This is a genomic window from Methylobacterium sp. WL69 (assembly GCF_008039485.1).
In the GTDB taxonomy this organism is placed as follows: domain Bacteria; phylum Pseudomonadota; class Alphaproteobacteria; order Rhizobiales; family Beijerinckiaceae; genus Methylobacterium.
Window position 1 is genome coordinate 1 of sequence record NZ_VRUZ01000023.1, and the last position, 52062, is coordinate 52062.

General features: G+C 69.1%; 52 protein-coding genes. 19 read left to right on the forward strand and 33 right to left on the reverse strand.

Features of this window, described 5'->3' with window-relative positions:
- Window positions 1-335 precede the first annotated feature (335 nt).
- The 6 genes from hpnA to FV218_RS09070 are packed head-to-tail and all read left to right on the forward strand — an operon-like array spanning window position 336 to window position 7168.
- Window positions 336-1361: a hopanoid-associated sugar epimerase gene (gene hpnA, locus FV218_RS09045; protein WP_147709476.1), complete on the forward strand. Its 1026-nt coding sequence runs from the start codon at window positions 336-338 to the stop codon at window positions 1359-1361.
- On the forward strand, window positions 1358-2257 hold the full coding sequence (hpnC, locus tag FV218_RS09050) for a squalene synthase HpnC (protein WP_147709477.1): 900 nt from the start codon (window positions 1358-1360) through the stop codon (window positions 2255-2257). Before hpnA ends, hpnC begins: the two co-directional genes overlap by 4 nt.
- Complete coding sequence (gene hpnD, locus FV218_RS09055) at window positions 2254-3102, forward strand: presqualene diphosphate synthase HpnD (RefSeq protein WP_147709478.1); 849 nt, start codon at window positions 2254-2256, stop codon at window positions 3100-3102. The genes hpnC and hpnD overlap by 4 nt, the downstream gene beginning before the upstream one ends.
- Window positions 3102-4406: a hydroxysqualene dehydroxylase HpnE gene (hpnE, locus tag FV218_RS09060; RefSeq protein WP_147709479.1), complete on the forward strand. Its 1305-nt coding sequence runs from the start codon at window positions 3102-3104 to the stop codon at window positions 4404-4406. Before hpnD ends, hpnE begins: the two co-directional genes overlap by 1 nt.
- A 39-nt stretch (window positions 4407-4445) precedes the next feature.
- Window positions 4446-6443, forward strand: a complete 1998-nt coding sequence (gene shc / locus FV218_RS09065; RefSeq protein WP_147709480.1) for a squalene--hopene cyclase — start codon at window positions 4446-4448, stop codon at window positions 6441-6443.
- A gap of 53 nt (window positions 6444-6496) precedes the next feature.
- The gene (locus FV218_RS09070) at window positions 6497-7168 is read left to right on the forward strand and encodes a phosphorylase (protein ID WP_147709481.1); all 672 of its coding nucleotides are present in this window, start codon (window positions 6497-6499) and stop codon (window positions 7166-7168) included.
- Window positions 7169-7268: 100 nt separating this feature from the next.
- On the opposite strand, the gene hpnH is transcribed toward FV218_RS09070, so the two are convergent.
- Complete coding sequence (hpnH, locus tag FV218_RS09075; RefSeq protein ID WP_056094307.1) at window positions 7269-8432, reverse strand: adenosyl-hopene transferase HpnH; 1164 nt, start codon at window positions 8430-8432, stop codon at window positions 7269-7271.
- Window positions 8433-9115: 683 nt separating this feature from the next.
- Between hpnH and FV218_RS09080 the strand changes: the two genes are divergently transcribed.
- The 3 genes from FV218_RS09080 (at window position 9116) to FV218_RS09090 (ending at window position 12559) form a co-directional block, all read left to right on the forward strand.
- Window positions 9116-11770: an MMPL family transporter gene (locus FV218_RS09080; protein WP_147709482.1), complete on the forward strand. Its 2655-nt coding sequence runs from the start codon at window positions 9116-9118 to the stop codon at window positions 11768-11770.
- A gap of 120 nt (window positions 11771-11890) precedes the next feature.
- Window positions 11891-12166 (forward strand): prevent-host-death protein, encoded by a 276-nt coding sequence (locus FV218_RS09085; protein WP_147709483.1) that lies wholly within the window; start codon window positions 11891-11893, stop codon window positions 12164-12166.
- 3 nt (window positions 12167-12169) lie between these two features.
- Complete coding sequence (locus FV218_RS09090; RefSeq protein ID WP_147709484.1) at window positions 12170-12559, forward strand: type II toxin-antitoxin system VapC family toxin; 390 nt, start codon at window positions 12170-12172, stop codon at window positions 12557-12559.
- 9 nt (window positions 12560-12568) lie between these two features.
- Here FV218_RS09090 and hpnK read toward each other — a convergent pair whose 3' ends face one another.
- The 5 genes from hpnK to FV218_RS09115 all read right to left on the reverse strand — a co-directional run bounded on the left by hpnK (window position 12569) and on the right by FV218_RS09115 (window position 18009).
- Entirely contained in the window at window positions 12569-13411 is an 843-nt protein-coding gene (hpnK, locus tag FV218_RS09095; RefSeq protein WP_147709485.1) for a hopanoid biosynthesis-associated protein HpnK, read from the reverse strand.
- Between the two features lie 118 nt (window positions 13412-13529).
- On the reverse strand, window positions 13530-14963 hold the full coding sequence (hpnJ, locus tag FV218_RS09100) for a hopanoid biosynthesis associated radical SAM protein HpnJ (RefSeq protein WP_056094321.1): 1434 nt from the start codon (window positions 14961-14963) through the stop codon (window positions 13530-13532).
- Window positions 14964-15020: 57 nt separating this feature from the next.
- Window positions 15021-16199 carry a bacteriohopanetetrol glucosamine biosynthesis glycosyltransferase HpnI gene (hpnI, locus tag FV218_RS09105; RefSeq protein ID WP_147709486.1) on the reverse strand — a complete coding sequence of 393 codons (1179 nt, stop codon included), beginning with the start codon at window positions 16197-16199 and terminating at the stop codon, window positions 15021-15023.
- Between the two features lie 95 nt (window positions 16200-16294).
- On the reverse strand, window positions 16295-16876 hold the full coding sequence (locus tag FV218_RS09110) for an ABC transporter substrate-binding protein (RefSeq protein WP_246685048.1): 582 nt from the start codon (window positions 16874-16876) through the stop codon (window positions 16295-16297).
- A gap of 32 nt (window positions 16877-16908) precedes the next feature.
- On the reverse strand, window positions 16909-18009 hold the full coding sequence (locus tag FV218_RS09115) for a flippase-like domain-containing protein (RefSeq protein WP_147709488.1): 1101 nt from the start codon (window positions 18007-18009) through the stop codon (window positions 16909-16911).
- Between the two features lie 208 nt (window positions 18010-18217).
- Here FV218_RS09115 and FV218_RS09120 point away from each other — a divergent pair, with 208 nt between their 5' ends.
- Complete coding sequence (locus FV218_RS09120; RefSeq protein ID WP_056094330.1) at window positions 18218-19399, forward strand: hypothetical protein; 1182 nt, start codon at window positions 18218-18220, stop codon at window positions 19397-19399.
- A gap of 90 nt (window positions 19400-19489) precedes the next feature.
- Here the strand turns inward: FV218_RS09120 and FV218_RS09125 are convergent, their stop codons facing one another.
- The 9 genes from FV218_RS09125 to FV218_RS09165 form a co-directional block, all read right to left on the reverse strand.
- Entirely contained in the window at window positions 19490-19690 is a 201-nt protein-coding gene (locus FV218_RS09125; protein ID WP_147709489.1) for a hypothetical protein, read from the reverse strand.
- Between the two features lie 92 nt (window positions 19691-19782).
- Entirely contained in the window at window positions 19783-20394 is a 612-nt protein-coding gene (locus tag FV218_RS09130) for a glutathione S-transferase (RefSeq protein ID WP_147709490.1), read from the reverse strand.
- A gap of 32 nt (window positions 20395-20426) precedes the next feature.
- Window positions 20427-21608, reverse strand: a complete 1182-nt coding sequence (locus FV218_RS09135) for an alpha/beta hydrolase fold domain-containing protein (protein WP_147709491.1) — start codon at window positions 21606-21608, stop codon at window positions 20427-20429.
- 120 nt (window positions 21609-21728) lie between these two features.
- Window positions 21729-21908, reverse strand: a complete 180-nt coding sequence (locus FV218_RS09140) for a hypothetical protein (protein WP_244475044.1) — start codon at window positions 21906-21908, stop codon at window positions 21729-21731.
- Window positions 21909-22008: 100 nt separating this feature from the next.
- Window positions 22009-22476, reverse strand: a complete 468-nt coding sequence (locus FV218_RS09145) for a response regulator (RefSeq protein ID WP_147709493.1) — start codon at window positions 22474-22476, stop codon at window positions 22009-22011.
- Window positions 22477-22644: 168 nt separating this feature from the next.
- A complete protein-coding gene (locus tag FV218_RS09150; protein ID WP_147709516.1) occupies window positions 22645-23499 on the reverse strand; it encodes a dienelactone hydrolase family protein in 855 nt (284 codons plus the stop codon).
- Between the two features lie 93 nt (window positions 23500-23592).
- Window positions 23593-24075: a hypothetical protein gene (locus FV218_RS09155; RefSeq protein ID WP_187273007.1), complete on the reverse strand. Its 483-nt coding sequence runs from the start codon at window positions 24073-24075 to the stop codon at window positions 23593-23595.
- Between the two features lie 129 nt (window positions 24076-24204).
- Window positions 24205-24699 carry a DUF192 domain-containing protein gene (locus tag FV218_RS09160; protein ID WP_147709494.1) on the reverse strand — a complete coding sequence of 165 codons (495 nt, stop codon included), beginning with the start codon at window positions 24697-24699 and terminating at the stop codon, window positions 24205-24207.
- Window positions 24700-24737: 38 nt separating this feature from the next.
- Window positions 24738-25355: a cold-shock protein gene (locus tag FV218_RS09165; protein ID WP_147709495.1), complete on the reverse strand. Its 618-nt coding sequence runs from the start codon at window positions 25353-25355 to the stop codon at window positions 24738-24740.
- A gap of 175 nt (window positions 25356-25530) precedes the next feature.
- On the opposite strand from FV218_RS09165, the gene FV218_RS09170 reads away from it, so the two are divergent.
- Window positions 25531-26532, forward strand: a complete 1002-nt coding sequence (locus FV218_RS09170) for a heparan-alpha-glucosaminide N-acetyltransferase (RefSeq protein WP_147709496.1) — start codon at window positions 25531-25533, stop codon at window positions 26530-26532.
- A gap of 19 nt (window positions 26533-26551) precedes the next feature.
- On the opposite strand, the gene efp is transcribed toward FV218_RS09170, so the two are convergent.
- The gene (gene efp / locus FV218_RS09175; RefSeq protein WP_056094356.1) at window positions 26552-27118 is read right to left on the reverse strand and encodes an elongation factor P; all 567 of its coding nucleotides are present in this window, start codon (window positions 27116-27118) and stop codon (window positions 26552-26554) included.
- Between the two features lie 193 nt (window positions 27119-27311).
- On the opposite strand from efp, the gene epmA reads away from it, so the two are divergent.
- From epmA to FV218_RS09190, 3 genes are read left to right on the forward strand one after another with little or no spacing between them, the layout of a single operon-like run.
- Entirely contained in the window at window positions 27312-28361 is a 1050-nt protein-coding gene (gene epmA / locus FV218_RS09180) for an EF-P lysine aminoacylase EpmA (protein ID WP_147709497.1), read from the forward strand.
- Complete coding sequence (locus FV218_RS09185; RefSeq protein ID WP_147709498.1) at window positions 28358-29407, forward strand: lysine-2,3-aminomutase-like protein; 1050 nt, start codon at window positions 28358-28360, stop codon at window positions 29405-29407. Before epmA ends, FV218_RS09185 begins: the two co-directional genes overlap by 4 nt.
- Window positions 29408-29455: 48 nt before the next feature.
- Window positions 29456-30307 (forward strand): YdcF family protein, encoded by an 852-nt coding sequence (locus FV218_RS09190; RefSeq protein WP_147709499.1) that lies wholly within the window; start codon window positions 29456-29458, stop codon window positions 30305-30307.
- On the opposite strand, the gene FV218_RS23185 is transcribed toward FV218_RS09190, so the two are convergent.
- The 8 genes from FV218_RS23185 to FV218_RS09230 all read right to left on the reverse strand — a co-directional run bounded on the left by FV218_RS23185 (window position 30250) and on the right by FV218_RS09230 (window position 36639).
- On the reverse strand, window positions 30250-30525 hold the full coding sequence (locus tag FV218_RS23185; RefSeq protein WP_246685049.1) for a DUF3253 domain-containing protein: 276 nt from the start codon (window positions 30523-30525) through the stop codon (window positions 30250-30252). The two genes, FV218_RS09190 and FV218_RS23185, sit on opposite strands and share 58 nt — an antisense overlap.
- A gap of 188 nt (window positions 30526-30713) precedes the next feature.
- Window positions 30714-31436: a DUF599 domain-containing protein gene (locus FV218_RS09200; RefSeq protein WP_147709501.1), complete on the reverse strand. Its 723-nt coding sequence runs from the start codon at window positions 31434-31436 to the stop codon at window positions 30714-30716.
- Window positions 31437-31526: 90 nt separating this feature from the next.
- Window positions 31527-31805, reverse strand: a complete 279-nt coding sequence (locus tag FV218_RS09205; protein WP_147709502.1) for an acylphosphatase — start codon at window positions 31803-31805, stop codon at window positions 31527-31529.
- A 12-nt stretch (window positions 31806-31817) separates the two neighbouring features.
- Window positions 31818-32660: a formate/nitrite transporter family protein gene (locus FV218_RS09210; protein WP_147709503.1), complete on the reverse strand. Its 843-nt coding sequence runs from the start codon at window positions 32658-32660 to the stop codon at window positions 31818-31820.
- Window positions 32661-32784: 124 nt separating this feature from the next.
- A complete protein-coding gene (locus tag FV218_RS09215) occupies window positions 32785-33216 on the reverse strand; it encodes a gamma-glutamylcyclotransferase family protein (protein WP_147709504.1) in 432 nt (143 codons plus the stop codon).
- A gap of 13 nt (window positions 33217-33229) precedes the next feature.
- Complete coding sequence (locus FV218_RS09220; RefSeq protein ID WP_147709505.1) at window positions 33230-35233, reverse strand: acetyl/propionyl/methylcrotonyl-CoA carboxylase subunit alpha; 2004 nt, start codon at window positions 35231-35233, stop codon at window positions 33230-33232.
- Between the two features lie 159 nt (window positions 35234-35392).
- The gene (locus FV218_RS09225; protein WP_056094376.1) at window positions 35393-35830 is read right to left on the reverse strand and encodes a hypothetical protein; all 438 of its coding nucleotides are present in this window, start codon (window positions 35828-35830) and stop codon (window positions 35393-35395) included.
- Between the two features lie 167 nt (window positions 35831-35997).
- Complete coding sequence (locus FV218_RS09230; protein WP_056094379.1) at window positions 35998-36639, reverse strand: L,D-transpeptidase; 642 nt, start codon at window positions 36637-36639, stop codon at window positions 35998-36000.
- A gap of 191 nt (window positions 36640-36830) precedes the next feature.
- Here FV218_RS09230 and FV218_RS09235 point away from each other — a divergent pair, with 191 nt between their 5' ends.
- On the forward strand, window positions 36831-37760 hold the full coding sequence (locus FV218_RS09235) for a histone deacetylase family protein (RefSeq protein ID WP_147709506.1): 930 nt from the start codon (window positions 36831-36833) through the stop codon (window positions 37758-37760).
- 27 nt (window positions 37761-37787) lie between these two features.
- On the opposite strand, the gene FV218_RS09240 is transcribed toward FV218_RS09235, so the two are convergent.
- From FV218_RS09240 to FV218_RS09265, 6 genes are all read right to left on the reverse strand, one after another.
- Window positions 37788-38090, reverse strand: a complete 303-nt coding sequence (locus FV218_RS09240; RefSeq protein WP_147709507.1) for a BrnA antitoxin family protein — start codon at window positions 38088-38090, stop codon at window positions 37788-37790.
- Window positions 38068-38361, reverse strand: coding sequence for a BrnT family toxin (locus tag FV218_RS09245; RefSeq protein WP_147709508.1), 294 nt, complete (start codon window positions 38359-38361; stop codon window positions 38068-38070). Before FV218_RS09245 ends, FV218_RS09240 begins: the two co-directional genes overlap by 23 nt.
- A gap of 191 nt (window positions 38362-38552) precedes the next feature.
- The gene (gene ribB / locus FV218_RS09250) at window positions 38553-39629 is read right to left on the reverse strand and encodes a 3,4-dihydroxy-2-butanone-4-phosphate synthase (RefSeq protein WP_056094388.1); all 1077 of its coding nucleotides are present in this window, start codon (window positions 39627-39629) and stop codon (window positions 38553-38555) included.
- 50 nt (window positions 39630-39679) lie between these two features.
- Window positions 39680-40783 (reverse strand): chorismate synthase, encoded by a 1104-nt coding sequence (gene aroC, locus FV218_RS09255; protein WP_147709509.1) that lies wholly within the window; start codon window positions 40781-40783, stop codon window positions 39680-39682.
- An 83-nt stretch (window positions 40784-40866) separates the two neighbouring features.
- Entirely contained in the window at window positions 40867-41958 is a 1092-nt protein-coding gene (locus FV218_RS09260) for a catalase family protein (protein ID WP_147709510.1), read from the reverse strand.
- Between the two features lie 80 nt (window positions 41959-42038).
- Complete coding sequence (locus FV218_RS09265) at window positions 42039-43178, reverse strand: anhydro-N-acetylmuramic acid kinase (RefSeq protein WP_187273008.1); 1140 nt, start codon at window positions 43176-43178, stop codon at window positions 42039-42041.
- Between the two features lie 113 nt (window positions 43179-43291).
- On the opposite strand from FV218_RS09265, the gene tyrS reads away from it, so the two are divergent.
- On the forward strand, window positions 43292-44569 hold the full coding sequence (gene tyrS, locus FV218_RS09270; protein WP_147709511.1) for a tyrosine--tRNA ligase: 1278 nt from the start codon (window positions 43292-43294) through the stop codon (window positions 44567-44569).
- A gap of 39 nt (window positions 44570-44608) precedes the next feature.
- Here tyrS and FV218_RS09275 read toward each other — a convergent pair whose 3' ends face one another.
- Window positions 44609-48037 carry an AsmA-like C-terminal region-containing protein gene (locus FV218_RS09275; protein WP_246685047.1) on the reverse strand — a complete coding sequence of 1143 codons (3429 nt, stop codon included), beginning with the start codon at window positions 48035-48037 and terminating at the stop codon, window positions 44609-44611.
- Between the two features lie 162 nt (window positions 48038-48199).
- Here FV218_RS09275 and FV218_RS09280 point away from each other — a divergent pair, with 162 nt between their 5' ends.
- Window positions 48200-48667, forward strand: coding sequence for a peroxiredoxin (locus FV218_RS09280; RefSeq protein WP_147709513.1), 468 nt, complete (start codon window positions 48200-48202; stop codon window positions 48665-48667).
- 151 nt (window positions 48668-48818) lie between these two features.
- Window positions 48819-49970, forward strand: a complete 1152-nt coding sequence (locus FV218_RS09285; protein ID WP_147709518.1) for a M23 family metallopeptidase — start codon at window positions 48819-48821, stop codon at window positions 49968-49970.
- A 69-nt stretch (window positions 49971-50039) separates the two neighbouring features.
- Here FV218_RS09285 and prfB read toward each other — a convergent pair.
- A protein-coding gene (prfB, locus tag FV218_RS09290) for a peptide chain release factor 2 (RefSeq protein WP_147709514.1) occupies window positions 50040-51168 on the reverse strand; the annotation gives its coding sequence in 2 pieces (ribosomal slippage) (window positions 50040-51098 and window positions 51100-51168; 1128 coding nt in all).
- Between the two features lie 196 nt (window positions 51169-51364).
- Here prfB and FV218_RS09295 point away from each other — a divergent pair.
- Window positions 51365-51805: a DUF2809 domain-containing protein gene (locus tag FV218_RS09295; protein WP_281407810.1), complete on the forward strand. Its 441-nt coding sequence runs from the start codon at window positions 51365-51367 to the stop codon at window positions 51803-51805.
- On the opposite strand, the gene FV218_RS09300 is transcribed toward FV218_RS09295, so the two are convergent.
- Window positions 51687-52004: a hypothetical protein gene (locus FV218_RS09300; RefSeq protein ID WP_082476595.1), complete on the reverse strand. Its 318-nt coding sequence runs from the start codon at window positions 52002-52004 to the stop codon at window positions 51687-51689. The two genes, FV218_RS09295 and FV218_RS09300, sit on opposite strands and share 119 nt — an antisense overlap.
- Window positions 52005-52062 lie beyond the last annotated feature (58 nt).

Sequence of the window (52062 nt, forward strand, 5' to 3'; positions counted from 1 at the left end):
CCGGCCGCGTCCGGGTCCGGACCCTGACCCTGCCCGACACCTACCAGGACCACAATTCCCCCGACGCCATGTACCGCGAGGCCGGCCTCGACGCCGACTCCATCGCCGGAACCGTGCGCGACACCCTCCCCGAGCGGAAGGCCGGATCGAGCCGCCTTCGCCTCGCCTGACCGGCCCGTCCCCTTTCGCCTCGCACGGCCGGCGCGTGCGAGGCGGCCGGGGTGTGACCCGGCTGCGCTTGTCCGGCCTCCGTTTCGATGACAAAAGCGCGGGCCCGACGGGTCCGGTCCCGCCGGATTCGCCGCGCCTTCCAGCTTCCTGAACCCGCGAGAGAAATGCCACAGGCGACCCCCACCGGCCCCTTCGATGCCGGCCCGGTTCTCATCACCGGTGCGAGCGGTTTCCTGGGCGCCGCCCTCGTCGACGTGTTCCGCGACGCCGGATTCCGGGTCCGGATCATGGTGCGGGCGACCTCGCCGCGCACCAACCTGACCTGGACCGACGTCGAGGTGGTCGAGGGCGACATGCGCGACCGCGCGGCCGTGGCGGCGGCCCTCGCGGGGCAGCGCTACCTCGTCCACGCGGCCGCCGATTACCGCCTGTGGGCACCGGACCCGGAGGAGATCGTCGCGACCAATCGCGACGGCGCCGTGATCCTCATGGAAGAGGCCCTGCGTGCCGGGATCAAGCGAATCGTCTATACGTCGAGCGTCGCCACCATCAAGCCGCACGACGACGGCACCCCCGCCGACGAGACCCGGCCCCTCACCCCCGGCACCGCCATCGGCGCGTACAAGCGCAGCAAGGTCGTGTCCGAGCGCGTGGTCGAGGAGATGGCGGCCCGCAACGGCCTGCCCGTGGTCATCGTCAACCCGTCGACGCCCATCGGCCCCCGCGACGTGAAGCCGACGCCCACCGGACGTATCATCCTGGAGGCGGCCCTGGGGCGGATGCCCGCCTTCGTCGATACCGGCCTCAACCTCGCCCACGTGGACGACGTCGCCTACGGCCACCTGCTGGCCCTGCGGAAGGGCCGCGTCGGCGAACGCTACATCCTCGGCGGCGAGAACGTGCTGCTGTCCCAGATGCTCGCCGACATCGCCGGCATGGTCGGCCGCAAGGCGCCGACGGTGAACCTGCCGCGCGCCGTGGTCTATCCGATCGCGTTCTTCTCCGAACAGGTCGCCCGCTTCACCGGCAAGGCGCCGTTCGCCACCATCGACGGCATCCGCATGTCGCGCTACCGCATGTTCTTCACCGACGCCAAGGCGCGGGCCGAGCTCGGCTACACCGCCCGCCCCTACCGGGAGGGCCTGTCCGACGCCATCGCGTGGTTCCGCCAGGAGGGCCGCCTCAAGTGAGCGCCACCCTGCAGACCGCCACGGAGGCCCGCTCCGGCAAGGGCCACAAGGACGAGAACTTCCCCGTCGCTTCGCACCTGATCCACCCGAAAAACCGGGGTGCGATCCTGGCGTTCTACGATTTCGTCCGGGCCGGCGACGATGTCGCCGACCACACCACGCTTCCATCCGAGCGCAAGATCGAGTTGCTGGATGCGCTGGCGGACGCGCTCACCGGCAAGGGCCCGTCCGACCCCGAGGCCGAGCCGCTCAAGCGCGAGCTCGCGGCGCGCGGCCTGCCCGCCACCCACGCCCTCGAACTGCTGGACGCCTTCCGCCTCGACGCCGTAAAAACCCGCTACGCCGATTGGGACGAGCTCATCGCCTATTGCCGGCTCTCGGCCATGCCGGTGGGCCGCTACGTCCTCGACGTGCACGGCGAGGACCCGCGGGTGGTCTGGGGCCCGTCCGACGCCATCTGCGCGGCGCTCCAGATCATCAACCACCTGCAGGATTGCGGGAAGGATTTTGTTCGGAATGACCGGGTCTATCTCCCGCAAGAAACGCTGGAGAAGCACGGGGCGTCCGTGGTCGATCTGTCCGCCGCCAGGGCCTCGCCGGCGCTCCGTGCCGTGATCCGGGAGCTCGCCCACCGCACCATGGGCCTCCTCGACGAGGGGGCGGTGCTGCCCGACCTCATCGCGGATCTACGCCTCAGCCTCGAGATCGCGGCGATCCACCGCCTCGCGGTCGTGCTCTGTCGCGGCCTGATGGAGCGCGATCCGCTCTCGGAAAAGGTCCATCACGGCAAGGCGGCCTTCGCCCTGACGGCGCTGGGCGGCATCATGACGACCCTCGCCCGGCGTCCCCTGCGGGGCCGGACCCTGCGCCGCCATGCCCTCGGAGCGCACCCATGAGCGCCACCGCCACGCCCATGCCCGAGACGTCGCCCGTCGAGGCCCTGCCGGCGAAATCCTCGTCGTTCTACACGGCCATGCGGCTGCTGCCGAAGGACCGCCGCGAGGCCATGTACGCCGTCTACGCGTTCTGCCGCGCCGTCGACGACGTCGCCGACGACGGCGGTCCCGCCGAGATCCGCCGGGCCGAACTCCAGCGCTGGGGCGCCGACATCGACGCCCTCTACGCCGGCCGGCCCGTGCCCCGGGTACAGGACCTCGTGGTGCCGGTCCGGCGCTACGGCCTCCTGCGCGCGGACTTCCACGCGGTCATCGACGGCATGGCCATGGATGCGTTCGAGGACATCGTCGCCCCCGACGAAGCCACCCTCGACCTCTACTGCGACCGGGTCGCCAGCGCCGTCGGCCGCCTGTCCGTGCGCATCTTCGGGGTTCCCGAGGCCGAGGGCATCGCGCTCGCCCATCACGAGGGCCGCGCGCTCCAGCTCACCAACATCCTGCGCGACATCGACGAGGATGCCGAGCGCGGCCGCCTCTACCTCCCCCGCGAAAAACTTCTCGCCATCGGTCTCACCGACTCGACCCCGCAGGCGGCCATCGACCATCCCCGCATCGGCGAAGTCTGTGTCGCCCTCGCGGAAGAGGCGAAGGAGCATTATCGCCAGACCTGGGCGATCATCGCCCGCTGCCCGCGCAAGGTGACGAAGGCGCCCCGTCTCATGGCGGCGGCCTACCGGCTCTACCTCGACGCCGTGCTGGCGCGCGGCTGGGCCAGGCCCCGCGCCCGGGTGAAACCGGGCAAGGCCGCCCTCATCGCCGTCGCGTTGAAGCACGGGATCGTCTGATGGCCGGTACCGTCCACGTCGTCGGCGCCGGGCTCGCCGGGCTCTCGGCCGCCGTCTCCCTGGTGGAGGCCGGCCGGCGCGTGATCGTGCACGAGGCGGCCAAGCAGGCGGGGGGGCGCTGCCGCTCGTACTACGACCCGACCCTCGGGCTGACCATCGACAACGGCAATCACCTGCTCCTGTCGGGCAACACCTCGGCACTGGGCTTCATGAAGACCATCGGCGCCCCGGCCGACGCCCTGTCCGGCCCGGCGGAGGCCGAGTTCCCCTTCGCCGACCTGAAGACCGGCGAGCGCTGGACCCTGCGCCCCAATGCCGGACGGATTCCGTGGTGGGTGCTGCAGGCCTCGCGCCGGGTGCCGGGCACCAAGGCGTCCGACTACCTCGCGCCCCTCAAAATTCTCAAGGCCGCCGCCGGCAAGGCGCCGGGCCAGGGCGGCACCATCGGCGAGGCCATGGCCTGCGAGGGCCTGCTCTACGACCGCCTGTGGCACCCGGTCCTCATCGCGGCCCTCAACACCGAGCCGAAGGAGAGCGACGTCGGCCTCGCCGCGACGATCCTGCGCGAGACCCTCGGGGCCGGCGGCGCGGCGAGCCGTCCCCTCGTGGCCGTGGCCGGACTCTCGGCGGCCTTCGTCGATCCGGCCGTGACCTATCTGACACAGCGCGGCGCGGAACTGCGGTTCGGCCACCGCCTGCGCAGTCTGAGTTTCGGCGCGGACGACGTGACCGAACTCGTCTTCGGCGACGAAACCGTCACCCTCGGGGCGGACGATTCCCTCGTCCTCGCCCTGCCGCCCTGGGTGGCGGCGGACCTGATTCCGGGGCTGGCCGCGCCGCAGGCCTATCGCTCCATCGTCAATGCGCATTTCGCTGTGGTTCCGCCGGCGAACGCCCCGTTGCTGCTCGGCGTGGTGAATGGACTGACGGAGTGGCTGTTCGCCTATCCCGATCGTCTGTCGGTGACCATCAGCGGCGCGGATCGGCTCCTCGACGTGCCGCGGGAAGACTTGGGACGACAGATCTGGGCCGAAGTCTCGACTTTGTGCGGACTTGCGCCTGAACTGCCAAGCTGGCAGATCGTCAAGGAGAAGCGGGCGACCTTCGCGGCGACGCCCGCCGAGGCCGCGCGCCGTCCGGGCGCCGAGACGGCCCACCGCAATTGCGTCCTGGCAGGCGATTGGACCGCGACCGGCCTGCCATCGACGATCGAGGGCGCGATCCGGTCGGGAACGACCGCCGCGCACGCACTCGCACGCCCCACGGGCGGGTGCGCACGGACACGCGCGCGCGGCGCGGCCTGAGGTATGGCGGCGGCTCTGACGGCCGGTGAGGCGAGGACGATGCGAGAGGCATTCAAGAAGGTCGAGGCGCTGCAGCGCCCCAAGACGCAGGAGATCTCCATCGAGGACGTGGAGCGCGGCATCACGCGCGCGACCCAGGCCCTCACGGCCCTCTCCCACGCCGACGGGCACCTGTGCTTCGAACTCGAGGCCGACGCGACGATCCCGTCCGAATACATCATGTTCCACCAGTTCCGCGCGACGGAGATCGCCCCGGGCCTGGAGGCCAAGATCGGCAACTACCTGCGCCGGACCCAGGGCAAGCACGGCGGCTGGTCCCTGGTCCATGACGGGCCGTTCGACATGAGCGCCAGCGTGAAGGCCTACTACGCCCTCAAGTTCGTCGGCGATTCCGTCGAGGCGCCGCACATGCGCCGGGCCCGCGAAGCGATCCTGTCGCGCGGGGGCGCCGCCAATTCCAACGTCTTCACCCGGTTCCTGCTGGCGCTGTTCGGTCAGGTGCCGTGGCGCGCCGTTCCGGTGATGCCCGTGGAGATCATGCACCTGCCGAAGTGGTTTCCGTTCCACCTCGACAAGGTCTCCTACTGGGCGCGCTGCGTGATCGTGCCCCTACTGGTGCTCCAGGCCAAGAAGCCCCTCGCCAAGAACCCGCGCGGCCTCGGCGTGGCCGAACTGTTCGTGACCCCGCCCGAGCATGTCCGGCACTGGCCCGGCAGCCCGCACGCGACTTGGCCGTGGACCCCGATCTTCGGTGCCATCGACCGGGTTCTGCAGGCGACGCAGGAGCACTTTCCGAAGAAGCGCCGCCAGCGGGCCGTCGACAAGGCCGAGGCCTGGGTCAGCGAGCGCCTCAACGGCGAGGATGGCCTGGGCGCCATCTTCCCGGCCATGGTCAACACCGTGCTCATGTACGACGTGCTCGGCTACGCGGCAGACCACCCGCAGGTGATGATCGCCTGCGAGGCCATCGAGAAGCTCGTGGTGGTCAAGGAGCACGAGGCCTACGTCCAGCCTTGCCTCTCTCCGGTCTGGGACACGGCGCTGGCCGGCCACGCCCTGCTGGAGGCCGGAGGTCCGGAGGCGGAGCATCAGGCCCGGCGCGGCCTCGACTGGCTCAAGCCCCTGCAGGTCCTCGACATCAAGGGCGACTGGGCGGCGGGCCGACCCAACGTGCGTCCCGGCGGCTGGGCGTTCCAGTACGCCAACCCGCACTTCCCCGACCTCGACGACACCGCCGTGGTGGTGATGGCCATGGACCGCGCCACCCGCCAGCACGGGCTGGTGGCCGACGTGCCCGATTACGCCAACGCGATCAGTCGCGCCCGCGAATGGGTCGAGGGCCTGCAGTCGAGCGATGGCGGCTGGGCGGCGTTCGACGCCGACAACAACCACCATTACCTCAACCACATCCCGTTCTCCGACCACGGCGCACTGCTCGATCCGCCCACCGCCGACGTGACGGCGCGCGTCGTCTCGATGCTGGCCCAGCTCGGCGAGACCCGCGACAGCTCGAAGGCCCTCGATCGCGGCGTGACCTACCTCCTCGCCGACCAGGAGGAGGACGGCTCGTGGTACGGCCGCTGGGGCATGAACTTCATCTACGGCACCTGGTCGGTGCTGTGCGCGCTGAACGCCGCGAACGTCGATCCGGCGAGCCCTGAGATCCGCAGGGCGGTCGCCTGGCTCATCCGCATCCAGAACCCGGATGGCGGCTGGGGCGAGGACGCCTCGTCCTACAAGATCGACCCGGCCTTCGAGCCCGGCTACTCCACCGCGTCGCAGACGGCGTGGGCGCTGCTGGCCCTCATGGCGGCGGGCGAGGCCGACGATCCGGCCGTGGTGCGCGGCATCAACTACCTGACGCGGACGCAGGGGGCCGACGGCTTCTGGTCCGAGGAGCGCTACACCGCCACCGGCTTCCCGCGGGTGTTCTACCTGCGGTACCACGGCTACCCGAAGTTCTTCCCGCTCTGGGCCATGGCGCGGTTCCGCAACCTGAAGCAGTCCAACACCCGGACCGTCGCGTTCGGGATGTAGGGGCGTTCTCGATCCTTCCCCGCCGGGGAGGATCGGCTTGTTCTGGAGTCGCGATGCGCCCCGTCCTCGCCGTCACCGGCCTCGCCAAGGAAGCGCGCCTCGCCGCCGGGCCGGGGGTCGTCGCCATCGGGGCCGGCGGCAACCCGCAGCGTCTGCGCGCGCTCCTCGAAGCCCGGACGCCGCCGGATTGCCGTGCCGTGGTGAGCATCGGCATCGCCGGGGGGCTCGCGCCGGACCTCGTCCCAGGGGATGTGGTCGTCGCCACCGAGATCGTGGCCCGGGACCGGAGTTATCCGGTCGACGGGGCCGTCGCCGATGCGCTCATGGGCCGGCTCGCGGGTTTCGTCTCCGTCCGCCGTGCCGCCGTCGCCGGCGTCGAAACGGCGATCCTCGCTGTCGCCGACAAGGCCGATCTCCACGCGCGCACGGGTGCCGTCGCCGTCGATATGGAATCCCAGGTCGCCGCCGCTTTCGCGGCCCGGCACGGCCTGCCCTTCGCGGCGATCCGCGTGGTGTGCGATCCGGCCGTCCGAGCGATTCCCGCCTTCGCCGCCCAGGCCCTGAAACCCAACGGCGAGCCCGACATCGTCGCGGTCCTGACGGCGATCCTGCGCGATCCGCGCCAGATCGGCACCCTCGTGCACCTCGCCCGCGATTCCGGTCGGGCCTTCGCGGCCCTGAAGCGCTGCCGCCCCCTGCTCGGTGCGAGCCTCGGCGTACCGTAGGACGAAGGCGTCGAACAACGAAAAGCCCCGCGACACCTGCGTGTCGCGGGGCTTTTCGTTGGGATCGCTCGGCGCCTGACTTTGCGGGCGCCGTAGCGGCTCAAGCGGCCGTGCGGTTGCGGGCTTCGCGCTTGGTGTCGACGCCGGAGGCTTTGATCTCGGACAGCTTCTGGGCGACGTTGCGGGAGAACACGAACTCGGCCGGGCGCTGCTTGTCGAGGTTGATCTCGGGCGCCATCTTGCCCTCGGTCCTGATGCCACGGATGGCATGGATCAGCGGCTTCCACGGCTTCGTAGCCGAATCGACCACCGAGGAGGCCTCGTAGCCCGAATGGACCATGCAGTCGGCGCACTTCTCGTAATTGCCGGTGCCGTAGGAATCCCAGTCGGTCTCTTCCATCAGCTCCTTGAAGGTGGCGGCGTAGCCCTCACCCAGGAGGTAGCAGGGCTTCTGCCAGCCGAACACCGTCCGGGTCGGGTTGCCCCAGGGCGTGCAGTGATAGGTCTGGTTCCCGGCGAGGAAGTCGAGGAACAGGCCGGACTGCTGGAACGCCCACTTCTGGCGGCCCTTCTCTTTGCCGTGGCGGAACACGCCGCGGAACAGGTCCTTCGTCGCCTTGCGGTTGAGGAAGTGCTGCTGGTCGGGCGCGCGCTCGTAGGCGTAGCCCGGCGAGACCGTGATGCCGTCGATGCCCATCTTCGTCACGCTGTCGAAGAAGTCGGCGATCTTGTCGGCGGAGGAATTGTTGAAGAACGTGCAGTTGATGGTGACGCGGAAGCCCATCTCCTTCGCCTTGGCGATGGCGGCCACGGCCTTGTCGTAGACGCCGCGCTGGCACACGGAGCCGTCGTGCATCTCCTTGTCGCCGTCGAGATGGATCGACCAGGTGAAGTACGGGCTCGGCTTGTACTCCTTAATCTTCTTCTCGAGCAGAAGCGCGTTCGTGCACACGATCGCGAACTTCTTCTGCGCGATGATGCCCTCGACGATCTGCGGCAGATCCTTGTGCAGGAGCGGCTCGCCGCCGGCGATCACCACCATGGGTGCGCCGCACTCGCGCACGGATTCCAGGGCGTCGGCCACGGGGAGACGCTTGTTGAGAATCTCGTCCGGGTAATCGATCTTGCCGCAACCGGCGCAGGCGAGATTGCAGCGGAACAGCGGCTCCATCATCATCACGAGCGGGTAGCGCTTGCGACCGGTGAGGTGCTGTTTCAGGATGTAGCCGCCAATCTTCGCGACGTACCGGAGGGGAATACCCAAGACGTGGCTCCTTGTTGCTGGCCCCGATGTATCGGGCTGCTTAGCGTGAAAAAAAGCGGAATTCCAGCGACCTAGGTTGGAACCAATCTGAAACGGCGCAAAACCCGCCGGGGTCGCGTGCCTTTCCAGGACCCTGGGATAATCCCGCCACAGGCCCGGACGTTGGGCGGGTCTCTCGCGTCGGTTCCTGGGTCGGTTTCTGGAAAGAACGTGGCTCGCTGGAGGCAGCCGGGCGATTCTCGATGAAACGCCTGTTGCACTGCGATCGCTGGAGAGAAGACCCGCGATCATGAGTTTTGTGAGGCGACCCGTTGGAGGACGCCGGTGATTTTTTCCTAGCCACCCGGCGCGTGCCGCCGCCCGGCACGGATCGCAACCGCACGCGGGTGCGAAAGCGCACGGGGGTACGATGCGGAGGGAGAGAGAATCCCCGTGCGTTGCATTCCGGACGCTGGACCCTTACTGAGCCAAGCAAGAAGATCGGATTGCCGTGCCCGTCCGTTTGCTCGCGCAGACGGGGCGACCGGAATTCGCCGCCAGGGGCTTCGCACTCGTGGATCGTGCCGACAGGTGAAAACCGTCCGTTGGAAACCACGCGATCCGCACGTGCCGGCCCAAGGGTCGGCGGCTTCTGACAGAGCCGGGCTCGGCCCGATCGCATCGCACAAGCAGGCAGGATACCCGTGATCGAACGGCTCGTCGCGTTTTCCGTCCAGCGTCGCTGGCTGGTCATAGCCCTGGTTGCCCTCGTCACCGTCGCGAGCGCCGGCCTGGCCGCCCACCTGTTCCGCATCAACACCGACGTGGAACGGCTGATCGACAAGGACGTGCCCTGGCGGCAGGACGAGATCGCCTACGAGAAAGCCTTCCCGCAGCGGACCGGCACCCTCGTGGCGGTCATCGACGGGAAGACGCCCGAGCAGGCCGAGGAGGCCGCGGCCAACCTCGCCAAGGCCCTGGCCAACCGTAAGGATACGATCGAATCCGTCTACCGCCCGGATGGCGGCCCGTTCTACGAGAAGAACGGCTTCCTGCTGATGTCGCAGGAAGAGCTGACGAAGACCACCGAGCAGCTCGTGCAGCAGCAGGGGCTGCTTGGCCCCTTGGCGGCCGACCCGTCCCTGCGCGGCATTATGCGGGTGCTCAGTCTCGGTGCGAAGGGCGTCAAGAGCGGCGACGCCAAGATCGAGGATCTCGATCGGCCCATGGGCCAGATCGACGAGACCCTGCGCACGGTGCTCGCCGGCGAGCCGGCCCGGCTGTCGTGGCAGACACTGCTCTCCAACGGCAAGCTGCAGGGCACCGATCTGCGCAAGTTCGTGATGATCCAGCCGGTGCTGGACTACAACGCCCTCCAGCCCGGCGCGACGGCGACGGCGGTGGTGCGCAAGATCGCCGCCGACCTCAAGATCAACAACGGCGAGTACAATGTCGGTGGTGGCGCCCGCATGCGCCTGACCGGTCCCGTGGCCGTGGCCGACGACGAGTTCGCGACCCTCGCGGAGGATGCGTTCCTCAATTACAGCGTCACCACGGGCGCCATCGTGCTGTTCGTGTGGCTCGCCCTGCGCTCCGCTTCGCTGGTCGGCGCCGTGCTCATCACCACCTTCGCCGGCCTCATCGTCACGGCGGCCCTCGGCCTGCTGATGGTGGGCGAGTTGAACCCCATTTCCGTCGCCTTCGCGGCCCTGTTCGTCGGGCTCGGCATCGATTTCGGCATCCAGTTCGCCGTGCGCTACCGGGCCGACCGGTTCGAGCAGCCCGACCTGCCCTCGGCGCTCCGCGCCGCCGCGCGCGGCGTCGGCTGGTCCCTGACGCTGGCCGCCATCTCGCTCATCGCCGGCTTCTTCGCCTTCCTGCCCACGGCCTTCCGCGGCGTGTCCGAACTCGGCCTCATCGCCGGCGTCGGCATGATCGTCGCCTACCTGTTCTCGCTCACCCTGCTGCCGGCCCTCATCGCCGTGTTCAAGCCGAAGACGGAAGCGAAGGCCGTCGAGACCACCTGGATGGCGGGGGTCGATCACTGGATCATCGAGCACCGCAAGGCCGTGCTCATCGGCGTCGGCCTCGTCACGGTGGCGGGCATCCCGCTCCTGTTCAAGCTGCCGTTCGATTCCAACCCGATGCACCTGCGCAGCCCCAAGGTGGAATCGATCTCCACCTATCTCGACCTGATCAAGGACCCGGAGACGAGCCCGAACCTCATCGACGTCCTCGCCCCCTCCCCCGAGGCGGTTCCAGACCTCGCCGCCAAGCTGCGCAAGCTGCCCTCCGTGGCCAAGGTGATCGATATCGACACCTTCGTGCCCCGCGATCAGGATCAGAAGCTCGCCATCATCGCCGACACGGCGCAGCTCCTCGGCCCGGCGCTCAACCCCGGCCGCAAGCCGCCGCCGCCCACGGATGCGGACAACGTGAAGGCGATCAAGGACACGGCTGCCGCCCTGCGGACGCTGACCGGCGCCCGCGCGGCCGAGGCCCTCGCGGGGAGCCTCGACAAGCTCGCCACCGCCCCGGTGGCGACGCGGGAGGCCGCCAGCGTCGCCCTGACGACGGACCTCAAGACCCTGCTCACCCGCCTCGCCGGACTCCTCAATCCGCAGAAGATCACCCTGGACAACCTGCCGCCGAAGCTGAAGGCGGAGTGGGTCACGGCGGACGGGCGCTCGCGCATCGAGGTCCATCCGAGCGGCGACGCCAACGACAACGTCGTCCTGCGCCGGTTCGCCAAGGAGGTGCAGACCGTGGCACCCCACGCCACGGGCGCGCCGGTGGCCACCACGTCGTCGAGCTACACCATCCTCGGCGCCTTCGTGCAGGCGGCACTGACCGCCCTGGTGCTCATCTTCATCATCCTGTCGGTGGCCCTGCGCAAACCCTGGGACGTGGCGATGACGCTCGGCCCCCTGGTGCTCGCCACCCTGTGGACCCTCATGGCGCTCCACGTGGTCGGCATGCCGCTGAACTTCGCCAACATCATCGCCATGCCGCTGATGCTCGCCGTCGGCGTGGCGTTCCACATCTACTACGTCATCGCGTGGCGGGCGGGCGTCGCCGACATGCTGGCCTCCAGCCTCACCCGGGCGATCTTCTTCTCGGCGCTGACCACCGGCACGGCCTTCGGCTCCCTGGTGCTGTCGAGCCATCCGGGCACGGCCAGCATGGGCAAGCTGCTGGCCCTGTCGCTGTTCTTCACCCTCGTGGCGGCGTTCTTCGTGGTCCCGGCCTTCCTCGGCCCACCGCCGAAGCAGCCCGACCCGAAGCGCCCCGAAGGCGACGCCGCCGTACCGCCGGACCTTCAGACCAGGCGTCCGGCCGAGGCGGTATCGGCGAAATAGGCCGGGCGTCCTTCGAGAATGGCGAGCGGGCGCGGGTGGATCCCGCGCCCGTTCTGCGTTTGGGGGGGATCGCAATGTTCCGGACTGGACGCTTGTCAGCGGCATGCTAGAATTTACGCCATGACGACGATCTTGTTGGAGGAGGCCGGCCCGATGTTTGCCGACCTCGCCAAGCGCGTAGAGAACGGCGAAACCATCGTGGTGGCTCGCGATGGCAAGCCCGTTCTCGACCTCGTGCCTCATCGACCCGATGAGACGCAGCGGTGCACGGGTATCGACTGGGACGCCGCTTATGCCTATCTGCGAGCGAATGGGCTCGATGATCCGTTCCCTTTCGTCGCCGATGATTTCGATGATCCCCTGCCGGAGGATTTCCTACTACGGCCGTTGCCCTGATCCGTGCGTCTCCTTCTCGACACGCACGTCCTGATCGCGTTTTCAAAGGGACAGCTGGAGCGTACCTATCCGGTGATCGCCACCGGCCTTGCTCTGACCGAACACGACGTCGCTTTGAGTGCGGTGAGCCTCTGGGAAATTGCGATCAAGGCTCGGCTGGGTAAGCTCGATGCAGGAATCCCGCCCGCGAACCTTGCGGTATTTTTCGAAGCCGCAGGCCTCACCATCCTGCCGATCACGCATCACCACGTGGTGGCCGAGGTGTCGCCGGAACCCGTGACTCGCGATCCCTTCGACCGCCTTCTGCTGGCACAATACCGGATCGAGCAACGCTTCCTCGTCACCGTGGATCACGCCCTGCGCGATCACCCCCTCGCCGCCCGCTTTCCATAAGGCGGCCTATTACGACGCAAAATCCGAGAACCCGCCGCGGATCGCGCCCGATCCCGCCAGGGCGGCGCGGGTGGCCGGCGCGATCAGGGCATCGCGCTCCGCCGCGTAGGCGTAGCCCGGGGCCTCGCCGGGGAAACCGCCGCCGGTGCCGGGGTGGGTGTAGAGTTCCGTGAAACCGTCCGGCAGATGGGCCAGGAGGCCGGCCACGCGGTCCGGCGTCATGGCGCCGGACCAGGCGAGCCCCAGGGTCCGGTCGGGGATCAGGAGCCCGGCCTGACGCGCGCGCACGGCCAGCAGGGCGGCCCAGGGTGCGCTGTCGCGGGCCGGCTTCGGGTGGGTCCCCGGTTCGGCGGCGCGCAGCACCGCCCGGGGCTCGCGCGGCACGCGGATCGCCCGCATGCCGTAGCGGCGGCCGATGGCCAGCACCGCACCGGCGATGAGGGGGTGGACGTGGAAGTGCTTGTGGGCGTTGACGTGGTCCAGGGGCAGTCCGGTGGCGCGATAGGCCTCGAACTGGGCCGTGATCTCCGCCACGAGCTGGCGCCGGGCCGCCGGTTTCAGGGCGAGGTCGAGGCCGAGCTTGCCCATATCGCCGCGGATGAGGCCGTCCGGCCCGACGAGGTCGGGCAGGTCGGCGGGCGGCAGGGTCGGCCATGCCTCGACCAGGACGAGGTGCAGCCCGACCCGGAGCGACGGCAGGCGCCGGGCGCGGGCCACGGCGTCGGCTGCGGCAGGCGCGCCGACCATCAGGCTCGCGGCCGTGAGGATGCCCTCGCGATGGGCCTGCTCGACGGCCTCGTTGACCGCCAGACTCAGACCGAAATCGTCGGCCGTCACGACGAGACGCTTCACGAAAAGCTCCTGAGGAATGGGTGTCGAGAGGGCAAGCCCTCTCGCGGGTCGAGGGCGGACCCCCGAACGAAAACGGCCGGGCTGTGAGGCCCGGCCGCGATTGTCGGAGGGATGAGGCTCAGGCCGCCTTGGCGGTGCCCTGGCGCTCCTTGAGGAAGCGGTAGAACTCCACGCCCTCTCGCAGGCGGCGCTTCATCATGTCGGGCGAGCGCACCATCTCGGAGACGATGGAGGCGATCTTCGGGGCGCGGAAGTAGAACTTCCGGTAGAATTCCTCCACCGCCGCGAAGATCTCGGAATGCGACAGGTGGGGATAATGCAGCGGCGCGATCTGCACGCCGTTCTCGTCGACGAGCTCGGCGTTGGCGATGTCGAGCCAGCCGTTCTCGACCGCCTGCTTGTACAGGAAGGTGCCCGGGTAGGGGGCGGCCAGGGACGCCTGGATCGTGTGCGGGTTGATGCGCTTGGCGAACGCGATGGTCTCCTGGATCGTCTCACGGGTCTCGCCGGGCAAGCCGACGATGAAGGTGCCGTGGATGGCGATGCCGAGGTCGTGGCAATCCTTGGTGAACTTCTCGGCGACCTCGACGCGCATGCCCTTCTTGATGTTGTTCAGGATCTGCTGGTTGCCGGACTCGTAGCCGACCAGCAGCAGGCGCAGGCCGTTCTCCTTCAGAACCTTCAGGGTCTCGCGCGGCACGTTGGCCTTGGCGTTGCACGACCAGGTGACACCGAGCTTGCCCAGCTCGCGCGCGATTTCCTCGGCGCGCGGCAGGTTGTCGGTGAAGGTGTCGTCGTCGAAGAAGAACTCCTTCGTCTGCGGGAACTCCTTCAGGCAGTACTTGATCTCCTCGATCACGTGCGCGACCGAGCGGGTGCGGTAGGTGTGACCGCCGACGGTCTGCGGCCAGAGGCAGAAGGTGCAGCGGCTCTTGCAGCCGCGGCCCGAATAGAACGAGATGTAGGGGTGCTTCAGGTACCCGATGAAGTACTTCTCCATCTGGAGGTCGCGCTTGTACACGCTCGTGACGAACGGCAGCTGATCCATGTCCGTCATGATCTCGCGATCGACGTTGTGGATCACGACACCGTTGGCATCCCGGTAGGACAGGCCCTTGATCTCCGACATCGGCGTGCCGTCGGCGACTTCCTTGACGGTGAAGTCGAACTCGTTGCGGGCGCAGAAATCGATGCACGGGGCCTGGGCCATGGCACCGGCGGCGTCGACGGCGACCTTGGCGCCGATGAGGCCGGCGATGAGCTTCGGATTGGCGGCCTTCAACGCCTCGACGGTCTTCACGTCGGACTTGAACGACGGCACCGAGGTATGGAGCACCACGAGATCGAAGTCGTTGGCCTGGGCCACGATCTCGGCGAGCTTGATGTTGTGCGGGGGCGCATCGATGAGCTTCGAGTTCGGCACCAGGGCGGCCGGCTGGGCGAGCCAGGTCGGGTACCAGAACGACTTGATCTCGCGCTTGGCCTGGTAGCGGGAGCCGGCGCCGCCGTCGAAGCCGTCGAAGGTGGGGGCCTGCAGGAAGAGGGTGCGCATGGGGTTCAAGGCCTCAGCGAGAAGGAAACGGGACGGGCGGGAAGCTAGAAGCGAAGCTCAGAGCGAGGATGCACCAGCATCGTGGCCGAGACTTCGCTCGGGGATCAGTGTGCCATCCGCAACCACCCGATAATCGTGGCCCTTCCATGTCACCGCACCCGAGACGAAGCTCCAGGAGAAGTTCATGAACGAGAGGATGTCGCGAATCGGCAACAGCCAATACGGATGGGGCGCCAGCCCGAAGGCCCGCTCCAGGCGCACGCACAGGACGATGCGGCAGGCGAGCGCCAGGGCCGCCACGGCCAGGGCGTGGATGCCGGCGCCCGGAATCAGCGCGCCCATGAGGGCGAGGGGGAAGGCGTGGGTGACGATGGAGCCGGCGTAGCCCGCCGGATCGACGTTGCGGATGGTGCGGTTCCAGCGCAGCTCGTGGCTCCATAGGCCGGCCAGATCGGTGTCGACGCAGGTATGGCCGATGGTGAAGGTCGGGATCGCGACGATTCCCCCGCCGGCGCGCAGGGCTTCGCCGATGGCGTAGTCGTCGGCGAGGTCATCCCGGAACGCCTCGAAGCCGCCGATCTCGGTCAGCGCCTTCGCCGTGAACGCGATGGTGGAGCCGAAGCAGGGCTTGGCGAGGCCGAGGGAGGTTCCCATCACCACGTTGGGCAGGAACTGCACGTCGATGGCCAGCGCCGAGAGATGGGCCCAGATGCTCCGGTGCGCCGGCACGCCGTGATAGAGGCAGGTGACGCCGTTGATGCCGGGCTGGCTCAGCTCGGCGACGATGCGGGCGAGGTAATCCGGCTTCACCACCATGTCGCTGTCGGCGAGCACCACCACCGCGTGGGCGATGGAACCGGACATGTTGATGAGGTTCGAGACCTTGCGGTTGGAGCCGTGCTGGCGCGCATCGACGACGAGGTCGAGGCGAAGGGCCGGATAGGCCTCGGCAAGACGGCGCACGACCGCGATCGCCGGGTCGGCGGCGTTCTGCACGCCGAACACCACCTGGACGGGGGCGGCATAGGCCTGCTGGCAGAAAGTCTCGAGGTTCTCGTAGAGGTTCGGCTCCATGCCGCAGAGCGGCTTGAGGATGGTCACCGAGGGCGGCGTGCCCTTGAGGACGGGCACGGTGCGTCGGGCGAAGCGGCCGGCCAGGGCCGCGGCGGCCAGACCGTAGACGCAGCCGGCCAGCGCGAGCAGCAGCAGGAGGTGCGAGAGCCAGATCAGGTCCATGGGGGCATCGCTCGGTCACGGGGCTCGTGAGAGTGCCGCGAGGAGAGCGGCGCGAAGGTCGGTACGTCGGTGGTGAAGCCGGCTGTGACCGGACTCTAAGGCGCCGGTTTGGCGGCGAGCATGACGGCGGTGCGTTCGCGCAGGAATTTCAGCAACTCGTCGGCGCCGCCCGCCTTGAGGGGGTCCGCGAAGCTGCCGCGCAGGGCAGCGACCTCGCTGACGTTGCCGTTGAGGTAGATGTCCTGGATGCGGTTGCCCGGGCCGACGAGGTAGTCGACCTGAGAAGAATCGCCGTCGGCGTTGGCGGCCTCGCTCTGAACCAGCCGGTTGGCGCCGCGCGCCTCGCTCTCGGGATTCACCGTGAACGTGCCGCCAGCGGCCTGCCGGAGGCGGGTGGCGTAGGTCGCGATGAAGTACTGGCCGAAGGCCTCCGTGAGGGCGCCCTGCTGCTCGGGGGAGAATCCCTTCCACGTCGGACCGACGGCGACGCGCGCCATGGCGGGGAAGTCGATGGTCTCGGTCAGCGTCGCGCCGATGGCGGCGGCGCGGGTCCGGACGTCGCCGGGGCCACCCTTCAGGGCGGTCTCGAAGCTGGTGTAGAGGGTGCGGACGACGCCCACCGCCGGATCGTCGGCGGCCCGCGCGGCCAGGGGCGCCGTCAGGGGCGCCGCCAGCAGGCCTGCGACGAGGCCCGCACGGAGGATGGGGATCAGGCGCACTTCTTCAGGTCCCCCAGCTCACCCTCGACGGTCCGCAGGAGCGTGGTGCCGCGGTCGGCGGTGTAGGGCATCACCACGGGAGCGGGGTGCGGCGCGGTCTGACGGGGCGTCACCGCGTCCCCGCTCTCCGGCGCCGGCCCGCCCTTGCCTTCCAGGGCGTGCCAGGCGAGCAGCCCGGGGACGCCGACGAGGAGGTCGGCCAGCCGCTTGACGAGGGAGAGGGCGAGGGCCGCCTCGGCCGGGATGCCGAAGATGGCACAGAGTGCGATGAGGCCGCCTTCCTGGGCGCCGAGGGCACCGGGCACGGCGAAGGCCGCGCCGCGCACCGCCTGCGCCAGGCTCTCGATGACGAGGGCCTCGAGGAAGCTCACGGGATAACCCATGAAGTGCAGGCAGACATAGACCTCGATGGTGCCGATGAGCCAGCCGACGAGGTGGATGCCGATGCCGCCGGCGACCCGGCCGTGATGGCCGTAGAGTCGCTTCAGGGCGTCGTAGAGCACGTCGATGGCGCCGAGCGCGCGCCACTCGCGGGAGCCGGCGAAGCGGCTGACCAGGGACTGGATCACCTTGTGGCCGCTGCGGCGCTGGATGAGGTAGAAGGCGGCGAGCGCCGGCGCAGCGACGGCGAGCCCGCCCGCCACGGTGCGGACGATGGGGCCGTCCCCGGCGAGCCAGGCGAGCAGTACGACGCCGGCCACGGTGAACAGGAACTGGGTGACCGCCTGGGTCATCAGATCGACGAACATGCTGGCTCCGGCGACGCCGCCGGAGACGCCGCGCTTGGTCAGGAGCCGGGCGGCGACGAAGTCGCCCCCGACCTGGGCCACGGGCAGCAGGGTGTTGATGCCCTCGCGCACGAACCGGAGCGTGACGCAGTCGCGGAAGGACGGGCGCTCGAAGCGCGGGAAGATCACGAACCAGCCCAGGCCCGCCCAGGCCACGGCCACGGCGCGCGCGACCACGACGACGAGGGCGCCCCATCCGGCGCTGACTACGGCAGCGGCCACGTCTTCGAGACCCGAGGACAGGAACAGGCCAACGACCGTGCAAAGACCGGCGATCAGGGCCAATGTCGTCAAACGCTTCATGGTCCCCTTTCGGACGTCGGTTCGGCTGATCTCTGCTGAAATCCCGCCGTGTTTCCGGGTCAGAAGACCGCCGGAAGCGATGAACGTCATCGGAAGTTGCAGCTTTGGGAAGCGTTGTCTATCACCCGATAGACACAGTGCGGGCCAAAGCGGGACAGGGGCGAAGCCCCAAAAAAGCAGCCGCAGGACGCGCGACAGGGGTACGATCATGGACCGCGAATCACACATCACGGCGGGTGAAGCCGTCGATCAGGACGGGCGTGGCGACCGCACGGCGTCGGCCGGTTTCGGCGCTCCCGGAACGCCCAAGCCGCACTCGCCGGTGATGGCCTGGAACGAGTGGGACCCCCTGGAGGAGGTCATCGTCGGAAGTCTCGACGGTGCGACCATTCCGACACACCACCTGACGGTGATCTTCAACCTGCCGCGTGCGGCCCAGCCGTTCTACCGCTTCGCGTCCGGCTTCCGGTATCCGAAGTTCATGAAGAAGCTCGCCCAGCAGGAACTGGACAACTTCATCTCGATCCTCGCCGGCGAGGGCGTGAAGATCCGCCGGCCCGACAGCATCGACTTCTCGAAGAAGTTCCGGGCGCCGCAATGGTCCTCGCGCGGCTTCTGCGTCGCATGCCCGCGCGACCCGTACCTCGTCATCGGCGACGAGATCATCGAGAGCCCCATGTGCTGGCGGTCGCGCTACTTCGAGGGCGACGCCTACCGGTCGCTCTTCAAGGAGTACTTTCGTGCGGGTGCGCGCTGGACGTCCGCGCCGCGTCCGCAGCTCACCGACGAGCTTTACAACTACGATTACCGGGTGCCGAACCTGAAGGCCGGCGAGCCGATGCAGTTCACGGTGAACGAGTTCGAGCCGGTGTTCGACGCGGCCGATTTCGTCCGCTGCGGCCGCGACCTGTTCGTGACCCGCTCCAACGTCACCAACCTCATGGGCATCGAGTGGCTGCGCCGCCACCTCGGCCCGGGCTTCCGCATCCACGAGATCGAAAGCCGCTGCCCGCAGCCGATGCACATCGATTCGTCGTTCATGCCGCTGGCCCCCGGCAAGGTGCTGGTGAACCCGGACTACATCGACGTCGAGAAGCTGCCGGCCGTGCTCAAGAAGTGGGACGTGCTCATCGCCCCGCGCCCCGACCCCGTCGAGGGCTTCATGAGCAAGATCTCCATGTGCTCGCCCTGGACCTCGATCAACGTGCTCGCCATCGACGAGAAGAAGATCGTCGTCGACCAGAGCCAGCCGACCCTGATCAAGGCCCTCAAGGATTGGGGCTTCGACCCGATCCCGGCGCCGTTCCTGTCCTACGGACCGTTCGGCGGCTCGTTCCACTGCGCCACCCTCGACGTGCGCCGCCGTGGCACCCTGAAGTCCTACTTCTAGGATTCTTTTACGTCGAGGATGATCGACAGATGCGGAAGCGCGCCGACGGTGCGCTCCCGCCGCAGGGTTCGCGCCCGCCCCGTAATCGCCTCAGGCGATCCGCCCGCGCACGGTCCGCCGCCAGACCGTCGCCGCCGCCGCCAGGGCGAGACCGTATTGCAGCATTCCGTTCTCGGCGAGATCGGCGGGCGCCGCGTACCACTGCAGGGCCAGACGCGTGCCGGCGTTGAGCAGCATCAGCCCAAGGCAGAAGATCAAACTGGCGACGAGGGTGGCGACGAAATCGGGCATGGCGATTCATCCGGTGAACCCGGATGCTATGTCGCAAGGCCTGCGCCAGGATTTTTCGGCGCCAGGATTTTCGGCGCAATGAGGACGGGCGATCAGGCCGCCGGCGGTTTCGTCGCCCGCATGGATGGCCGTGAGCCGAAAGCCTCGAACCAGACCGCAAGGGTCGGGCTCCGCCGGCGCCAGGCCAGGTCGGGCAAGCGCAGGTCGAGGTAGCCGAGCGCGCAGGCGACCGTAATGGTCCCGATATCGACCCGGTCGGCGAGGGCGTCTGCACCGGCCTCGAAGGCATCGAGGGCACTTTCGATCTTGGCGGTCTGTCCGGTGATCCAGGCGGCCGAGCGCTCGCCCTCGGCGCGCACGGTGAGTTCGTAGCGGATGAGAAGCGCGGCATCGAGGATGCCGTCGGCCGTCGATTGATCGTTGAGCGCCATCCAGCGGGCCGGGCCGGGGCGCGGAAACACCGCCCCGCCGCCGACGGTGTCGAGGTATTCGCAGATCACCCGGCTGTCGGCCAGTACCCGTCCGTCATCGGTGATCAGGGTCGGCACCTGGGCCAGGGGATGGACCGCCAGGATATTGGCGTCGCGCTGGGTCGGGTGGGCGGCACTGGAGAGGAGTTCCAGGCGCCCGGCGATCCCGACCTCGTGGGCGACGACCATGACCTTGCGCACGAACGGCGAGACACCGGAGTGGAACAGCTTCATCAAGGGGCGAGATCCGGTTCGGGCACGGGGGATCAGGGCCGGCGGGATGCCGGCTTGGCACGGGTGGCTGCGGGCGTGACGACGGCGGCCGGCGGCGGCGTCAGGCGCGGCGTCTCGACGACGAGGCGCTTGACCGGCCAGCCGTCGGCCCACCGCTCCATGTCGCTCAGCCGCGGATTGGCCTTCAGCGCTTGAGCGTCGGCACCGCCGAAGGCCGCCGTGGCGGCGAGATCGAAGGTCTTCCAATAGGCGAGATAGTCGAGACTGTCCGTGCGCGCGTTGTTGATCTGCGCGACCAGGGTGGTCTGCTCGCCGGTGAGCGCCATGTCGGGCGTCCACTTGAACGGCGGCGTCGGCTGCTTCAGGTCACGCGGCGGCTCGGGCGGCAGTTTCAGGGCGCCGCCATCATAGGCCGGGTCTGCACCGGCGGGCGAGGCCAGGGTGGCGGTGAGCGCCGGGAAGCCATGGTCGTCCGACAGGGCACGCAGGAAGAGCTTGCGCTCGGGCGTCACGGCGCTCGCCTCGCGCAGGAGACGGCGAGCCGCGAGATCGGCCGCCCGTGCGTCGCGGTCGCCGATCACCGTGACCACGAGGGTCTCGGGGGCGATTCTGGACAGGTCGTGCAGGACGATGCCGCGCGCCTTGGCGTCGCTGGCGATGCCGCCGGGCATGATCGCGAAGACGAGGCGCGGCACGGGCAGGCCCTGCTCGGCTGCGTCCGCCGCGACGTTGGCGGCGATGGGCGCACCAGCGAGATGCCCGATCACCGCGACGCGCTTCACATCCGGTTTGGCATCGGCATCCTGGGCCAGCTCCGAGAATGCGGTCTTGAGCAGGCGTTCGGCGCTGGCCGAGGCATCGGCCGGTCGCGTCCGGTTGATCTCCTGGAAGCGCGGAAACACCACGAGGAATCCCGTGCGGGCAAGGTGATCGATCCAGGCGCCGTAGGCTTGCGGGTTCGGCGCTCCCCAGGCGTGGAGGAACACCGCCACGGGGCGGCCCTCCGCGGGGGCGGGCCCCACCTTGTGGAAGATGAGAGTCGCCGCGCCGGGCCGCCCGAGGGCACGCTTGACGATGGTCGCGGCGCGGTCGCCGATCCCGCCCGGTCCCTCAGCCGGCTGAACCGGCGGAGCGGCCGCCAAGGCCGGGCCTTGCGGGGCACCGACGAAGCAAAGGCAAGCGGCGGCAAGGCCGAGGCGAAGGTTCAGGCGCATGGCGGGCTCGACAGACGAAATCGGAACGGCAGGGGCCCGACGGCCGAGACATAGCAGATCACGCAGGGCGCGCGACGGCGGGAGCAAAGCTCCTGAATAGTGCGGTATTCCCGCCGCACTCTATGATGCCGCGCCATCCTCGCTCGCGTGCCGTCGCTTCCCGTCGATGAGGTTCGCCAAGTGCAGGAGATCGCCGGGCACCGAAGAATCCTCGACGTCGCCATAGAGATCACGCAGATCGTTTCCGATCCGCGCGAGCAGCGCCGACTCGTCGAAGACCGTGTAGGACGCGGCCGTCATTGGGGCATATCGGTTGTGTTGGTTGCCGGACGTCATGGGAGTCACACCGGACCGCTCGCGCGGTTTCGTACGAAGAGACTCGGTAAACGGTCCGGTACGCTCAAGTTTCCACTTTGCCGACGATAATTTTGGAACCGCTCGCGCCCGTCCCGATCACGTCGGGACCGATCCGAGCTTCGGCCGAGCGGCCAGCCGCTTCCTGAACCCAGGCCAGGATGTCGGCGGCACGCCAGGGTTTGGGGATGAACGTCGCAGACATCCGCAGGTCGCTCGGCTGGTCGCCGGCATCGCCCGACGTGAGGAGGACCCGGACCCGGGGCCAAGTGACGCCGATGATGCGGGCGAGTTCGAAACCGCCGATGGGACCCGGCGTACGAACGTCCGAGAAGACGACGCTGACTTCGTCGCCGCGGTCGTTGAGGATCGCCAGGGCACGTTCAGCCGTCTCGGCCTCGATGACTCGAAAACCCGTCTCCTCCAGTAACTCGGCCGCGAGATAGCGCTCGTCGGGCTCGTCCTCGACGACGAGGATGACCGGGCGTGCATCGGACAGGGGGGAAGAACTCATGGTCCGGAACGCTCTTCAAGCCAGGACGGCGGGCCGATCCTCTTAGTATCCGATCCGTGAGCTAACCGACGAATGTGTCGGCCATGCGGGCGCGGGCCGCGACGTTTTTCGATCAATGCAGCATTCGTGCCTCAGTTCCCCGTCGAGGGGCCGCGCCCGGCATCGTCGTCAGACGCCCTGCGTCTTGAGAAAGGCCAGGGCTCGGGTCCAGCCGTCCTCCGCCGCTTCGCGCCGGTAGCTCGGTCGGTAATCGGCGTGGAAGCCGTGGGGTGCATCCGGATAGACGACGAGCTCGACGGACTTGCCCGCCGCCCGTGCCTTGTCCCGCGCCGCCTCGATGGCAGCAACCGGGATGCCGGTATCGGCGGCGCCGTACAGACCGAGAAGAGGTGCGTTGATCTCGCCGGCGACATCGTCGGCCGTGCGTGGCTGGATCGACGTGCGTTCGCCGCCCATGGCGCCGTACCAGGCCACGCCGGCCTTCAGATCCCGGCGATGGGCGGCGTAGAGCCAGACGCCCCGCCCGCCCCGACACCAGCCCATGGTGGCGAGGCGGGATGCGTCGCCGTTCGAGTTCGAAACCGCCCAGGCCACGGCGGCGTCGAGGTCGGCCATCCACTGGGTGTCAGGCGTCTTCGAGATGACGTCCCGGACGATCACCTTGGCATCGGTCATGGTCGAGAGATCGCCCTGGCGGGCGTAGAGCTCGGGTGCCACGGCGCAGTAGCCGACCTTGGCCAGGCGCCGGCAGATGTCCTTGATGTAGTCGTGGACGCCGAAAATCTCCTCGATGACGAGGATAACCGGGAACGGTCCCTGCCCTTCCGGCATTGCGCGGTAGCCGGGCATCGGCCCGTCGGCGGCGGGGATGCGAACTTCGCCTGCCACGAGGCCGGCGGCGTCCGTATGGATCACCTGCGCTTCGACGGAAGTCGTGGCGAGGGTGAGTCCGGTCATCAGGCTCGTCATCACGAAGCCGCGCCGGGAAAACGGGGGTGCCAGGAGGCCTTCAAGGCCGTTCATCCCGGCCGCGCCGTCATCGTGATTGTGTCCCATGATTCTCTCCGATGCCCGACCGGCATCTAGGGCCGGGCGCTCGGAGAGCAACGTCCCGCGTCAGAGCGCGACGCGCTGGACGCCCGCCTCCACTGTCCGCGGCACGGGCATGCCGATCCGGCGGCTGCCGCCACGCACCTCCGGCGAAGCATTGCGCTTGCGCGCGGCGCTCTGCTTCGGTGCCTTGGGGCGGATCACCTCGCCCAGGGTGACGAAGCCGTCAGCGGCCTTTCCGATGCCCTGCCCGGCCGTCAAGCCGAAGCCCATGGCGAAGGACGGGGCGAGACCGGCATCGCGGGTGATCGCGAAGGTGTCGAGGGCGGCGAGGAAGGCCTCGCGGAACGGCAAGGGCCGGCACCAGCTCTTCTCGGCCAAGTGCAGCGGCCATTCCCACAAATCGCCCCGGCGCATTCCGAGCACGTCGCGAGCGATGAAGTACCCGGTCGCGCGATGCTCCAGCCCCTCGGGCAGGACGCTCCATTCGGCGTTGCCGAACAGGGGGACGGCGGTCGCGCGGATCTCGTCCGGATGCAGGTCGATCATGATGTCCCCTCATGGCGCCGCGCGAATCACCCGATCGGTGATCGACGTGTCGTTTAGAACATTGAGGGAACATTGGTCCGAATCGGGACGGCCGTCAAGCGATGTTCTTGTTGCGTTCGTGCGTGACCGTCAGGATTTGGGTTTGCGGAACAGCGGGTGTTCCACCCGATCGCCGGCATGGATGCCCAGACGCGCCGTGGTGCCGGCATTGAGCTCGAGCACGGACAGGACCGCCTCGCCCGATGGGATGACCTTCGTCGAGAGCGGTTCCGTATCCGTGGCGATGCGCGCGATGGTCCCGTCCGCGCGGATGAACACCATGTCGAGGGGCAGGTAGGTGTTCTTCATCCACATGGCCACGGGTGCGGCGGCCTGGAAGTCGAACAGCATGCCGTGATCGGGGGCCATGGTGCGCCGGTACATGAGGCCGCGCGAGCGGTCGGCATCCGTCCGCATCACCTCGACGGCGAAGGCGTGGCGCCCGGCGCGGGATGCGATGGTCAGGGGCTCGGTCTGGCCGGAGGCCGCGTCCTGCGCGGGGGCGGCCGTGAGACCGAGACCGAGGAACAGAAGCGCACAGAGCGCGCGCAGGGCGGCTTTGGTGTTCGACAACGCGGAACTCATGCTTGGGGAAAAAGTGTGGGCTCGGGGAAAAGCTTGGTTCAGTGCGAGACGGGCAGCGCGCCGTCGGGAAAGCGGACCTCCGCCGCCATCCTGCCCTTCGAGCCGTCACCGTAGCGGACGAGAACGATCTCGCCGGGTTTGAGTTCGGCGATGCCGTAGCGGCGAAGCGTCTCCATATGCACGAAGATGTCGGGCGTGCCGTCGCCCCGGCTGAGGAAGCCGAAGCCGCGCAGGCGATTGAACCACTTCACCACCGCCGTCTCGAGGCCGCTCGTCGGCGTGACGCTGACATGGGTGCGCGGCAGCGGCAGTTCGGAGGGATGCAGGGCCGTGGATTGATCGAGGGAGAGTACCCGGAACGCCTGCCAGCCGCGTGGCCGCTCGGTCGCCTCCACGACGACGCGCGCGCCCTCGCTGGCGGATTGGTGACCGTCGCGGCGCAGGCAGGTGATGTGGAGCAGCACGTCCGCCGCGCCGTCGTCGGGCACGATGAAGCCGAACCCCTTCGCCACGTCGAACCACTTGATGCGACCGGCCACCTCGATCAGGTCGAGGGGGCGCTGGGTCTCACCGCCGAGGCCCTCGCCGGTGCGGGCATCCGCGTGCTCGTCCGCCGAATGCCCCCCGTAGGAGCCTGCCCCGAAATCGTCCGACATTAAGCAACCCATACCGAATCACGCCACGCGATCCGAAAGGGAGATTAACGAAGTCGTCACCCTGCGGAAGCCTAATTGGTGTCCGCGCGTGTCGATCCATGCCGCATTGTTCGGCAGGCGGGTGCGGGTGCCACAGGGGATCGCGAGGGCGTCGGATCGATGTTAGGGCCAGGGGATGGCCCTCCCTCCACCCGGTCCCGACGCCGCCCCCGTGTCCCGGTCGCGCGCGCGCATCGACGCCCTCGACGCCACGCGGGGCGTGGCCCTCGGGGCGATGGCGATCTACCATGCGACCTGGGACCTGGGGTACCTCCGGCTGACACCGGAAAACTACGCCCTCACGCCGGCCGGCAGGATCGCCGCCCACCTCATCGCCGGCGGCTTCCTCGTCCTCGTCGGGATCGGGCTCGTCCTCGCCCATGGCGGTGGCGTCCGGCGCAGGGCCATGCTGATGCGCCTCCTGCGCATCGGCGGGGCGGCGCTCGCCGTGACGGCGGCGACCTACGCGCTGTTTCCGGGGAGCTACGTGTTCTTCGGCATCCTGCACTGCATCGCACTCTCCAGCGTGCTCGCCCTGCCGTTCCTGTTCGCACCGGTGGCGGTGACGGCGCTCTGCGCCGCCGTCGTGATGGCGGCGCCCCACGTCGTGGGTGGTGGGGTGCTCGACGCGCCGGCCCTGTTCTTCCTCGGGCTCGGCCGGACGTTGCCGCAGACCAACGATTACGTGCCGCTGTTCCCGTGGTTCGGGCTTGTCCTGGCGGGAATCGTCGCCGGGCGCCTTGCGCTGCCCCGTTTGGCGGACACGCGGATCGGCGGCTGGCGGGCCACGCGAGGACCCGGGCGTTTCGCCGCCTTCGCCGGACGGCACAGCCTCGCCGTCTATCTCGTCCACCAGCCCGTGCTGCTGGCGCTGTTCTCGGGCCTCGCCGCCCTCACGGGGCCGCATCCGCGCGCCGGCGAGGCGGAGTTCCGCACCACCTATGCCCGCAACTGCGTCGCGACGGGGGGCGAAGCCGCGGCGTGCCGGTTGGCGGCGCGCTGCGTCGTCGGGGCCTTCCGGCGCGACGGCCTGTGGGCGCAATCGCAGCGGACTTTCACGGTGGCGGAGCGGGCCCGCGCACAAGTTCTGTCGCAGGACTGCTACGAGGCCGCCGAAGGCACCGCCCCGGTGCCCTGAAAGCCTCAGTCCTTGGAACTCAGTCCTTGGCGCGCTCCACGTAGGAGCCGTCTTCCGTCATGATCACCACGCGGGTGCCGACGGCGATGTGCGGCGGCACGGCGGTCCGCACGCCGTTCGACAGGATGGCGGGCTTGTAGGACGAGGACGCGGTCTGGCCCTTCATGGCCGGCTCGGTCTCGGTGATCTCGAGGGTGACGCGCTGGGGCAGCTCGACGGTGAGCGCGACGTCGTTGTGGATCGAGACCTTCACGGTCATGCCCTCCTGGAGGTAGGGGGCGGCATCGCCGATCACGTCCTTCTGGATCGCGACCTGCTCGTAGGTCTCGGGGTTCATGAAGTGGAAGCCCTCGCCGTCCTCGTACAGGAAGGTGTGGTCGCGGTCCTCGACGAAGGCGCGCTCCACCGACTCGGTGGTGCGGTAGCGCTCGGACACCTTCACGCCGTCGGTGATGCGGCGCATGTCGAGCTGCGTCACCGGGGTGCCCTTGCCGGGGTGGATGTTCTCGATCGTCAGGATGACGTAGAGCTTGCCATCCTTGTCGACGACGTTGCCCTTGCGGAGCGTAGAGGCGATCACCTTCACGGGGTCAGGTCCTGTTCGTGTCTCGAGAAACGGGTCGGTCGCCCCGGCGCGGTTCCGGCCCGCGGGAGCGACATCGTCGGTCCGCCACTACCCTATCCGTGGCCCCGTTGCCAGCCGCAGGACTTGCTGGGTGTAGCAGCCGGGAGGCTGCGAGACGTGGAGGCGCCCGGCCACCCGTGATATGGCCCGCCCGATGACCGACCCCTCCCCCTGGTGGCATCCGGACCGCCACGCCGACCGGCGCCCGGCCCTGATGGCGCGCAACCGCATCACCGCCGCCCTGCGGGGACACTTTTCGAAGCGCGACTTCGTCGAGGTGGAGGCGGTCTGCCTCCAGGTCTCGCCCGGCAACGAGGCCCATCTCTCGGCCTTCGCCACTGAAATTCTCGGGGCCGATGGGGTTTCCCGCCCGCTCTACCTCCACACGTCGCCCGAGTTCGCCTGCAAGACCTTGCTGGCGGCCGGCGAACACCGGATCGTGAGTTTCTCGCGGGTGTTCCGCAACCGCGAGCGCGGGCCCCTGCACCATCCCGAGTTCACCATGCTGGAATGGTACCGGGCGGGCGAGGACTACACCCAGCTCATGCGGGACTGCGCCGAGGTGCTGGCGCTCTCCGCCGAAGCGGCGGGCACGCGGGTTCTCACCCATCGCGGCCGCGAAGCCGATCCGTTCGCGCCCGTCCGGCGGCTGACCCTGGCCGAGGCCTTTTCGGAGGTGGGCATCGATCTGTTGGCGACCGTAGCCGCGGACGGGACGACGGACCGCGATGCCTTCGCGGCATCCGTGGCGCGGGCGGGCCTGCGGGTTGCCGAGGACGACACCTGGGCCGACCTCTTCAGCCGCGTCCTCGTCGCCCGCATCGAGCCCAGTCTCGGCCTCGGGCGCCCGACCGTCCTGTGCGAGTATCCCGTGTCCGAGGCCGCCCTGGCCCGGCCGAGCCCAAGCGATCCGCGGGTGGCCGAGCGGTTCGAGCTCTATGCCTGCGGCGTCGAACTCGCCAACGCGTTCGGCGAACTCACCGACCCGGCCGAGCAGCGCCGGCGCTTCACCCTCGAGATGAACGAGAAGGAACGGGTCTACGGCGAGCGCTACCCCATCGACGAGGCGTTCTTGGAGGCGCTCGCCATCATGCCGGAGGCCAGCGGCATCGCGCTCGGCCTCGACCGCCTCGTGATGCTCTGCGTCGGCGCGCGCCATATCGAGGACGTGCTGTGGACCCCCGTCACCGGGGGACGGCCATGAACCGCCCGCTCAAGAGCGCCGCCGATCTCGTCCGCGCCGGCCTCGTGGATGCGGCGGCCCTGCCCGCCCTGGAGGCCGTGGCCGCCCGCTACGCCGTCTCGGTGACGCCGGAGCTCGCCGACCTCATCGATGCGGCCGATCCCCACGACCCCATCGCCCGCCAGTTCGTGCCGCGACCGGAGGAACTCGCGACGCGCCCGGAGGAGGATGCCGATCCCATCGGCGACGATGCCCACAGCCCCCTGCCCGGCCTCGTCCACCGCTATCCCGACCGGGTCCTCCTGAAGCCGCTGCACGTCTGCCCGGTCTATTGCCGGTTCTGCTTCCGCCGCGAACGGGTCGGCCCCGACGGTCTCGGCACCCTGAGCGACGGCGAACTCGACGCGGCGTTCGCCTACATCGCCGGCCGGCCGGAGATCTGGGAGGTGGTGGTCACCGGGGGCGATCCCTTCGCGCTCTCGCCCCGGCGGCTGGCCCGCATCGCCTCGGCGCTGAGGGCGATTCCCCACGTGCGGGTGCTGCGCTTCCACACCCGCGTGCCGGTGGTCGATCCGTCGGTCGTCAGCGACAGCCTCGTCGCGGCCCTGAAGCAGTTCGACGGCGCGGTGTTCGTGGCGCTCCACGCCAACCATCCGCGCGAGTTCACCCCCGCCGCCGCCGGCGCCATCGCCCGCCTCGTCGATGCCGGCATCCCCATGGTGAGTCAAACGGTGCTGCTCGCCGGCGTGAACGACGATCCCGACACCCTCGGCCGGTTGATGCGGACCTTCGTGGAGCACCGGATCAAGCCGTACTACCTCCACCACGGCGACCTCGCCCCCGGCACCGGGCACCTGCGCACCGATCTCGCCGAGGGGCGCACCCTGATGGGGCACCTGCGCGGCCGGCTCTCGGGACTCGCCCAGCCCCTCTACGTCCTCGACATCCCCGGCGGCCACGGCAAGGTGCCGGTGGGGCCGGACTACCTCCGGGCGACGGAGGCCGGCTGGCGGGTCGAGGACCCGCAGGGCCGCGTCCACGACTACCCGCCGATCCCGAAAGCGTGAGGCCGGTTCGCGCCTCGCGTCCCCTCTCCTGAAGGTCGCGCCCGCGTCATGTTCTTTCCGCTCTCGAAGCTGATCTTCTTCGTCCTCACGCCGTCCAACGCGCTGATCCTCGCCTTGGTCGCGGGGGCGCTCCTCATTGCCTTCGGACGCGGGCGCCGATTCGGGCGCGGCCTCGTCCTCGCGGCTGCCCTCGGACTCCTCGTGGCCGGCTTCTCTCCCCTCGCCCTCTGGGCCGCCCTGCCCCTCGAGGAACGGTTCCCGGCCTTCGTCGACGACGGCACGCCGGTGGCCGGGATCGTCGTCCTCGGCGGCGGCGTCGAGACACGCCTGTCGGCGGCGCGCGACCAGCTCGTCCTCAACGAGGCCGGCGAGCGCCAGATCGCCCTGGCCGACCTCGCCCGGCGCTATCCGGACGCGCGTCTTGCGTTCGCGGGCGGAAGCGCGGGGCTGCGGCCGGGCGAGGTGTCCGAATCGGAGATCGTCGGGCGCACCGCCGACGGCCTCGGCCTGCCGCGCACCCGCCTCATCCTGGAGGACCGCTCGCGCAACACCCGCGAGAACGCCGCGTTCACCGCCGATCTCGTCAAGCCGAAGCCCGGCGAGCGCTGGCTCCTCGTCACCTCGGCCTGGCACATGCCCCGCGCCGTCGGCTGTTTTCGCGCCGCGGGCTTCACCGTGGCCGCCTATCCCGTCGACTATCGCACGGCCGGCCCGCGCGACGCGGTCCGCTTCAACAGCTTCGCCTCCGATGGGCTCGCCCTCCTCGACGTCGTGGTCAAGGAGTGGATCGGCCTCGCGGCCTATCGGCTCGCCGGCTACACCGACGCCTGGATGCCGGCGCCTCAGGCGTCGTCGGCTCCCGTCGAATCGACGTCGGCCGACGGCAGCGCCAATCGGTAGATGCCGCGAAAATCGTCGACGTCCTCCACCGGCTTGCCCTTGCGCAGGATCGCGATCTGGCCGGCCTTGGTCATCCGCACGGCGATGCGGCGGACGGGCTGCATCATCGGGCTCCACACCTCGGGCTGGGCGCCGCCGATGTCGCGGGCCACTTCCGAGGGGCACACGGTCTTGCCCGGACCGCGCGCAGCCAGGAGGCGCAGGATGGTCTCGGCGATGAGGTCCTCGCTGGGGCCCTTGCGGACGGGGGCTGCCGGAGGCTGCGTCGGCGCGGCCTTCGGAGCGGGGGGAGCCTTCGCGCCGGGCGTCTCGGCGGCCTTCTTGGCGGCCGTCTTCTTGCCCTTGAGCGCTTTGGCGGCGGCGGCCCTGGCGATGGCGGTCTTGCGGGGTGGTTTCTTCGGATTGGTCATGGGTCCAACCCCTGCCCTGTCCCGTCGTCCTGCGCCAGGAGGGCAGCGCGGATTTTCGAACTGAACTGGCGCCGCCACATCACGCAGACCACCGCCGTGGTGGTGAGAAACAGCAGAACCGGGCTCACGAACCAGCCGAGATAAGCGAGGGCGAAGAAGAACGCCCGCTGCCCGCGCGCGAAGTGGGAGCCCGCGGCGATGTTCATGGCCGCCGCACGACCAGCCGCGCGCTGCATCTCGACCATGCTGGCGCTCGAGCCCTTGGGCGGCACCGCCCCGAGCAGGATCGCCCCGTAATTGAACAGCCGATAGGCCCAGGAGAACTTGAAGAACGCGTAGATGAACACCACCGCCAGCCCCGCGACCTTGATCTCCCAGGTCGTCCGCGTGGCGACGGCCCCGAACGGCAGCGCGCCGAACAGCGTGAGCACGTCGTCGCCCGAGCGCGACAGGGTGAGCACGCCGCCCAGCGCGATGAGGGAGGTCGAGGCGAAGAAGGCGGTGCCGTTCTGGAGGGAAGCGTTGATGGTGGTGTCGACCACCCGGTTGTCGCGGTGGATGAGCTGCTGCGCCCAGATCTCGCGCTGCCGGTTCATGATCTGGCTCAGGCTCGTGCGCCGGCCCCGCATCCGCGACACCGCCATGCCGTAGCCGCCCCAGGCCGCCAGGAAGAAGCACAGGGCGGCGAAGTCGAGGTAGGAGAAGTCCGCCGTGATCATCGGGTGCGCCTGATGCCGGGCCGATCGCGACCGACCCGGCGCTAGCCCGGAAGGCCGATCCCTGTCCAGGGCCGGCCCGAAGGGGATGTTTCAGTCGCGCAGGATATGAAAGCCGGGCGCCGGCGCCTCGCCGTCGGTCACGGCCACGTCCGTCACACGCGCCCCGGGAGGGCCTTGCCGACAGGCGGCGAGCATGGCCGCGACGGCCTCCGGAGACCCCGAAAACGTCGCCGCCACGGTACCGTCGGGCCGGTTGCGGACGTGGCCCGAGAGGCCGAGGCGTCCGGCCTCGGCCCTGGTCCAGAACCGATAGCCGACGCCCTGCACGTGGCCGTGGACGATCACATCGACGGTTCGGTCAAGGCTCAATCCGGCTCTCCCTCAACGGGCGCGAACCGCGGCCCCCACGGGCGCCTGCGTACGGGCGGGTTCGCCCTGCGCCCTCGGGCGGTAGGTGAGGTACCACGCCACGGAAATGAAGAGCACGCCACCGACGAAGTTGCCCAGCGTCACGGGAATCTGGTTCCACACCCACCATTGCTCGAACGAGACCGGCGCGCCGAGCATCATGCCGGCGGGGATGACGAACATGTTCACCACGGCGTGCTCGAAGCCCTGCGCGAAGAACAGGAATACCGGCAGCCAGGCCCCGAGGATCTTGCCGAAGGTCGAGGTCGACATCATCGCCATGGTGACGCCGAGGCAGACCATCCAGTTGCACAGCATCGCCTTGACGAAGACCGTGAGCATTCCGGCCGAGCCGAGCGCCTCGTACGCAATGGTCTTGGCGCTCGCGATGTCGATGATCTTCTGGGCCACGCCGGCGGGCGGGGTGTGCCAGGCATTCGACAGGGCGATGACGAGGAGGAGCGCGTAGAGCACGCTGCCCAGGAGGTTTCCGACGAAGCCCCAGGCGAAATTGCGCATCATCGGCGCGAAGCCGACCCGGCCGTCCAGGAACGACAGGCCGAGGATGCCGAAATTGCCGGTGCACAGTTCGAGCCCGAGGCAGACGATCATCACGAAGCCGACGGGAAACACCAGGGCGCCGACGAAGGGCACCCCGGTCTGGACGGAGCCGGTGATGGCGAGACTCGTGGCGATCCCGAGGATCGCGCCCGACATCATGCCGCGCACGAGCATGTCGGTGATCGACAATTGGGCACGTTGCACGCCGGAATCGCTCATGGCCGCCGCCATCTCGGCCGGTTTCACATAGTCCATCGGGGTCGCTCCGAAATCACGATTGTTTCGCGATTCGGGAGGCAAGGGCGGGGCCAGATGCGGCAGCGATGGGGGGGAAAGCGACGCGGAGGCATAGGATTGCGCGTCACGCATGGGTTTACCGTCAGGCGGCGCGGCCCCGCAGCCAGCCGCGCAGTTCGGCGATGTAGGTCGCGGGCAGTTGCGCCGCATCCGCCGCCGCCAGGACCGATTCGAGGTAGCCGGGCCGGGGCGTCCCCTGGGCGCTGCTGCCGCCGAGGTAGATCAGGGCGCGCTTCGCCCCGCCCTTCAAGGTGACGGGCTGGTACGCCTTGATGTAGAGGCCGCCGCCCACACCCTCGTAGCGGTCGAGGGCCGGCACTTCGGCGAGGACCAGGTCCCAGACCACGCCCCACACGGTGGCGCGCGGATCGCGCACCACCGAGGCATAGCCCTCGCGCATGACGATGAAGCGATGACGGTTGAGCCGACCCTGCCCGACCAGGCGCGAGCCCGGGCAGCGCGCGGCCATGGCGGCGGCGTCCATGTTGGCGCCGTAGGCGAAGTAGAGCGGCACGCGCCGTCCGGGCTCAGGCGAACTCGAGGATTACCGCGTCGACGGCGAGGCTGTCGCCCTCCTTGGCGGCGATCTTGGAGACCGTCGCGTCGCGCTCGGCGCGCAGGACGTTCTCCATCTTCATCGCCTCGACGATGGCGAGCGCCTCGCCGTTCTTCACCTCCTGGCCTTCCTTCACCAGGATCGCCTTGACGAGACCGGGCATCGGGCAGAGCACCTGCTTGCCCGAGCCGGCATCGACCTTCACCGGCATCAGGGCGGCGAGTTCGGCCTCGCGCCGGGTGTAGACGCGGGCTTGCGCCGCCGCACCGGCATGCTGGAGCGCGACGCCGTTGAGGAGGCCCCGCACCTGCATGGCCACGCGCCTGCCGGCGATCTCGCCCTGCCACACGGGCTCGCCCGGACGCCAGTCGCTCTGGACGGGCCAGGTCGCTCCGTCGGCGCCCGTGACGATGAGCGTGCCGCCGACCGCATCGACGGTGACGGGGTAGGATTCCCCGGCCAGGATCACGACGCGGTCGCGCTCGAAGTGGAGCAGGGCCGGGTCGCGCATCTGGCCGGAGATGCCGCGCTTGCGCGTGTTGAGCTTGTGGTCGATGGCCGCCGCCGCCGCCGCCATGATCTGCGCGATCTCGCCCTCGGGCTCGGGGGCGGAGAAGCCCTCGGGGAACTCCTCGGCGATGAAGCCCGTGGAGATGTTGCCCGAGCGCCAGCGCGGATGCGCCATCAGGGCCGACAGGAACGGGATGTTGTGGCGGATGCCGTCGATGGCGAAGGCATCGAGCGCCTCGCCCTGGGATTCGATGGCCTGCGCCCGGGTCGGCGCCCAGGTGACGAGCTTGGCGATCATCGGATCGTAGTGGATCGCGATTTCGCCACCCTCCTCCACGCCGGTGTCGTTGCGGACGATCGCGTCGCCGAACTTTCCTTCGGCCGGTGGCCGGTAGGTGGTGAGGCGGCCGATGGAGGGCAGGAAGTTGCGGGTGGGATCTTCCGCGTAGACGCGGCTCTCGACGGCCCAGCCGTCCAGCTTCACCGCGTCCTGCGTCAGCGGCAGGGCCTCGCCGTAGGCCGAGCGGATCATCATCTCGACGAGGTCGAGGCCGGTGATCATCTCGGTGACCGGATGCTCGACCTGCAGGCGGGTGTTCATTTCCAGGAAGTAGAACGACTTGTCCTGGCCGGCGACGAACTCCACCGTACCGGCGGAATCGTAGTTCACGGCTTTGGCCAGGGCCACGGCCTGCTCGCCCATCTTCTTCCGGGTCGCTTCGTCGAGGAGCGGCGACGGCGCCTCCTCGATGACCTTCTGGTTGCGGCGCTGGATCGAGCACTCGCGTTCGCCGAGATAGATCACGTTGCCGTGCTTGTCGCCGATCACCTGGATCTCGATGTGGCGCGGGTCGGTGATGAACTTCTCTACGAACACCCGGTCGTCGCCGAAGGACGAGGCGGCCTCGGACTTGGCGCGGGCGAAGCCCTCGGCGACCTCGTCGGAGGAATAGGCGATGCGCATGCCCTTGCCGCCGCCGCCGGCGGACGCCTTGATCATCACCGGGTAGCCGATCTCGTCCGCGATGGTGACGGCGTGCTCAGGGCTCTCGATGACGCCGAGGAAGCCCGGCACGGTGGAGACGTTGGCGGCGGACGCCGCCTTCTTCGATTCGATCTTGTCGCCCATGGCGGCGATGGCCCCCGGATTGGGGCCGATGAAGACGATGCCGGCGGCTTCGAGCGCGCGCGGAAACGATTCGCGCTCGGACAGGAAGCCGTAGCCCGGGTGCACCGCCTGGGCGCCGGTCTGCTTGCAGGCGTCGATGATCTTCTCGATGAGCAGGTAGGACTGCGCCGCCGGGGCCGGGCCGATATGCACGGCCTCGTCGGCCATGGCGACGTGGACCGCGTCCCGGTCGGCGTCCGAGTAGACCGCCACGGTCTTGATGCCCATGCGGCGGGCGGTCTTGATGATGCGACAGGCGATCTCGCCACGGTTCGCGATCAGGATCTTCTCGAACATCGGTCCGGCACTCTGGTCGGTCAGGAAAGGTCGGGGCGCGCGGGACGCCCAAGCTCGTTCCCGTTAAAGCAGTTCTCCGGCTTCGGAAAGCTGACCGGCCCGGTGCGACGGGGTTTCTTCAATCCAGCCTGCGCCCGGTCCCGGTTCGCCGCCCCCCGCTCACGCCGCCACGAGAAATTCCACCGGGGCGGGGTCGGCGGCGCGGCGGCGGTTGGCCTCCAGGGCGAAGGCGATGAGGGCCTCGTCGCAGGACTGGGCCTCGCGCACCACGGCCTGTGCGATCTGACCGGCCAGCAGCGTCGGGCCGGTGCCGTTGCGCAGGGAGGCGGCGAGCCAGCGCGCCGTACCGGCATCGATGGTGCCCGTGGGCCGCTCGCCCCAGACGGTGAAATCGACGATGGCGGCGGCGAGGTAGGGGCCGAAGCCCGGATCGATCTGCGGCACGGCCCGGTCCAGGGCGATGAGCATGTCGACCTCGTCGCGGTCGAGGAAGCCGTCCGGCAGCACGTCGCGCATGAGCGCCTGGACATCGGCGAGGGTGATGCGGCCGGCGGCAACGGTGCGGTTGCAGAAGAGCTGCAGCGAATGGTTGATCATGTCTTGATTCCTCCTCGGCTTCATCTTTGCCGGTCTGTGCCCGTGTCTATGGTTGGACTATGCGGGCCGGGAGGCTTCAAGCAGTTAACGGCCAAATCTGAATCGACGTTCAGGTTAAAGCCTGATCACGAATGAGACTTATCGAAAGATGTCTAAACCCGCCGGGCTCAGCGCACCACGACCTTCGAACCGATGGGCACGCGCTCGTAGAGGTCGACCACGTCGGCGTTGAGCATGCGGATGCAGCCCGACGACACCGCCTGCCCGATCTTCTCCGGCTCGTTGGTGCCGTGGATGCGGAACAGCGTGTCCTTCTTGCCCTCGGCGAGATAGAGCGCCCGCGCGCCGATGGGGCTCGTCGGACCGCCCTCCAGGCGCTTGGGCAGATCCGGCCGGCGCGCCAGCATCTCGGGCGGCGGGTTCCAATCCGGCCACTCGCCCTTGCGATCGACTTCCGCCGTGCCGGCCCAGGCCATGCCGGCATGGCCGACGGCGACGGGGTAGCGCACGGCCTTGCCGTCGGGCAGCACGAAGTAGAGACGGCGCTCCTTCGTCACGACGATCACCGTGCCGGGCGCCTCCTTGGTCGGATACTCGACGGTGGCGCGGGCGATCTTCGGATCGATGACGGCGCTGGGCGCGAGCTTCATCCATTCCTTGTCGCGCGCCTCGCCCGTGAGGGCGGCCGGCGCTGCCAGGGACGTCTGCACCACCGGTGCGGTGGGGGGCGCCACGTTGGCCGTCTGCGTGTTGCAGGCGGCCAGGGGAAGTGCGCCCGCGAGGACGGCGAGGAGCGGAAGTGCGCGCATGGAACGGGCCTGTCGGCATGCCCACGTCGAGCCGAAGATCGGGCTCGACATAAACTTGGTTGATGAGGTCTTGCGCAACCTAACCTGAGCGCGCATCCCGGCGTAGGGTCACGCATCGAAGACGTGGCGCATTTGCATCGCCTGTTGCCCTGAGGCAACGACACGGGTGGGCATCCGCTTGGGGGGATGATGTGACGACGCTTTACGTGAGCCATCCCGCCGCCCTCGACCACGCCATGCCGGCGGGGCACCCCGAATGTCCGGATCGCATCCGCGCCGTCGAGCGGGTTCTGGAGGACGAGCGATTCGCCGGCCTCGTGCGCGGGCTTGCCCCCCTCGCCGACCCGGCGGTGCCGACCCTGGTCCATCCGGTGCCCTACGTGCAGGCGCTCATCGAGGCGGCCCCGCGCGAAGGTTTCGTCCAGATCGACGGCGATACGCTCCTGTCGCCCGGCACCATCGAGGCGGCCCTGCGCGGCGTCGGCGGTGCGGTCCATGCCGTCGATGCGGTGATGAAGGGCGAGTGCCGCAACGCTTTCGTCGCCATGCGCCCGCCCGGACACCACGCCGAGCGCATGCAGGCCATGGGCTTCTGCGTGTTCAACCATGCCGCCATCGCGGCCCGCCACGCGCGTCAGGTGCACGGGGCCACCCGCGTCGCCCTGGTGGATTGGGACGTGCATCACGGCAACGGCTCGCAGGACATCTTCTGGGACGATGCCAGCGTGCTGTACGCCTCGACCCACGAGATGCCGCTCTATCCCGGCACGGGCGCGGCCTCGGAACGCGGCAATCACGACACCATCGTCAACGTGCCGCTCCGCGCCGGCGACGGCAGCGAGCGGTTCCGGGAGGTGTTCGAGGCCGGCATCCTGCGCCGGCTGGAGGCGTTCGCCCCGGACCTCATCGTGATCTCGGCCGGTTTCGATGCCCACCGCCTCGATCCCCTGGCCCATCTCCAGCTCGACGAGGCCGATTTCGGCTGGGCCACCCGGCGCGTCATGGAGATTGCGGAGAAGCACGCGGGTGGCCGCGTCGTCTCGGTGCTGGAGGGTGGCTACAGCCTCAAGGGGTTGGGGCTGTCGGTCGCCGCCCATATGGACGCCTTGATGGGGCGGTGAGCGGTCGCCGGACCACGGCGGACGGGGCTACGACCTGGATGTTTTGCCCTGTTGCGCTTCCATGTGGTGACGCAGGACCGCGTTCATGCGGGCCTGATAACCGCGGCCGTCGCGTTTGAAGAAATCCACTACGTCACGATCGAAACTGGCGTGGATGGAGGTTTTGCCGGACGGCAAGATCACGGTCGCATTCACCCAGTGACTTTCGTCCGTGGCGGGATTGTCTTCGTCATCGGCGGCGATTCGTTCGATCTCGTTGTCGGACATGGCTCGGAGGGCGGCCCAATCCGTGCGGTCAGGGAGCGGCTCAGCTTTCTTGTGACTTGGCATGGTACATCCTCCTTTCTATCCGACTTGCGATCCGTGCTGAGATAACTCGATACTTGGGTGGCCGCTTCGTGAAGGTGACATTCAAGATCAATTCACCGATTTCGACGAGCATATTAAACCGTCGTTCGCCGTAATCGTGCCTTGTGTCTTCCGTCACGATGGCGAAGCGTCCATCGGAAATAGCGTCGAGATCAGCAAAGTCTATTTTGCGTTCGTTGATATTCCTATTGTTCTTCGGGTCGTCCCAAATCGGGTGGTCGTTCTCACCCATTACCCAATGTGAACTGCAACTCAGGCGGGTACAAGAAGCATCCGCCCCAGATCCGATCGAGCGGGGAGGACTTTTTCATCTCGCTTTCGCTCGGCCGTGCCCGATGTTCGCACCCGGCAGCAGAAAGATTGTCCAAGGTCTCGCATCTTCCGATGGAGCCTGATCCGGGCCGCATCGCGGCCCTGTTCGCGCTACCCCTCCAGCCGCTCATCCCCCAAAAACTCGATCCCGAAGCCCGACAGGCCGACATAGGCCCGGGACGAGGTCGCCAGGTTCCGGATCGAGACGACGCCGAGGTCGCGCAGGATCTGGGCGCCGAGGCCGACTTCGCGCCACGCCCGGACGCGCTGGGCCTCCGCGCCCTCCTCGGCGTAGGATTGAAGCGGGACACCCGCCGACCCGTCGCGCAGGTAGACGAGGATACCGCGCCCCTCACGGGCGAAGCGGCGCTTGACCGCCTCGATCTGCTTCCCGCCCTCGATGACGTCGGCCACCACGTTGGAGCGGTGCAGCCGCACGAGTACGTCGCGGCCGTCGCCGATGTCGCCGTACACGAAGGCGAATTGCTGCACGGTCTCGAACGGCGTGGTGTAGGCGTAACCCGTCATCGCGCCGGACTCGGTGGTGACCGGGAAGGTCCCGACGCGCTCCACCAGCTTTTCGCGGGACTGGCGGTAGGCGATGAGGTCGGCCACGGACACGCGCCGGAGGTTGTGCAACTCCGAAAACGCCGTGATCTGCGGGCCCTTCATCACGGTGCCGTCGTCGTTGGCGAGTTCGCAGATCACGCCCACGGGCGGCAGCCCCGCGAGCTTGCACAGATCGACGGCCGCCTCGGTGTGGCCCGAGCGCATGAGCACGCCGCCATCCTTGGCGATGAGCGGGAAGACGTGGCCGGGTCGCACGAAATCCGATTCGCCCATGTTGCCGTTGGCGAGGGCCCGCACGGTGTTGCAGCGCTGCTCGGCGGAGATGCCCGTGGTGAGCCCGTGCTTGACGTCCACCGTCACGGTGAAGGCGGTGCCGAGCGGCGCGTCGTTGGCCGCCACCATGGGATCGAGGCGCAGGCGCCTGGCCTCGGCTCGGGTCAGGGGCGCGCAGACGATGCCGCAGGTGTTGCGGACGATGAAGGCCATCTTCTCGGGCGTGCAGAGGGAGGCGGCGACGACGAGGTCGCCCTCGTTCTCGCGGTCGTCGTCGTCGGTGACCACGACGATCTCGCCGCGGGCATAGGCCTCGATGGCCTGCGTAACATGGGTGTGGGGCACGGGCGGATCTCTCGGACTTGGCGTGGCGGGCTCGGCGGCGTGGAGCGGGCTCAAGGCCGCTCGCCCACCTGCCCCCGGTGGCGCAGATAGTGATCGGCGAGGACGCACGCCATCATGGCCTCGGCTACCGGCACGGCACGGATGCCGACGCAGGGATCGTGGCGGCCCTTGGTGACGAGGTCGACGTCGCGGTTGTCGCTGGTCACGCTCATGCGCGGGGTGAGGATCGACGAAGTCGGCTTGACGGCGAACCGGCACACGATGGGCTGGCCGGTGGAGATGCCGCCGAGCACGCCGCCGGCATGGTTGGCGAGGAAGGTCGGGGCACCGGCATTGCCCGAACGCATCTCGTCGGCATTGTCCTCGCCGCGCAGGGCCGCCGAAGCGAAGCCGTCGCCGATCTCCACGCCCTTCACGGCGTTGATGGACATCATCGCGGCGGCGAGATCCGCGTCGAGCTTGCCATAGATCGGCGCGCCGAGGCCCGGGGGCACGCCCTCGGCCACCACCTCGATCACCGCGCCGATGGACGAGCCGTCTTTCCGGATGTCGTCGAGATAGCCTTCGTAGAATTTCGCCGCCGTCGCGTCGGGGCAGAAGAAAGGATTCTTGCCGACCTCGTCCCAGTCCCAGCGCGACCGGTCGACGGCGTGCGGGCCCATCTGCACCAGGGCGGCGCGGATGATCACGCCCTCTGGCAGAACCCGGCGCGCGATAGCGCCGGCCGCCACCCGCGCGGCGGTCTCGCGGGCCGACGAGCGCCCCCCGCCGCGATAGTCGCGGATGCCGTACTTGGCGTCGTAGGCGTAATCGGCGTGGCCCGGCCGGTAGCTGTCGCGGATTTCAGAATAATCCTTCGAGCGCTGGTCGGTGTTCTCGATCTCCAGGGCGATGGGCGTGCCGGTGGTGAGCTGGCGGCCATGGGTGCGGTCGTCCGAGAACACGCCCGAGAGGATGCGGACCTGATCCGGCTCGCGGCGCTGGGTGGTGAAGCGCGACTGGCCGGGCTTGCGCCGATCCAGCTCCGCCTGGATGTCGGCGGCCTCGATGGCGATCCCGGGCGGGCAGCCGTCGACGACGCAGCCGAGGGCGACGCCGTGGCTCTCGCCGAAGGTGGTGACGCGGAAGAGATGGCCGAAGGTGTTGTGGGACATGGCGCCCCCGCTCTAGCGCGGGTTTTCGCGAGTCACAAATGCCGGGCCGGTGCCCGTCCCCTGCGGGGCCGGCCCGGCGGTACTCAAGCTGGGACGTCCGCGACCGTCCGGGGTTCCGTCTCGCGTACGGCGTTGCGCTCGTGCCGGAAGCGGGACAGTGCCGCATAGGTCTTCAGCCGCGCCCGCATGAGGGAGCCGAGCGGCCGGTGCGCCGCGAGGCTGTGGGCGGGGCGGAACGACAGCACGTCGTCCGCATAGGTGAAGCGCGCCGGACTGTCGGCCGCCTGCACCGGCAGGACGAGGCGGGCCACCGTGCGATAGGGACTTCTCGCGTCGGACCATTCCTTCGAGGCGTCCTCCACGGGCATGGCGTCGAGATCGGTGCAGAGCTGGACCCGGATCTCGAACACCGCTTCCGCCTCGCGGAACTGCGCCGCCACGGCGTGGCGGAACACGTCCGGATCGGCGCTCGGGTCGAGCGTTTCCTTGGCCAGGGCGTCCTGTGCCGGCGTCGCCGGAAAGGCGCCGACCTTGGCGACGAAGTCGCCGTAGCGCAGGGCGGCCTGGCTGTAATACGGCTCAGCCAGGGGGTGCTTCGGCGCGTGGCCGAAGAAGTCGAGGATCGGCGTGTCCTTGCCGGTGAAGGTCTTGACCAGGGTGTTGGCGGCCCGGGCCATCTTCGAGACGGCGACCTTCACGTCCTCCGGCGCCTTGGTGCCGATCTCGAGCTGCTTCATGCTGCCGAGGAAGCCCTCCGCGTCCGGATTGGGGAAGACCGGCCCGGTGGCCAGCACGAAATCCTGGGTGGTGCCGTTGTGGCCCGGCAGCGTCTCGCCCTCGACGCCGAACACCTTGATCGCCATGCCGCGGTGGGTGGAGACGGAATCCTTGAGGAGTTCGCCGGGTCCCTGCGCGAACCGGACCACCGCCGGATGGGTGCCGGGCCTGGCGAACAGGCCCTGTGCAAGCTCCGGCGGCAAGTCGCCGAGGATTTGCAACTCTCCGACCACGACACCGCTGACCTTGGCATGCGAGGCGCGCACGGCGTGGCCGTAGCGCTTGGCCGTGGTCTCGCTCTCGCGTGTCATCGAAGCGATGATCTGGTCGATCACCCCATCCTCGTCGGGCTTCGGGGTCTCGATCCCGTCGTGATAGCGCAGGTAGGTCTCGGCCATGGTTCACCCGTCCGGAGCAATTCCGGGGGAGAACGCGCGCCGACGCCCCCGTGTCCGGTCACGAATCGGTGTGCGGGGCTTCAGTCGCCCGGCCGTGCCAGCACGCCGCCCGTCATCGCCTCGCGGACCCCGGTGGTCGACGGGAAGGTGATCGGCAGGCCCTTCAGGGAACGCACGGCGAGATGCGCGAAGGCCTGGGCCTCGAGATAGGCCGAGGACCAGCCGATGGCGTCCGCCGTCGTGATCTCGGCGCGCAGGTGGTAGTTCAGCAGGCGCACGAGTTCGCCGTTGCGCGCGCCCCCCCCGGCCACGATCCAGCGGGTCGGAATTTCGGGCGCGTGGTCGAGGGCCCGGGCCACGGCGCGGGCCGTGAAGGCGGTGAGCGTCGCCGCGCCGTCCTCCGTGGAGAGCTGGCCCGCGAGCTTGTGGGAGAACCAGTTCCGGTCGAGGGATTTCGGCGGCCGGCGCGCGAAGAACGGGTGGATGAGGAGCCAGGCCAGCAGCGGCTCGTCCGGGCGCCCGCGCGCGGCGGTGCGGCCGCCGTCGTCGAGGGGCCGGCCCGTGCGCTCGCGCATCCAGTCGTCGATGAGGGCATTGCCCGGCCCGGTGTCGAAGGCGATGACCTCGCCGTTCGAGGCGATGAGCGTCGCGTTGGCGACGCCGCCGATGTTGAGGATGCCGAGGGCACCCTCGAAGCCCGAGGCGCGGGCGAGCGCCTGATGGAACACGGGTACGAGGGGCGCGCCCTGGCCACCCGCCGCGATGTCGGCGTGGCGCAGGTCCGACACCACGGGGATGCCGAGGCGTCGGCTCAAGGCGGCGCCGTCGCCGATCTGCACGCTCATGCGCTGGTCGGGCCGATGCACCACGGTCTGGCCGTGAAAGCCGATCACGTCGATATCGGCCGGCGTCAGGCCGTTGTCGGCGAGAAAACTCTCCACCGCTTCCGCATGGGCGGCGGTGACGAAGGCTTCCGCTTCCGGAAGACATCCCGGCCGGTCCTCCCGCGCGGTGACGGCTTCCGAATCGGCCAGCGCGCGGCGAAGCAGCTCGCGATCCTCGTCGGAGTAGCCGCGATAGCCCGTGGGGCCGAGGGGTTCGAGGTAGCCGTTGTGGCTCTGCACCACCCGGACGTCGTGCCCGTCCGTCTCGATGAGGGCGACGTCGACGCCGTCGAGGGACGTTCCGCTCATCAGGCCGATGGCGCGCATCATGGTCATGGTCGTGCCTTCCTCGGTCAGCCCTGCTAAGAGCCGGCGCAATGACGCGCGGTGCTATCACGCCGGTCCGCGCCGTGTCCCCCATCCGTGATCCTCCGACACCGGAACCGTCCATGTCCTCCGCGCCCGACGCCTTCGCTCCGAAATCCGATTTCCTCCGGGTGCTGTCCGAGCGTGGCTTCATCCACCAGGGCTCGGACCTCGCCGGCATCGACGCGGCGGCGCTCGAAGGCCGGCTCACCACCTATGTGGGCTACGACTGCACGGCGGCCTCGCTCCATATCGGCCACCTCCTGTCGATCATGATGCTGCACTGGCTCCAGGCCACGGGCGGCACGCCCATCACCCTCATGGGCGGCGGCACCACCCGGGTCGGCGATCCCTCGGGGCGCGACGAGAGCCGCAAGATCCTCACCCTCGAACAGATCGAGGAGAACAAGGTCGGCATCCAGAAGACCTTCGCCCGGTTCCTCCGCTTCGAGGGCGGCGGCAACGCCGCGACCATGGTCGACAATGCCGAATGGCTGACCAAGCTCAACTACATCGAGATGCTGCGCGACATCGGCCGGCATTTCTCCGTCAACCGGATGATGTCCATGGACAGCGTCCGCATGCGGCTGGAGCGCGACCAGGAGCTGTCGTTCCTGGAATTCAACTACATGATCCTGCAATCCTACGACTTCGTCGAGCTCAACCGCCGCTACGGCTGTACCATGCAGATGGGCGGCTCGGACCAGTGGGGCAACATCGTCAACGGCATCGATCTCGGCCGCCGCATGGGCACGCCGCAGCTCTACGGCCTCACCTGCCCGCTGCTCACCACGGCGTCCGGCGCCAAGATGGGCAAGACCGCCGCCGGGGCCGTGTGGCTCGATGCCGCCATGCTGTCGCCGTACGATTACTGGCAGTTCTGGCGCAACACCGAGGACGCCGATATCGGCCGATTCCTCAAGCTGTTCACCCTCCTGCCCATGGGTGAGATCGCCCGCCTGTCGGCGCTCCAGGGCGCCGAGATCAACGAGGCCAAGAAGGTGCTGGCGAGCGAGGCCACCGCCCTGATGCACGGGCGCGAGGCGGCGGACACGGCCTCCGAGACGGCCCGCAAGACGTTCGTCGAAGGCAGCGTGGCGCAGGACCTGCCGACCGTGATCGTCTCGGCCGCCCTCCTCGATGCCGGGCTCGGCGTACTCTCGGCCTTCGGCCCCGAATACGCCAAGCTGGTGCCGTCCACGAGCGAGGCCCGCCGCCAGATCAAGGGCGGCGGCCTGCGGGTCAACGACGTGGCGCTCACCGACGAGCGGGCGGTCCTGCGCACGGGCGACGTGACGGCGGACGGGGTGATCAAGCTTTCCTTCGGCCGTAAGAAGCACGTGCTGCTGAAGGTCGGTTAGGACGCGCTCGCCCCGGCCCGACGCGCGTCGGGCCGGTTGCTACCGTTCGGTCTCGCCCATGGGCGCGGCCCCGGCGATCCCGTCGTTGCCGCCGCCAGCGCTGAACAGCTTGCGCAGGATGCCGGGCGCCAGGGCGGAGAGCGGATTGACGCTGACATCAGGCTTCGACAGCCGTCCGGCGACGCGGAAGTTGAGGGCGAACAGGCCCTCGTTGTGGCCCCCGCCGAGGAGCTGGCCGAGGATCGGCAGCTGCGAGACGACGTTGTTGAGGCCGTAGAGCGGCACGAAGGTGCCGTTGATGTCCGTGCGCTCCTTGGCCGTGTCGAGGTAGCCGTTCAGGGTGAAGCCCATGGCGGCGTTGGAGATCGCCGCGTCGGTGAAATCGACCCGGGCACCGGTGCGGACGAAGTTGGCGCGCAGGCGGTCGAAGGTCACGTCGTTGCCGGCGTTCTGCACGATCTGCTTGCGGCCGCGCGCATCGACGATCTCGCTGCTCGCCGGCCCCTGCGCCATGATGCTCGACAGGGCCGGCTCGTTGCGCAGGACGAAGTTGCGGATCTGCACGACGCCCGCCTGCGGCCCGTCGTTGAGGGCGGTGCTCATGACGAGCTTGCCGCCGTACATGCGCTTGTAGATGTCGGCAAAGCGCAGGGTCGCGCCGGCGTCCTGGGTGTCCAGCGTGAGCATCGGGCCCTGCTCCGAGCGGCCGATCTGGGCGCTGAACGGGGCGGCCCCGAAGCGGCCCTGGATACGGCCGGAGCGCACGTCTTTGCCTTTCAGGACGAGCTTGACGGTCGCGTTGGTCAGGGCCTCGCCGTTGAAGCCCGTGAGGATGGCGAGCGAGAGGTCGGCGTCGATGTCCTTCGGGGTCGGGTCGCTCCTGCCCTTGCCCTCCGGGCCGGTCAGGCCGCGCAGGACCGGCCGGGCATCGGCGACGGCGCCCTTCACGGCGATGCGGTAGCTGTTCCCCGAGCGTTCGAGCTGAAGGCGCATGTCGTCGCCGGGCGAGAGCTTGAGGCTCGACAGGTCGGCCCGCTCGACCAGGCCGTCGGCGCCGAGGGTGGCGGTGCCGCGTGCCTGGGCGGGGGCGGCGTCGAGGACGATGTCCCGCAACTCGTACGACCCGCCCCCGGCACTCTCCGTCAGGGTGAAGGCGAGGCGTCCCGGCTTGCCTGCGGGCTTGGCGAAGCCCGGCACGACGCCGTCGATGCCGGCGCGGGCGAGATCCGCCTCGATCCGGATCGGCGGCTTGCCCGACCCGGCGCGCCCGATGGGTACGGCGATCTTCACGGGGATCGACCCGGTGATCTGTGGGCTGACCGGCAGACCCTTCTTGGCGCGCAGGGCCTCGTCGAGGCTGAGGTTGACCAGAACCTCGCCGGGGGCGCCGGGCTTGGGCTGGCGCAGGTCCACGGTGAGGGGCGAGCCCTGGACCCGCGCGTCGCCCTTGAGGGCGAAGGCACCTCGATCGTAGGACACCGTGAACCGCCCGGCATCGAGGCGTTCCTTGCCGAAAGCCTTGTCGACGCCGATGTCGGCCAGCGTTCCCGCGATGGTCACCGGCAGATCGGGCAGGTCCGGGATGTGCTTCAGGTTGAGCGGGAAGTCGATGCGTAGGTCGGCCGTGCCCTTCACGCTCGCCGGATCGATATCGACGCCGGTGAGGCTCTTGAACATCTTCGTCTGCATCAGGGACACCAGGGCGTCGGCCCCGCCGCCGAGGCGCATGCCGATCTGGGCCACCACCGCGTCCGGGGTGATCCGGGGAATCACGAAGGATCCGTCCGTGATCGACAGGAAGCGGTTGTCCGGCATGCGCAGGTCGGCCGTGACGCCCCGGATGGTGGTGGTGAGACCGGTGATGACCCCCGTGACGCGGCCCCGGGTCAGGGGCGGCGCATCGGCCGTGACGGCAAGGGTCGCGTCGGAGACGGCGAACGCGATCCGCACGGCGTTGTCGGGCATGGGCTCGCCGCGCGTTGCGGCGGCGAGTTCGCTGCCGCTCATGTCGACGGTGATGTCGACGGTATCGACTCGGCCGCCGCGCAGGTAATCGACGAGGTAGTTGCGTGCCGGCGGGGCCACGTGCTCGGGCCAGAGGCGCAGGGCCATGCGCCCGTCGGTGTTCGCGGCGGTGATGTGAAGGGTCAGGCCGTCATCGTCGGCGGTGGTGCCCAGGGTGCCGGTGATCCGCCCGCTCGCCGGTCCGGCCTTGACTGAGAAATCGTCGATGGCGATGCCGCCGGCCCGGCCCGTGAGGTGGGCCGAGAGGGAATCGATGGAGACGGGCTGGTCCTGCCCGTTGGCGCCCCGCAGGGTCGCGTCGCGACCGTCAAGGGTCATGGTCCAGGCGATATCGGATTCGGGCGCGCCCGCCGCCCATGCTCCGGTGAGGTGAGCGGAGTTGCCGCCGCCGCGGTAGTCGAGGGCGTCGAGTTTCATGGCGCGGCCCGTCTCGTCCCAGCTCACCCGGGCTTCCAGGTTCTCGATGGTGACGGGGTTGAAATCCTTCTCCTCGATGAGGACGTTGCCGTCGCTGGTGCGGATGGTGGCCGCCATCGTCTCGATCCGCCCGCCGTCGAGGGCCACGTCGGCCCTGGCCGAGAGCTTCAGGTCGGTTTCCACCGGCAGCTTCGACTGGCCGGACAGAAGCAGCAGGTCGGTGATCGGCAGGTCGTCGAGGGTGATGACCCCCGTGCGGCGGCTACCGCCGGCCTCCTGCAGGTCGCCGCCGAAGCGCCATTCCCCGTGCGGGCCCTCGATGCGCAGTTCGAACACGCGGGCGTTGCGGGCGGCGTCACGGTGGAACAGGCCGTTGACGTGCTCGAACACCGCCCGCTGGCGGGCGTCGTCATCGATGAGGGTGAGACGGCCGTTGGTGATGCGCGCCCGGTCGAGGGCCCCGACGATGCCGGCGGAATCGAGCACGACGCCGAAGATCGACGCCACGGTGGCCGAGATCGGCGAGACCTTGCCCAGCACCGCGTCCACGCTGGGCAAGGTATGGGGCTGGACGGTTCCGGCCTGCTGCGAGTCGGAGGCCGCGAAGGCGATGCTGCCGTCGCGGTGCACCAGGGCGGTCATCTGAAGATCGCGGAACTCGATGGCCCTCGGCTGAACCGAGAGCCGGGCGAGACCCCAGGTGTCGAGGCTCACCACGGCCTGGGGTGCCCGTACCACGAGGGCGCCCTCGGAATTGTAGATGTCGAGGCCGGCCACCCTGAGGGCCAGGGAATTTTCGGAGTCGAGTTCGAGGGCGCTGTCGCGCAGAGACACGCGCCAGCCCGCACCGATGCTCCCGGCGATGGCCGACGCGACGCGCTCCGACATGCCGTCGATGCGCAGGGGGCCGTTCGACAGGCGCCAGAAGAGGCCGGTCAATCCGGCGCCGAGGCCGAGCACGAGGACGAGCGCCGGCCAGAACAGCCAGCGCCGCCGCCGCCGCCCGACCGCGCGGCCCGGTCGCATACCCGTGCCCGTGTCCTGAACCATCAATCCTTGAGCCGCTGGATCGGACCGCACCCTCGGGCTATCGAGCGGCGGTCCGTGGGGGAAAGGCGTCTCGGGCGCTGGGCCCGGGCCATGGCGTTTCCCCCAGGCACACCATTAATCGGCCGAAAGGAAGGCATCATGTCCCTCGATACCGGAGATCAGGCTCCCGATTTCGACCTGCCGGGGGCCGGCGGTGGCGCCGTCCGCCTGGCGGACCTCATGGGCCGCAAGACCGTGCTCTACTTCTATCCGAAGGACGACACGAGCGGTTGTACCCTGGAAGCGCAGGGATTCAACGCCCTGGGCGCGGCCTTCGCGGCCGCAGACACGATCGTGATCGGCATCTCCCCCGACTCGGTCAGGAGCCACGACAAGTTCCGGGCGAAATACGAGCTCACCTTTCCGCTGGCTTCCGACGAGACCAAGGCCATGCTCGAGGCCTACGGCGTCTGGGTCGAGAAGAGCATGTATGGACGCAAGTACATGGGCGTGGAGCGCACCACCATGCTCCTCGACCGGACGGGGCGCATCGTCCGGATTTGGCCCAAGGTGAAGGTCCCGGGCCATGCCGAAGAGGTTCTGGCAGCGGCGCAAGCCCAGGCGTGATCCGCCTCGTGGGGGGCATGGTGAATCGCAGACCCGCGGCAGTGAGGCTTCGTTAACCCTAATCCGGTCAGATGGTGCGCGTTGAATCAGGTGCGCGTCGATGCCTCACATCTCCCGTAAGCCACCCGGCAAGACGGTGCGCACCGCGAAGATGCGCTCGGGAACCGGTCTTGTCCGAGGGCTCGGGGCGGCACTGGCGCTCGCGACGGCTTGGGCCGGGGGCGCCACCTACTACCTCATCTTCCATGACGAGGTGCTCGCCCGCTTCGTCTCCCAGCAGAGCACGATGCAGTACGGCTACGAGTCGCGTATCGCGGCCCTGCGCCTCGAGCTCGAACGGACGACCCTGGAGCAGGTGACGACCCGCGACGGCCTCGCCACGCGGCTGAAGGACCTGTCCCGGCGACAGGCTGCCCTCGAATCGCGCCAGGGCGTGCTCTCGACCCTGGCCGGCGAGGCGCCGGGCCGACACCTGCCCGAAACGGCGGTCGAAGAGGAAGCGCCCCTCGATCCCGCTGCGCGGCGCCCGGGCACGGCGGCCAAACCGTTCCCGACGCCGGAGCCGACCACGGACGTCCTCGACCTGCGCGGCGCTCGCGAATCCGCCCGCCGCACCGGCATCACCGTGGCGCACCTGGAACGGCGCCTCGACGGCCTCGCCGAGGCCCAGTCTCGCGCCATCGCGGGGATCGGTGCGAATGCCGGCCGCACGGTCCAGCGCCTGCGCGGCCTCGTCGCTCGGATCGGCCTCGACCCGTCGCGGTTCGAGACCCGCGAGGCCGGCCTTGGCGGCCCCCTGGTCCCCTTGAGCGACGATCCGTTCGGCCTCGCCGTGGCGCAGGCGCAGCGCGCCGTCGCGGAGGCGGCGGGACTGCGCCGCATCGCGGAGGCCCTGCCCCTGCGCCGGCCCATCGCCGGGTCGGCCCCCGTGTCGAGCACCTTCGGGGCGCGCCTCGACCCGTTCACCCGGGGCTACGCCATGCATACGGGGCTCGACCTGCGTGCCGAGACCGGCGAGCCGGCCCGCGCCACGGCGGCCGGCCGTGTGACGGTGGCCGATTACAACGGCGGCTACGGCAACATGGTGGAGATCGATCACGGCCACGGGCTGGCGACGCGCTACGCGCATCTCTCCGCCTACGCAGTGATCCCGGGGCAGTGGGTCGCGGCCGGCGTCATCGTCGGGCGTGTCGGCTCGACGGGGCGCTCGACGGGGAGCCACCTCCATTACGAGACCCGGATCGACGGTGAGCCCGTCGATCCGCAGCGCTTTTTGCGGGTGGCTGATGCCCTCGACCAATGAACGGCTTCAGTTCATCTTCGTGACGCGCATTCTTTCGACGAACCCGTGGCCACTTTGTCGGAATGCGCCCTAGTCGAGGTCTTCGACGGTATCGGCGCCGCCGTAGACGCGCTGGGCCAGGGATGCCTCCATGAACGGATCGAGGGCGCCGTCGAGCACCGCGTCCGGGTCCGTTGACTGGGTCCCCGTGCGCAGATCCTTCACCAGCTGATACGGCTGGAGCACGTAGGAGCGGATCTGGTGGCCCCAGCCGATATCCGTCTTGGCGGCGGCCTCGGCGTTGGCCTTCTCCTCGCGCTTCTTCAGCTCGGCCTCGTACATGCGGGCCCTCAGCATGTTCCAGGCGGTGGCCCGGTTCTTGTGCTGCGAGCGCTCCTGCTGGCACGCCACCACGATCCCCGTGGGGTTGTGGGTGATGCGCACCGCCGAGTCCGTGGTGTTCACGTGCTGGCCGCCGGCGCCCGACGAGCGGTAGGTATCGATGCGGCAGTCGGATTCCTTGATCTCGATGACGATGCGGTCGTCGATCACCGGGTAGACCCACACGGAGGCGAAGCTCGTGTGCCGGCGCGCGCTCGAATCGTAGGGCGAGATCCGCACCAGCCGGTGCACGCCAGACTCGGTCTTGAGCCAGCCATAGGCGTTGTGGCCCTTGATCAGAAGCGTGGCGCCCTTGATCCCCGCCTCGTCGCCGTCCGACCACTCGACGATCTCGACCTTGTACTTCCGGCGCTCGGCCCAGCGGCCGTACATGCGCTGGAGCATGTTGGCCCAGTCCTGGCTCTCCGTGCCGCCCGCACCCGAATGGACTTCGAGATAGGTGTCGAAGCCGTCAGCCTCGCCGGACAGGAGGGTCTCGATCTGGCGGCGCGCGGCCTCGGCCTCGACGGCGCGGACCCCGTTCTCGCCCTCCAGGATGGTGTCCTGGTCGCCCTCCATCTCGCCGAGCTCGATGAGGGTCGCGGCATCCTCGAGGTCCTGCGACAGGCGCTTGATGGAGGTGACGGCCTCGTCGAGCTGCGTGCGCTCGCGCATGACGGTCTGCGCGGCCTCCGCGTCGTTCCACAGGGCCGGGTCCTCGGACGCAGCGTTCAGCTCCGCGAGGCGTTTCTCGACGGTATCCCAGTCAAAGATGCCTCCTCAGCAGTCCGATCGACTGCTTGGCGGCATCCGAGAGTTGTTCGATCTCGGCGCGCATCTGGTGTTTCGGGCTCGTGTGCGAGGTGTGAGCGCGGGTGATACCGACCCGCCCGCGTGGTGTAAACGCCGGAGCCCTTCACGATGGCGCCCCCGATATGAGTCGTGACCACGCCTCACCCATTCTCCGACGCCTGCCGCTCCTCGCCGCCACGCTCATGGTCGTGGGGGCCGGGACGGCCCTGCGCCTGGTGCCGATGGGATTGCCGCCGGGGTTCGTGAAGTACGGCGGGTCGATCCTCTGGGGGGCGATGGTCTACGGCCTCGTCGCGACCCTCTGGCCGCGGCCCCGTCGCCGCATTCTGGGGCTGGCCGCCGTCACGGCGCTCGCCGTCGAGCTGTTCCGCCTCGTCCATGCGCCGGCACTCGACGCCTTCCGGCTGACCCTCGCGGGCCAGCTCCTCCTCGGGCGGATCTTTTCAGCCTGGAATCTCGTGGCCTATGCCGCCGGCATCGGTGTCGCCGTCCTCGTGGATTCATGCCTGCGACACGAACCCGCCCGAGAGGCGACCCGCGTTCCTAGCGCCGATAATCCTGTGGGCCGATGCGGGCCGGATTCAGGACGTATTCGCGCGGGCGTGTGGAGCCGTCGAGGCGGCCTTCGCTGCGGCTGTCGCTGTAGTACTCGGTCCCGGTGAACCCGAAGCCGCCGCCGTTCATCACGCTGGGCACCGGGATGGCGCGCGGATCATCGGGAAGCGGCCGGCCCGTGCCGAGATCGGTGGGCAGCACGACGGGGCCGTCGGCGGCGAGGTAGCGCACCTCGGCAAAAGCCTGGCCGGTGAGCGCGAAGCCGACGAGGCCGGCGGCGAGGACGGTTCGCAAGATCGAGGGCACGGGGCAACTCCGGGATGGGCGGGGTCGAGGCGCGCCCCGAAGGTGCTCGACACGGGGG

Excerpts from the sequence above, each read along its gene's own strand:
- hpnA (WP_147709476.1), top strand. The coding sequence starts at position 336 with ATGCCACAGGCGACCCCCACCGGCCCCTTCGATGCCGGCCCGGTTCTC.
- hpnD (WP_147709478.1), top strand. The coding sequence starts at position 2,254 with ATGAGCGCCACCGCCACGCCCATGCCCGAGACGTCGCCCGTCGAGGCC.
- hpnE (WP_147709479.1), top strand. The coding sequence starts at position 3,102 with ATGGCCGGTACCGTCCACGTCGTCGGCGCCGGGCTCGCCGGGCTCTCG.
- shc (WP_147709480.1), top strand. The coding sequence starts at position 4,446 with ATGCGAGAGGCATTCAAGAAGGTCGAGGCGCTGCAGCGCCCCAAGACG.
- FV218_RS09070 (WP_147709481.1), top strand. The coding sequence starts at position 6,497 with ATGCGCCCCGTCCTCGCCGTCACCGGCCTCGCCAAGGAAGCGCGCCTC.
- FV218_RS09085 (WP_147709483.1), top strand. The coding sequence starts at position 11,891 with ATGACGACGATCTTGTTGGAGGAGGCCGGCCCGATGTTTGCCGACCTC.
- hpnJ (WP_056094321.1), bottom strand. The coding sequence starts at position 14,963 with ATGCGCACCCTCTTCCTGCAGGCCCCCACCTTCGACGGCTTCGACGGC.
- hpnI (WP_147709486.1), bottom strand. The coding sequence starts at position 16,199 with ATGGACCTGATCTGGCTCTCGCACCTCCTGCTGCTGCTCGCGCTGGCC.
- FV218_RS09115 (WP_147709488.1), bottom strand. The coding sequence starts at position 18,009 with ATGAAGCGTTTGACGACATTGGCCCTGATCGCCGGTCTTTGCACGGTC.
- FV218_RS09120 (WP_056094330.1), top strand. The coding sequence starts at position 18,218 with ATGGACCGCGAATCACACATCACGGCGGGTGAAGCCGTCGATCAGGAC.
- FV218_RS09125 (WP_147709489.1), bottom strand. The coding sequence starts at position 19,690 with ATGCCCGATTTCGTCGCCACCCTCGTCGCCAGTTTGATCTTCTGCCTT.
- FV218_RS09130 (WP_147709490.1), bottom strand. The coding sequence starts at position 20,394 with ATGAAGCTGTTCCACTCCGGTGTCTCGCCGTTCGTGCGCAAGGTCATG.
- FV218_RS09135 (WP_147709491.1), bottom strand. The coding sequence starts at position 21,608 with ATGCGCCTGAACCTTCGCCTCGGCCTTGCCGCCGCTTGCCTTTGCTTC.
- FV218_RS09140 (WP_244475044.1), bottom strand. The coding sequence starts at position 21,908 with ATGACGGCCGCGTCCTACACGGTCTTCGACGAGTCGGCGCTGCTCGCG.
- FV218_RS09145 (WP_147709493.1), bottom strand. The coding sequence starts at position 22,476 with ATGAGTTCTTCCCCCCTGTCCGATGCACGCCCGGTCATCCTCGTCGTC.
- FV218_RS09150 (WP_147709516.1), bottom strand. The coding sequence starts at position 23,499 with ATGAACGGCCTTGAAGGCCTCCTGGCACCCCCGTTTTCCCGGCGCGGC.
- FV218_RS09155 (WP_187273007.1), bottom strand. The coding sequence starts at position 24,075 with ATGATCGACCTGCATCCGGACGAGATCCGCGCGACCGCCGTCCCCCTG.
- FV218_RS09160 (WP_147709494.1), bottom strand. The coding sequence starts at position 24,699 with ATGAGTTCCGCGTTGTCGAACACCAAAGCCGCCCTGCGCGCGCTCTGT.
- FV218_RS09165 (WP_147709495.1), bottom strand. The coding sequence starts at position 25,355 with ATGTCGGACGATTTCGGGGCAGGCTCCTACGGGGGGCATTCGGCGGAC.
- FV218_RS09170 (WP_147709496.1), top strand. The coding sequence starts at position 25,531 with ATGGCCCTCCCTCCACCCGGTCCCGACGCCGCCCCCGTGTCCCGGTCG.
- epmA (WP_147709497.1), top strand. The coding sequence starts at position 27,312 with ATGACCGACCCCTCCCCCTGGTGGCATCCGGACCGCCACGCCGACCGG.
- FV218_RS09185 (WP_147709498.1), top strand. The coding sequence starts at position 28,358 with ATGAACCGCCCGCTCAAGAGCGCCGCCGATCTCGTCCGCGCCGGCCTC.
- FV218_RS09190 (WP_147709499.1), top strand. The coding sequence starts at position 29,456 with ATGTTCTTTCCGCTCTCGAAGCTGATCTTCTTCGTCCTCACGCCGTCC.
- FV218_RS09200 (WP_147709501.1), bottom strand. The coding sequence starts at position 31,436 with ATGATCACGGCGGACTTCTCCTACCTCGACTTCGCCGCCCTGTGCTTC.
- FV218_RS09210 (WP_147709503.1), bottom strand. The coding sequence starts at position 32,660 with ATGGACTATGTGAAACCGGCCGAGATGGCGGCGGCCATGAGCGATTCC.
- FV218_RS09220 (WP_147709505.1), bottom strand. The coding sequence starts at position 35,233 with ATGTTCGAGAAGATCCTGATCGCGAACCGTGGCGAGATCGCCTGTCGC.
- FV218_RS09225 (WP_056094376.1), bottom strand. The coding sequence starts at position 35,830 with ATGATCAACCATTCGCTGCAGCTCTTCTGCAACCGCACCGTTGCCGCC.
- FV218_RS09230 (WP_056094379.1), bottom strand. The coding sequence starts at position 36,639 with ATGCGCGCACTTCCGCTCCTCGCCGTCCTCGCGGGCGCACTTCCCCTG.
- FV218_RS09240 (WP_147709507.1), bottom strand. The coding sequence starts at position 38,090 with ATGCCAAGTCACAAGAAAGCTGAGCCGCTCCCTGACCGCACGGATTGG.
- FV218_RS09245 (WP_147709508.1), bottom strand. The coding sequence starts at position 38,361 with ATGGGTGAGAACGACCACCCGATTTGGGACGACCCGAAGAACAATAGG.
- aroC (WP_147709509.1), bottom strand. The coding sequence starts at position 40,783 with ATGTCCCACAACACCTTCGGCCATCTCTTCCGCGTCACCACCTTCGGC.
- FV218_RS09260 (WP_147709510.1), bottom strand. The coding sequence starts at position 41,958 with ATGGCCGAGACCTACCTGCGCTATCACGACGGGATCGAGACCCCGAAG.
- FV218_RS09265 (WP_187273008.1), bottom strand. The coding sequence starts at position 43,178 with ATGACCATGATGCGCGCCATCGGCCTGATGAGCGGAACGTCCCTCGAC.
- tyrS (WP_147709511.1), top strand. The coding sequence starts at position 43,292 with ATGTCCTCCGCGCCCGACGCCTTCGCTCCGAAATCCGATTTCCTCCGG.
- FV218_RS09275 (WP_246685047.1), bottom strand. The coding sequence starts at position 48,037 with ATGCGACCGGGCCGCGCGGTCGGGCGGCGGCGGCGGCGCTGGCTGTTC.
- FV218_RS09280 (WP_147709513.1), top strand. The coding sequence starts at position 48,200 with ATGTCCCTCGATACCGGAGATCAGGCTCCCGATTTCGACCTGCCGGGG.
- FV218_RS09285 (WP_147709518.1), top strand. The coding sequence starts at position 48,819 with ATGCGCTCGGGAACCGGTCTTGTCCGAGGGCTCGGGGCGGCACTGGCG.
- FV218_RS09295 (WP_281407810.1), top strand. The coding sequence starts at position 51,365 with ATGGGATTGCCGCCGGGGTTCGTGAAGTACGGCGGGTCGATCCTCTGG.